Source organism: Streptomonospora halophila, from assembly GCF_039542725.1.
GTDB lineage: Bacteria > Actinomycetota > Actinomycetes > Streptosporangiales > Streptosporangiaceae > Streptomonospora > Streptomonospora halophila.
Genome location: NZ_BAABIK010000032.1, coordinates 1 through 56,734 on the forward strand (window position 1 = coordinate 1; position 56,734 = coordinate 56,734).

A 56,734-nucleotide genomic window follows, 5' to 3' on the forward strand; every position below is an offset into this window, starting at 1 on the left:
AAACAGGCAGTCAACTCCTTGGCTCACAGAACGACATGGCTACGATCCGACTTGTGACCGGGAGCGGCCGGGCGAGCGCGGGCGTCGAGCAGTCGGGGGAGCGGGCGGCCGCGGCGGGGCTCAGCCGGCCTCGGGCGGGCGGTAGGCCACGCCCAGGCCGGCGGCCAGATCGCGCAGCTCCGCCTCGAAGAGGGCCTCCATGTCGTCGGAGACGAAGCCCAGGTGCTGGAAGACCTCCATGCACACGATCCCGTAGAAGCGCACCCAGCAGCTCAGCAGCACGCGCACGGCGCCGGCCGAGGCGCGGTCGCCGCTGAACCCGGTGAGGCTGGCGAAGGCGTCCAGCTGTGCGCACAGGGCGGGCGAGGCCTCCGGCTCGTCGGGGACGGTGAAGCGCCCTTCGGCGATGAGCCGGTCGAACAGGGCGACGAAGGTCGACGCGAACCGCTGGCCCGCCTCGGCGGCGGGGCTCTCCTCGGGCGAGGACGCCGGCGGCGTGCCGGCCGGGCCGAACAGCAGTGCGAACTCGGGCCGGTTGGCCAGCCCCCACGCGCGCACGGCGCGCAGCGCGGCCAGCAGGCGGCCGTCGGTGTCGGGCTCGGGCTGCGCGGCCTCCGCCGCGTCCACGGCGGCACCGAGCTCGGCGAAGAGCTCGGCCTGCAGCGCCTCCAGCAGGTCGTTGAGACTCGCGAAGTAGCGGTACAGGCCCGGCGCGGTCATGCCCATCTCCCGGGCGATGGCGCGCAGGGACACGCCTGATGCCCCGTGGGCGGTCAGGTGCCGCCGCGCGATCTCCTTGATCTCGCGCGATGTGGCCTGGCGCACACGTTCGCGCCGAGAGCCCGAAGGTGCGTTCTCGACCTGGTGAAATGCGGGCTGTCTGGTCAAACCTCGTCCTTCTCGGCCCCCGCCGGGCGTTCCGGGAGGCCGTGTAGGAGATTAGTGTGGCGGAACAGGCGAACCGTGAACAGCGTGTTCTCCGGTGAACGTCGTAATCCGCTAACGGTGTTCACGTTTCTCCCACTCTACGTTGCGCGACGATGGGGAATAGGACATGTTCGCAGCTCTCGGCCGCTTCGGCTACCGGTGGCGGATCACGGTGCTCGCCGCCACGGCGGTGTTCGCCGCATTCTCCGCGTTCTGGGGGACCGGCCTCTTCGGCGCCGTCAGCGACGGCGGGTTCGAAGCGCCCGGCGCCGAGTCCTCCCGCGCGAGCGAGCTGCTGGCAAAGGAGCTGGGCCACGACGCCGTCGACGTCGTGGCCGTCTACCGCAGCGACGAGATCCGCATCGACAACCCCTCCTTCGCCGCCCAGATCGAGAAGCTGCGCGAGGACCTGCCCGACGACCGCATCAAGTCGATGCAGACCTATCTCGACGACGACCTCAGCAGGACCGAGCGCGGCATCCTGGTCTCCGAGGACCGGCACGCGACCTATGTGCCCATCACGCTGGCCGGCGGCTCCGACGCCGAGCGCATGCACAACTACGAGGCGATCAAGGAGGAGCTGGACGCCGGGCCGCTGGACACCAGCCTCGGCGGCGAGGTCGCCATCCAGCAGGAGCTCTCCGCCAAGGCCGAGAGCGACGTGGTGCGCGCCGAGCTGATCTCCCTGCCGGTGCTGCTCGTGCTGCTGGTGACGATCTTCGGCGGCGTGGTCGCGGCGCTGATGCCGCTGGCCGTCGGCGGGCTGGCGATCCTGGGTTCGCTGACGCTGCTGCGCGCGCTCACCCACGTCACCGAGGTCTCGGTGTTCGCCGTCAACGTCGCCACGATTCTGGGACTGGGCCTGGCCATCGACTACGGGCTCTTCATGGTCAGCCGGTTCCGCGAGGAGCTGGCGCGCGGTGCCGAGGTCGGCGAGGCGGTGCCGCGCACCCTGTCGACCGCCGGGCGCACCGTCGCCTTCTCCGGGGTCACGGTGATGATCGCCTTCGCCGGGCTGCTGTTCTTCCCCCAGCCGATCCTGCGCTCCATCGGCCTGGGCGGCATCGCCGTGGTGCTCTTCGACGTGCTCGCGGCCCTGGTCGCCCTGCCCGCGCTGCTGTCGGTGGCCGGCCGGCGCATCGACGCGCTGCGCCTGTTCGGCCGCCGCCGGCGCCGCGCGGCGCTGCAGGAGGCCGGCGGGCAGCAGGGCCGTACTCCCGAGGCCCGCCACCGCCAGGGCGGCTGGGCGCGCCTGGCCCACAGCGTCATGCGCCGTCCGGCGCTCTACCTGGTCACCGTCGGCGCGGTGCTGCTGGTCTTCGCCTCGTCGCTGGCCTACACCGAGCTGGGCTCCACCGACCAGCGCTACCTGCCCCAGGAGGCCGGCAGCCGCCAGGCCATGGAGTCGCTGCGCGAGGACTTCCCGGCCGGGGGCATCGGGCGCATCGACGTCGCCGTCACCGGCGGCGCCGGCCAGGAGGCCCTGTCCGACTTCGCCGACCGCCTGGGCCGGCTGGACGGCGCCGAAGCCGCCGAGGTCGCCCGCACCGGGGACGGCGTCGCGCACATCACCGTGGCCTACGAGGGTGACGCCGACGACCCGGCCACCGCCGAGCTGGTGCGCGACGTCCGCGGCGCCGCACCGCCGCAGGGCGCCGACGAGGTCCTGGTGGGCGGGGCCGCCGCCATGCAGATCGACAACGTCGCCGCGATCGTCGACGCTCTGCCCGCGACTCTGGTGTTCGTGGTGGCGGTGACGCTGGTACTGCTGTTCCTGGCTTTCGGATCGGTCGTGCTGCCCGTCAAGGCCGTGGTGATGGGCGCGCTGTCGCTGGGCGCCTCGCTGGGTGTGGTCGTGTGGGGCTTCCAGGAGGGCCACCTCTCGGGCCTGCTGGACTTCACCGCGGTCGGCACCATCGACCCGACGTTCATCGTGCTGATCGTCATCATGGCGTTCGGCCTGGCCATGGACTACGAGCTGTTCCTGCTCAGCCGCGTCCGCGAGGAGTTCGCGCGCACCGGCGACAACCCGCACTCGGTGGCGACCGGGCTGCAGCGCACCGGTGGCATCATCACCAGCGCCGCCGTGCTGCTGGTCGTCGTGCTCGCCGCGATGGGCACCTCCGACCTGCTCTTCCTCAAGATCATGGGAATCGGGCTGGCCATGGCCGTGGTCGTCGACGCCACGCTGGTGCGCGCGCTGCTGGTGCCGGCCACCATGCGGCTGCTGGGCCGCGCCAACTGGTGGCTGCCCGCGCCGCTGCGCCGCCTGCACGACCGGATCGGCATCACCGAGGGCGAGGACACCGGCGAGGAGGAGCCGCGCGACCGCGAGCGCGAGCCCGCGCGGGTGGGCTGAGCCGGCGGGCACCGCCGGCGCTCGGGAGGCGCGCGGGAGGCGCGCGAGAGGCGCGCGCCGCTCAGACGTGGTCGCCGCGGGGATCGCGGAGGTCCTCGAAGCGCAGCCCGGGCCGGTGGGCGTGCGCGGCCTCGACGATCTCGTCGAGGCTGTGGTTCCAGGTGGGCCGCACACGCACGGCGTGGTCGGTTCGCCAGGGCGGCGGTGTGCGGAACGGCCGGTCGGCCTCGCTGGTGGGCACGAAGTCCAGGTAGTGCATGCTAACCGTGCCTCCGCGGTGGGGCACGACCTGGGTGCAGGCGCGCAGCAGCGCGACGTCGCGCCAGGGCAGCACGATGTCCTCGCGGGCCGAGCGCGGCCAGGGCGCGGGGAACCGCGCCGCCTCGCCGTCGAGCACCAGGACGGGGCGCGGCGAGAGCAGGCGGGCGATCGAGACGACGCCCGCTCCGCCGAACACGAGGACCGCCAGGAAGCCCATGACGACGTCGACCAGGCCGCCGCGCAGCATCAGGGCGACGCCGGTGCCGGTGAACACGGTGCATGCGACAGCCAGCCACGCCCCCTCCCACGTAACGCGGAAGCGGTTGGTGAGGACGAAGGGTGCCGTCGCGCCCGCCATGCCCCCCAGCATAGGACTTCAGGCGCCGTGCGTCTCGGGTGCGGGCGGGGGAGCCGCGGGACAGCGGAGCGGAGGAGGGGCGGGAGAGGACCGGCGCGGGCGCGTTCGGCCTCGGAAAACGCCCGGTCCGCGGCGCGCGGTGCGCGCCGGCGGTGCCGGTCCCGCGGCGGAGCGCAGGACCGGCCCGTGCCGGGGCGGGCGGGTCAGACCGCCTTCGGGCCGTCCGGGTGGAACCGGGCCCCGTTGACCTTCTCCGCGATGCCGGAGCGGTCCAGGTAGGGCGTGATCCCGCCGAGATGGAAGGGCCAGCCGGCCCCGGTGATCAGGCACAGGTCGATGTCGGCCGGCTCGGCCACCACGCCCTCGTCGAGCATGATGCGGATCTCGCGGGCCAGCGCCTCCAGCGCCCGCTGCTTGATCTCCTCCTCGCCCGAGGCGTTGTCGCCGCCGCCGGCGAACATCTTTCGCACCTCGGGGTCGATCTGGAGGTCGGAACCGAAGATCTCCGTCCGGCCCGAATCGACGAGCCGGCGCAGCTGGCCGGAGACGCCGAAGCGGTCCGGGAACGCCTCGTGCAGCGTCTCCGACACGTGCAGGGCGACGGCGGGGCCCACCAGCTGCAGCAGCATCAGCGGCGACATCGGCAGTCCCAGCGGCGCCACCGCGCGGTCGGCGGCCTCGGGCTCGGTGCCCTCCTCCACGGCGCCGAGCACCTCGCCCATGAACAGGGTGAGCAGCCGGTTGACGACGAAGGCGGGCGCGTCCTTGCACAGCACGGCCGTCTTCTTCAGCTGCTTGGCGGTGGCGAAGGCGGTCGCCAGGGTCGCGTCGTCGGTGCGCTCGCCGCGGACGACCTCCAGCAGCGGCAGCACCGCGACCGGGTTGAAGAAGTGGAAGCCGACGACCCGCTCGGGGTGGCGCAGCTTCGCGGCCATCTCGGTGACCGACAGCGAGGAGGTGTTCGTGGCCAGCACCGCCTCCGGCGAGACCACCGCCTCCACCTGGGCGAAGACGTCCTGCTTGACCGACATGCGCTCGAAGACGGCCTCGATGACGAAGTCGGCGTCGGCGAAGGCGTCCATGGTCAGCGAACCGCTGACCTGGGACTTGAGCCGGTTGGCCTTGTCGGCGCTGACGCGGCCCTTGGCCAGCAGCTTGTCCACCTCGCCGTGCACGTAGTCCACGCCGCGGTCCAGCCGCTCCTGGTCCAGGTCGGTCAGCACCACCGGCACGTCCAGGCGCCGGGCGAACAGCAGGGCGAGCTGGCCGGCCATCAGGCCGGCGCCGACCACGCCGACCTTGGTGACCGGGCGGGCCAGCGACGGGTCGGGCGCGCCGGCAGGGCGCCGCGCGCGCTTCTGGTTGAGGTCGAAGGCATAGAGGCCGGCGGTGAGCTCCTCGCTCATGATCAGGTCGGCCAGCGCCTCGTCCTCGGCGGCGAAGCCCTCGTCGCGGCTGCGGTCCTTGGCGGCCGCGACCAGCTCCAGCGCGCGCACCGGCGCCGGCGCGGCGCCGCGCAGCTTCCCCTCCAGCATGAAGCGGGCGTTGTCGATCGCCTGGTCCCAGGCCCGGCCGGTGTCGACCTCGGGCCGCTCGACCGTGATCTCACCCTTGACGACCTGCGCGGCCCAGCGCAGCGACTCCTCGACGAAGTCGGCGGGCTCGAACATCGCGTCGGCGATGCCCATCGAGCGGACCTGGGGGCCCTTGATCGTCTTGTTCTGGGCAAGCGGGTTGTCGATGACGATCTTCAGCGCCTGCTCGGCCCCGATGAGCCTGGGCAGCAGGTAGGTGCCGCCCCAGCCCGGCACCAGGCCCAGGAACGCCTCCGGCAGCGCGAAGGCCGGCACGCCCGAGGACACGGTGCGGTACCGGCAGTGCAGCGCCGCCTCGACGCCGCCGCCCATGGCCGCGCCGTTGACGAAGGCGAAGGTGGGCACGTCCAGCTCGCCGAGCTTGCGGAAGACGTCGTGGCCCAGCTTGGCCACCGCGTAGGCCTGGTCGCGGTTCTGCACCTGCGGTACGCCGGTCAGGTCGGCGCCCACAGCGAAGATGAACGGTTTGCCGGTGACGGCCACGGCGGTGATGTCGGTGCGGGCGCGCGCGGCCTCGATCGCGTCGTCGAGGCTGAGCAGCCCGGCCGGGCCGAAGGTGTTGGGCTTGGTGTGGTCGTGCCCGTTGTCCAGGGTGATCAGCACCGCCTTGCCGGCGCCGTACGGAAGCTGGACGTCGCGGGAGAGCGCGCGGGTGACCACCTCATCGGCGAAGACCTCGCGCAGGGCCTCACGGGAGACGGGGGCGCCGCCCGCGCCCCGCTCGTCGGTGCCGCTCACTTGGCGCTCCCTTCCCAGTTGGTGTTCTCCCAGAGCACGGTCCCGCCCATGCCCATACCCACGCACATGGTCGTGAGGCCGTAGCGGACGTCGGGACGCTCGGCGAACAGGCGCGAGAGCTGCATCATCAGCCGCACGCCCGAGGACGCCAGCGGGTGGCCCAGCGCGATCGCGCCGCCCCACGGATTCACGCGGGCGTCGTCGTCGGCGAGGCCGAAGTGCTCCAAGAAGGCCAGGACCTGCACGGCGAAGGCCTCGTTGATCTCGATCAGGCCGATCTCGTCCATGCTCATGCCCTGCCGCCGCAGCAGGCGCTCGGTGGCCGGCACCGGACCCTCGCCCATCACCTCGGGGTCGACCCCGGCGAAGGAGAAGTCCACCAGGCGCATGCGGGCGTCCAGGCCCAGGTCGGCGGCGACGTCCTCGGCGGCGATGATCGCGCCGGTGGCGCCGTCGTTGAGACCGGCGGCGTTGCCCGGCGTGACGTTGCCGTGGGCGCGGAAGGGCGTCTTCAGCCCGGCCAGGCCCTCCAGCGTGGTCTCGGGGCGCGGCGGCTCGTCGGCGGTGGCCAGCCCGTAACCCCGCTCGGCCGAGCGTACGAGCACCTCGACCAGGTCCTGCTGGATCCTGCCGTCCGCGTAGGCCTTGGCGACCTTCTCCTGGCTGCGCAGGGCGTAGGCGTCGGCCCGCTCCTTGGTGATGGAGGGGTAGCGGTCGTGCAGGTTCTCCGCGGTGTTGCCCATGACCAGGGCGGAGGGGTCCACCAGCTTCTCCGAGAGGAAGCGCGGGTTGGGGTCGACGCCCTCGCCCATCGGGTGGCGGCCCATGTGCTCGACGCCGCCGGCGATGGCCACGTCGTAGGCGCCGAAGGAGATGCCCGCTCCGCTGGTGGTGACGGCCGTCATCGCGCCCGCGCACATGCGGTCGATGGCGTAGCCGGGGACGCTGCGGGGCAGCCCGGCCAGCAGCGCGGCGCTGCGGCCGATGGTCAGCCCCTGGTCGCCGATCTGGGTGGTGGCGGCGATGGCCACCTCGTCCACACGCTCCGGCGGCAGGCCGGGGTTGCGGCGCAGTAGCTCGCGGATGACGCGCACGACGAGGTCGTCGGCGCGTGTCTCGGCGTAGAGGCCCTTGCCGGCCTTGCCGAACGGAGTCCTTGCTCCATCGACAAAAACGACATCGCGGGCAGTTCGCGGCACGATTTGCCCTCCTGGTTCCAACGGACGGGTGACCGGTACGAGCACATGCTACTCGCCGGTAACTAGTGCGGCGAGCAGGGCCCGCGAGCGCCGCCGTGTCCGAGAAAAAACCGCGCCCCCGGCGGGAGGGGGGCTCCCCGTGTCCGCATCCGGCCACCTCCGGCGCCCCCGCACGCCGGTCCGCAAGAACCGCTGTCCCGAGCCCGAGCTTGAGCGGCTACTCAGGGCGGCGGAGCGAAATAGCCGGAGAACCGGAGGCGGAAAGCATTTCCGAATGCACTCTCCGTGTCCGAGGGGGTGCTTCAAGGCGATCGCTTCGGCGCCTTCAGGCCCCGACCCGAAGAACACCATCCGACAGCTTCGGCGGAGCACCTGCTGGGAGGACTGACGTGAAGTACCACATCGCGATGGCCCTCAGCTTCACCGCCGCCGGCGGATTGGCGGCTTCCGGCACGCCGGAGAGCTTCGACGCCTTCGTGGACCGCGTCGCCGACGAACTCTTCGATCTCGAAGCCGCCATGGGCAATGTCCACGACCCCGGCGTCGCCGGTCGGCTCACCGATCGCAGGATGTCGATCACCCTGGTGATCGAAGCCCGCACGCCGGAAGACGGCGCTCCGTTCTTCCTCACCACCGTGCGTACCGCTCTGCACGCCGCAGGCGCGGGTACCGGCAATCGGCCGGCCTTCGAGCCGGCTCAGGCCCCGGCCGCCGGCGGGGTCGAGCTGACGGCTGCGTAGGTGCCGCTCCGGTGGCGGCCCTCGGCTTGAGGGCCCCGTGGGCGGGAGGGGGCCTGGTCAGAAGAGGGCGGCGGCCTCGCGGTGGCGGCCCAGGGCGCTGAGGGCGCCGGCCAGGTCGCGGCGCATGCGCAGGGTCAGCATGCGGATGTCGGGGTCGCCCGCCGCCGAGAGCCCGTTGAAGTAGGCCGTACGCAGCGTCTCGACCGCGTCCTCCAGGCGCCCCGCCTGCGTGTAGGCGCGGCCCAGCCGGTGCTGGACGAGGAGGTGGTCCAGGTGGCGCGCGCCCAGGCGGCGGCGCCGCTGGGCCAAGACCATGCGCAGCTGCTGGATGCCGTCCTCGTCGCGGCCCACGGAGGCGCAGGCCAGGCTCAGGCCCAAGCGCAGGTCCTCGCGCGCCTCGGGGACTCCCGCGTCCTCGATGGCCTTCTCGTAGTGCGCGATCGCCGCGTCGTAGCGCCCGCTCTTGCGGTAGTTGATGGCCAGCCGGCTGCGCGCGGCGACCGTGTCGCCCGCCACCGGGCCAAGGTGCTCGTCGCGGCGCTTGAGCAGGGTCTCCCACTGCTCGGCGGCGTCGGCGTGGCGCCCGGAGTCCTCGTAGCTCCAGGCCAGGTTCTCCCGGATGACGTCGGTTTGCCCGTGGTCCTCGCCGTAGTGGACCGCGGCGTCGAGCAGGGCCTGCTCGAACTGGGCGACGGCCGCCTCGCGCCGGCCGATCTGGGCGTACTTGCTCGCGAGGTTGTTGCGCGAGGTGATGGTGCGCGGGTGGTCGGAGCCCAGGGCGGCGACGTGCTCCTGCAGGATCTGCTCCAGCGCGGCGGCGCGCAGCGCCGGGGTGCGCCCGTGCTCTCCGTCGGCCGAGCGGGTGGAGGTCCCCGGCTCAGCGGGAGCGAAGCCGGCCCTGTTCAGCAGTGAACGCCAGAACGCCATAAGCCTCACCCCCCAATCGGTAACACCGCTCGCACGCCACGGAACCTCGCCACTTCGCATCAAGAACAGCACGATTCCATAACATAATCCGCCCTCCGGTTGATGCGAGATAAAGGCGCGGGGTCCCGAGTGGTGATCTAAGCCACAATTCGCCTCATCAGCGTAAACAGGGGGTTTAACAACGCCATCGACGGACAAAGGAGCGACCCGCCGTACCCGAGCGGGTACGAGCAGGCGCGCGAACGCGCGGAGCGGGCCGCCGACGGCTCAGTCGGCCGCCCGGCGCAGCGCCTCCGCGAGCCGTTCCGCGGTGAGGCCGACCTGCCACTCGCGGGCGTGGTGCTCGCGCAGGTGCTCGGCGACCGACCCGGCGTCGGTGTGCTCGGGCGGCGACCAGGCCAGCCGGCGGACGGTGTCGGGCTGCAGGAGGTTCTCCGCCGGCATCGCGATCCGCTCGGCGACGGCCGAGAGGTCCGCGCGCACCGCCTCCAGGCGCCGCGCGGCGGCGGGGTCGCGGTCGGCCCAGCGGTTGGTGGCCGGCGGGCCGTCGCCCGGGGCGCTGGGCTGGGGCAGCTCGGCCGCCGGCATGCCGCGCACGCGGTTGACCGCCTTGAGCCAGTTGGGGACGTACCGGCGGGCCAGCCGCACGCTGAACGGCTTGATCGCGGTGAGCTGCGGAGCGGTGGCGGGCATCGCCGTCGCGGCCTCGACGATCGCGGAGTCGGGGAGCACCCGGCCCGGCGAGATGTCGCGCTCGCGGGCGATGCGGTCGCGCTCCAGCCACAGTTCGCGCACCACGCCCAGTCCCCGCTGGTTGCGCACCCGGTGGATGCCGGAGGTGCGGCGCCAGGGGTCGGGCCGGGGCTCCTTGGGCGGGGCCTGGAGCACCCAGGAGAACTCCTCGCGCGCCCATTCCAGCTTCCCGGCCTCCTCCAGCTCGCCCTGCAGCGCGTCGCGCAGGTCCACCAGGACCTCCACGTCCAGCGCGGCGTAGGTCAGCCAGTCCTCGGGCAGCGGGCGCACCGACCAGTCCACCGCCGAGTGCTCCTTGGCCAGGCGCAGCCCCAGGACGCGCTCCACCATCGAGCCCAGGCCCACCTTCTGGTAGCCCAGCAGCCGCCCGGCCAGCTCGGTGTCGAACAGCCGGGCGGGCTTCAGCCCGACCTCGCTGAGGCACGGGAGGTCCTGGTGCGCGGCGTGCAGCACAGTCTCCACACCGGACAGCGCGGCGTCCAGGCCCGACAGGTCCGGGCAGGCCACCGGGTCGATCAGCGCGGAGCCGGCGTCGGCGCGGCGCAGCTGGACCAGGTAGGCGCGCTGGCCGTAGCGGTAGCCCGACGCCCGCTCGGCGTCGACGGCCACCGGTCCCGTGCCCGCGGCGAACGCCTCGGCGACCCGGTCCAGGCGCGCGGAGTCGGCGACCACCGGCGGCAGCCCTTCGCGCGGTTCGCGCAGCAGCGGCGCCTCGGGTTCGGCCTCCTCGCGCGCATCGCCCTGCCCGTTGTCCGGATCGGGGGTACCTGTCTTCGAGTTCAGCACGTTCGCCACCCCTCCACGGTATGCGCTCGCCGCGCCGCGGGCGCGCCCGGAGCGCGCTTGCGCGGACGCGGCACGGTGACCGGCCCCGCGGCGGTCGGCCGGTGCGCGCGGCCCGGACGCCGCTGCGGTGGGGGTTCGGGCCCTATCAGAGCGCCGGTGCGCTCACCCCTCGGCGCGCCCGCGCCGCTGGGTGATATCGGCGACGTCGACCGGCGGGAGGCCCGCGGCGGCCGACAGCAGGTCCAGCCACACCTCCATGTCGGCCGACAGCTCCTCCGCGTCGGGCGACCACGAGGCGCGCAGCTCCAGTTCGGTGGTCACCGGCTGGTCGGCCTTGTCGGCGAAGCCCTCGGTCGTGGCGCGGGTGACGGTGCCGCTGAGCCCGCGGTGCGGGGCCCCGCGCCCCTCCAGCGCCTCGGTCAGCCAACTCCAGGCGACCTGGCCGAGCAGGGGGTCGGCGGCGATCTCGGTCTCCAGGTCGGCACTGACCCAGACCACGACGCGGAAGGGGGTGGGCCAGTCGCGGGTGCCTTCCGGGTCGTAGAGGACGATCAGCCGGCCGAACGCGGCGTCCTCGTCCTCGGAGCGGACGGTGGCCGACATGGCCACGGCGTGCGGGGCGAGGCGCTTGGGGGCGGGGATGTCCTCGACCGCGATCTCCGCTCGGACCGCGGGTGCGCGCAGACTCTCGACCGCTCGTCGGAACGCGGGTGGCGCGTCATCGACCCTACCGAGAGGGGGCATGATGGAAACGACAGCCTTAATCTTGTTTGCGGGGCACTGGCAGCACCGGAGACCGCGACCCGTGCGCCTGGAAAGCTGACGGACGCACGTCCGCGGCCCGCCGCCGAAGCAGAGCGCACCGGAGGTTGCGGCGCGTGACGGCGGGTACCCCATGACGGTGGCACGAGTCACGGGCCATCACGCGGAGTTTTTCCGGCGTGTCGGCCATTTGTAATGATCTTGGGACCGGGCGCGGCGGGGGGTCGGCCGCGAGGCAAGCGGGCCGGCGGCGCGCCTCGACCGCCGAGCGGGTGCGCGGAGTTCCGGGGCCGGGCCGCCCGCCGCCGCGCGCGCCTCCACGGCCGGATCGGTCCGGGGCCCCGCGCGGGTCCGCGGAGCGGACACGGGCGCTCCGCGCGCATGGCACGATCGAGGTGTGACGCTGCACGACTCTCCATTCCTCCGCGCCTGCCGGCGCCTGCCGGTGCCGCACACGCCGGTGTGGTTCATGCGCCAGGCGGGGCGCTCACTGCCCGAATACCGCAGGGTACGCGCCGACGTGCCCATGCTCGACGCGTGCGCGCGGCCCGACATGATCGTCGAGATCACGATGCAGCCGGTGCGCCGCTACGACGTCGACGCCGCCATCTACTTCAGCGACATCGTCGTGCCCCTCAGGGCGATCGGCATCGACCTGGACATCAAGCCCGGCCTGGGACCCGTCGTCGACGAGCCCATCCGCGGCGCCGAAGGGGTCAAGCGGCTGCGCCCGCTCGAACCCGGCGACGTCCCCTTCGTCACCGAGGCCGTCGGCGAGCTGGTGCGCGAACTCGGCGACCGCCCGCTGATCGGCTTCGCGGGCGGACCCTTCACCCTCGCCTCGTACCTGATCGAGGGCGGGCCCTCCAAGAACCACGAGCACACCAAGGCGCTGATGTACGGCGACCCGCAGCTGTGGGCCGACCTGATGCAGCGCCTGGCCGCCATCACCGTGGAGTTCCTCCGCGTCCAGGCCGCCGCCGGAGCGGGCGCGGTGCAGCTGTTCGACTCCTGGGTGGGCGCGCTCAGCGCCGACGACTACCGCGAGTCCGTGCTGCCATACACCGCCTGGATTTTCGAGCGCCTGGCCGAGCTGGACGTCCCGCGCATCCACTTCGGCGTGGGCACCGGCGAGCTGCTCAGCCTGCTCAGCGAGGCCGGCGCCGACGTGGTCGGCGTGGACTGGCGGGTGCCGCTGGACAAGGCCGCCCAACGGGTGCAGCCGGGCACCGCGCTGCAGGGCAACCTCGACCCCGCGACGCTGTTCGCGCCCTGGGACGCGGTCGCCCGCCGGACCTCCGACGTCCTCTCCGCCGGTTCCGCGGCCGAGGGCCACGTGTTCAACCTGGGCCACGGCGTGCTGCCCGACACCGACCCGGACGTCCTCGCCCGCCTGACGGAGTACGTCCACACCGCGACGGCCCGCTAGCGGCGGGACCCCGGTGCGCCGTCCGGGCGGCCGGGGCCCCGAGTAGGGGACGTGCCTTCAGTCGGAGCCGGTGCCACGACCGCCGTCGGCCGGGGGCCCGCTGCCGGGTCGGCCGCGGCCGCCGTCCTCGGGCGCGCCGCCGTCGGCGTCGTCCGCCCGGGAGCCGGCGCCCGCGTCCGGGTCCGGGCCGCCGGCAGGTCCCGCGCCTTCGGCCTCTCCGCTGTCCGGCCCCGACCGGTGCGCAGCGCCGACCGCGGTCGGCACCGGCTCCGCGCCCGCTCCCCGGGCGGAGCGCCGGCGGCGCCACAGCAGCCACGCCGGCGTGCCGACCGCCGCGCCGAGCGCGACGAACGGCAGCAGCCAGCCGACCGCGACAGAGGCCGCCTGCGCGACGTCCACCAGTGCCCGCCAGCCGCGCAGCAGGCCGCCGAGGAATCCGATCGAGTCGTCCGCCGGCTCCTCCACATACGTCTCCGGCGGCGCCAGATCCAGACGCACGGTCCCGTAGGAGGTCTGCTGGGCGAGGGACTCCTGGCGGGCCTGCAGCGCCTCCAGGTCCTGCTGGCGCGTGCTGATCTGCTCCTCGACCGCCAGCACGTCCTCCACGGACTCGGCCTCGTCGAGCAGTTCGCGCAGCCGCTCCAGGGACGCCTCGGCCGACTCCACCCGGCTGTCGACGTCGGCGACCTGCTCGGTGACGTCCTCGACCCTGCGGTCCAGGCTGGACCGGGTGCCCAGGCCGGCCAGCTCCTCCAGCGCCTCCTCGTAGCGCTTCTGCGGCACGTGCAGCGTCAGCGAGGCGTGCGGAGGGCTGCCCTCGGTGGTCTGCACGTTCTCCGCGGCGACGTAGCCTCCGGTCGACTCCGTCCAGTCGACGGCCTCCTCGGCCGCTCCGCGCACGTTCTCGACCTCGACCGAGAGGTCGGCGGTGTGGACCAGGTCGCGTTCGGCGACGGGCACGTCCGCCGCGAGCTGCGAACCGGGGCCGTCCCCGGCCGCGTCCCCCTGCGCCTGGGCGCCGGGCTCGGCGGGGGCGGCCCTCTCGCCGCTCCCGCCGTCGGCGGAGCCGGCCGACGACGCGTCGCCCGCGGATCCCCCCGAGGTCGTGCAGCCGGCCAAAGCAGCGACTACGGCCAGGAGAGCCGCGGCGGCGGCGCGCGCCGTCCGGCTCCGATGAAGCGGTGGAGCGTGTGCGTGTGCGTGTGCGTGTGTGGGAAGCATGGCCGTTGGACGCCCGCCCCCGAAGGCCGCGTTTCGGCAGCCGGGTTGCGGCTTGGTCACGTCCGCTCCCCGGCGCACCGCGCGCCGCCGCGGTCGCAGAAGCCACACACCGACCCCGCGCACACCGCCGCCGGGCATCTGGAAAGCTGGGAGCATGCAGCGCAGACAGCACGTCGTCGTCGTGGGTGCCGGGGTCTCGGGGCTCACCGCCGCCTACCGGCTGGGGCGCGCAGGAGCCGAGGTCACCGTGCTGGAGGCGGCGCCGCGCGCGGGCGGCAAGCTGTACGCCTCGCCGGTGGCCGGCGTCCCGGTCGACGCCGGCGCGGAGTCGGTGCTGGCGCGCCGCCCCGAAGCGCTGGACCTGATCGACGAACTGGGGCTGGCCGACCGCGTCGAGCACCCGGCGCCGCTGCCCGCCGCCATCTACAGCCGCGGCCGCCTGCGCGCCTTTCCCCGGGGCCAGGTTATGGGCGTGCCCGGCGATTTGGCCGCGCTCGCCCGCAGCGGCGTGCTGTCCGTTTCCGGCGTGCTGCGCGCCGGCCTCGACCGCGTACTGCCCCGAACCCGATTGGAGGGCGACCCCACGGTGGCCGGCTACATCGGCGCCCGGATGGGCGGCGAGGTCGTCGAGCGCCTGGTCGAGCCGATGCTGGGCGGCGTCTACGCCGGGCGCGCCGAGCGGCTCTCGCTGGACTCCACGCTGCCCCAGCTCGCCCCGCTGGCCCGTGAGGAGCGCTCGCTGGCCCGCGCCGTGCGCCGCGCGGCCCGGCAGCAGCGCGCGCAGGCCCGCCCCGGCGCCCCCGCCTTCGCCACCCTGCGCGGCGGGATCGCGACACTGGTCGACGCCCTGGCCGCCGGAAGCGGAGCACGCGTCGAGACCTCGGCGACCGTGCGCAAGCTGCAGCGCGCCCCCTCCGGCGGATGGACGCTCACCGTCGGGGCCGCGGCGCCCGACGCCCCCGCCTCGGCGCCCCGCGAGGTCGCCGCCGACGCCGTCGTGCTGGCGTGTCCCGCGCCGGCCGCCGCCAGGCTGCTGCGGCCCCTCGCCCCGGCCGCCGCGGACGGGCTCGCGGGAATCGAGTACGCGAGCATGGCCGTCGTGACCCTGGCCTACCCCCGGGCAGCGTTCTCCCGCCCGCCCTCCGGCAGCGGCTTTTTGGTGTCGGCCCGCGAAGGACTGAGCATCAAGGCCGCCACCTTCAGCAGCCTGAAGTGGCCGTGGCTGGCCGAGGCGCTGGAGGGGGCCGGCCGCGACGCGCGCACGGTGCTCGTGCGGTGCTCGATCGGGCGCGCGGGGGAGGAGGCGCGGTTGCAGCGCAGCGACGACGAGCTCGCCGCGGCGGCCGCCGCCGACCTCGCCGCCGTCTGCGGGATCACCGGGGCCCCCGCTGAGCAGCGGGTCACCCGCTGGGGCGGCGGGATCCCCCAGTACGACACCGGCCACGCGGCCCGGGTGGAGCGCATCCGGGCCGGGGCGGCCGGCCTCGGCGGCGTCGCCGTATGCGGCGCCGCCTACGACGGGGTGGGAATCCCCGCCTGCATCGCCGGCGCGTCCCGCGCCGCCGAGGACGTCCTGGCGCCCGCGCCCGGCCCCGCCGGCGGAGGAGCGCAGGCGCCCACGAGAACCGACCCGACAAGGAGCCATCCGTGACCACGGGGCAGCACAGCCAAGGCGCGGACGACGCGCAGGACCTCAACCAGCTCATCCGCTACACCATGTGGTCGGTGTTCAAGGCCGGCGACCTCTCCGGCGCGGACCGCGGCGCCGCGGGGGAGGAGCTGGCCGCGCTGTTCGACGGTGCGGAGCAGAAGAGGGTGACCACGCGCGGCTGCTACGACGTGCAGGGCTTCCGCGCCGACGCCGACATGATGTTCTGGTGGGTCGGCGAGACCAGCGAAGCGGTCCAGGAGATGTACGCGTCCTTCCGCCGCACCCGGCTGGGCCGGCTGAGCACGCCGGTGTGGTCGGTGGTGGGCCTGCACCGCCCGGCCGAGTTCAACCGCAGCCACGTCCCGGCCTTCCTCGCCGGCGAGGAGCCCCGCGAGCACCTGTGCATCTACCCGTTCGTGCGCTCCTACGAGTGGTACCTGCTGCCCGACGAGGAGCGCCGCGCGATGCTGGCCGAGCACGGCAGGATGGCCGGCCCCTACCCCGACGTGCGGGCCAACACGGTCTCGACCTTCGCGCTGAGCGACTACGAGTGGATGCTGGCCTTCGAGGCCGACGAGCTGCACCGCATCGTCGACCTGATGCGCCACCTGCGCGGCGCCGAGGCGCGCCGCCACACGCGGCTGGAGGTGCCGTTCTACACCGGCCGCCGCAAGAGCCCGGCCGAGCTGGTCGAGGCGCTGGCCTGAGACCGGCCCCGGGCGGGCGGCGCCGAGCGCCACCGCCCGGGCGGCGGGCGGCCGGGGAGCCCCGGCCGCCCGCCGCGGCGTTCGTCCCTCAGTCCGCGGGGCCGCCCGGCGGCGGCAGAGGGCTCTGGGGCACGCTCAGACGCGCGTGGCGGCGCGTGGTGAGCAGGTAGACCGGTACGGCCGCCAGGAGCACCAGCACGAGGCTGGAGCCGGAGTACAGCAGCGCCGTGCCGGCGGGCGCGTCCATCGCCCAGGCGGTCAGGCACGCGACGCTGCCCGCGATCCACACCAGCACCGCGTAGGCCATCCGCCCGCGGGGCTTGGGGTACTCGATGCGGCTGACCATGAGCCAGGCCACCGCCACGACCGCCGCCGATCCCAGGAGCACGGGCGGGTCCAGCAGCACGACGGTGATCACGGCCATGGCGCCGAAGGGGCTGGGCAGCCCGGTGAAGTTGCCGCAGCCCGGGCTCTGGCAGGAGAAGCGCGCCAGGCGCACCACGACCGCCAGCAGCACCGCGGCGGCCGCCGCGACGGGCAGCGCCCCTCCGCCGCCGAGCGTCCCCCAGGCCACCACGAAGAACGCGGGCGCGAACCCGAAGCTGATCACGTCGGCGAGGTTGTCCAGCTCGGCGCCCATACCGCTGCCGCCGAGCCGGCGCGCCACCCGCCCGTCGAACAGGTCGAAGCCCGCGGCGACCAGCAGCAGCACCACCGCCGCGGCGACGGCGCCGCGGTCCAGCGGTCCGGTGCCTCCGCCGGCCAGGTGCGCGGACTGGGCCGCCGCAAGCTGCCAGACCGCCATGAAGCCGCACAGGGCGTTGCCCAGGGTCAGGTAGTCGGCGACGGCCAGGCGCAGCCGGGGCGCGGGCGCACCGGCCGCGGCGGCGCCGGCGACGGCCGCCGCATGGAGCCCGTCCGGGCCTGCAGCGGCGGGATCAGTCGCGGTCGAGGCGGGTTTCTCCGGCTCGGACCTTCTGCCCGACCTCCACCGCCGGGGCGACCCCGGCCGGAAGGTAGACGTCGACGCGTGAGCCGAAGCGGATGAGGCCGATCCTCTGCCCCTTCTCCACCTTCTTCCCTTCAGTGAGATACGGGACGATACGCCGGACCATCGCGCCGGCGATTTGAACGACCGTGACCTCACCGATCTCGGTTTGGAAGGTCCAGATGACGCGCTCATTACGCTCGCTGTCCTTGTCGAATGCGGGTCGGAAGCCGCCGGGCCGGTGCTCGATCCGGGTGACCGCCCCCTCCAACGGAGCACGGTTCACGTGCACGTTCAAGGGGTTCATGAACACGGCGACGCGGGTGCGGCCGTCGCTTCGGGTGTCGATGAACTGCACGACGCCGTCGGCGGCGCATGCGAACCCGGCGCCGGCGGCGACGCGGTCGGGGTCGCGGAAGAACCACACCATGGCCAGCGCCAGTGCGCCCGCCGGAACGGCCGCGAACAGCAGCGCGGGGACAGCCGCTGATGCGGCGGCCAGGATGAGGACCAGGGCGAACGCGGGCAGCAGCCACGGCGCCGAGCCGCGGGCCATGCGGACTCGCAGGAGTCCCGGAGCGCGGACGGGGGCCGGGGTCTGCCGGTCGTGTTCGGTCATCGCCAACTTCCATCGAGGGCGGGGGCCGGGCCCGCGCCGTGCGCTGCCGCGCGCGCATGTGCGGGCGCAGCGATCGTAACGGCTGGAGGAACGGGGATCACCAGCCGAGTGAATCCATGAAGGAGGATGTTATTGCACTGAGTCGTCTGCCTCCAGCGTGAGGGCCACGGAGTTGATGCAGTATCTGGCGTCGGTGGGGGTGTCGTACCCCTCGCCGTAGAAGACGTGTCCGAGGTGGGACTCGCAGGCGGCGCAGCGCACCTCGGTGCGCACCATGCCCAGGGTGCGGTCCTCGTGCAGCGTGACGGCCTCGCTCTGGGCGGGGTCGAAGAAGCTCGGCCAGCCGCAGTGGGACTCGAACTTCTCGCCGGAGCGGAACAGCTCGGCGCCGCAGGCGCGGCAGCGGTAGACGCCGGTGGCCGAGGTCGAGACGTACTCCCCGCTCCAGGGGCGCTCGGTGGCGCCCTGGCGCAGCACGGCGAAGGCCTGCGGGTCGAGGACCGCCCGCCACTCCTCCTCGGACTTGTGCACGGAGCCGGTCTTTTCATCCATACCGGTGACGGTACCGCTCCTCCCACTTCTTCGCCCGGTCGAGGGGGTTATGGCCGGTCACTCCCGGGCCAACACCCCATGGGCCGATGAAAGGTCATTTCTTCACCGCTGGGAAGTTCGCCGGAAAGGTCGCCGGGTACGGAACGTAGTGAGGCTACTGGCAGCCGGGAGTGTGACAATGCTGGTTTCGTATCGACAGCCATTGATCCACCGACAGCCGCTCCATGTGGGGTGGCCCCGCTACTACCGCCTCTGGATCGATCACCAGCTCGTCCGGGTCCGCCGAGGAATCCGGCCGGGATGGACGGCATTCGCCGCAGCCGCCTCCGAGGTCGTCTGGGTCACCCGGCTCACCGCCGGGGCGATGGCCCTGCGTGCGGCCCGGATGCGTCCGGGCCCGTGGACCGACGGGAAGCTGCTGGCGCTGCTCACGGTGGTCGCATTGGGATCGTTGGCCGTCGCCGGCGTGCTGGGCTATGCCCTCAGCCGGTGGGTGGCGAGCGGTCCGGGCGACGTCTTCCCCGCCGCGGGCGGGGCGGTCGCCGTCGGAGGAGCCCTCTTGGTCCTGGTCTTCGTGGTCTTCGCGTCGGTCGACGGAGACCGCTCCAGGGCCGGCCCGACAGAGGGCGGGCGGTAGGTTCAGGCCCCGGCTCGCCCAGCGGGCCGGGGCCGTCCTCTCCCGGCCCGCCGAGCGGCACGGCACCGCGCCGGCCGGCGGGCGCCGCAGGTTCTCTAGCGAACCCGTTGCCTCCATACGCGCACGAAAGCGCTGCCGCGTCAACAGCCGAAAGCCCGGCCGCGCGGTGATTCCCGCGATCCGGGAGGGCTGTGGCGGGTCAGGCGTCGAAGTCGTACTGCAGGACGTAGGCCGAGCCGTCCAGGGTCATCTCGTTGAACTCCACCGCCGTGTGCTCCTCGGTCAGGGCGGTGCGCAGCACGTCCAGTACCGGGGTTCCCGCGTTCAGGTGCAGCGCGGCGGCCTCCTCGGGTGTGGGCATGCGCACCCGGATCTCCTCGGTGAAGTGCGCGGGAGCGCGCCCCTGTTCGGCCAGGCGGGCGTAGATGCCGCCGGGGCCGGTCTCGGGCTCGGCGATGGCGGTGCCCGCCGCGAACTCGGCGGGGAGGTAGGAGGTGGCCAGCTGCATCGGCCGGTCCTCCAGCCGGTAGCGCCGGTGCCGCCGCACCACCGCGGCCTCGTCGGCCAGCCCGAGGGCGCGGGCCACGTAGGCGGGCGCCGGGACCTCGGCCACCTCGACGCTGTCGGTCTCGAACGAGCCGTCCGGGGAGTCGGCCTGCCAGATCGCGCGCCCGGCCCCCCACAGCTCCCGTGACAGGCGCCGCGGGCCGTGCCTGCGCAGCGGGCGGAACGCGCGGACGTAGACCCCCGATCCGCGGATCGCCACCACGATCCCCTCGTTGATCAGCACCGACAGGGCCTGGCGGGCGGTGGCCCGGGCGACGCCGTACTGCTTCATCAGGTCGTTCTCGCCCGGAACGCGGTCGCCGTCGGAGAGCCGACCCGAGGCGATGGCGGTTCGCACATCCTCGGCGATCTCGCGGTAGACCGGCGGTGAGTCGTTTTCGGACGTCGGCACTGCGTTCATCCTCTCGCCCGGAATGCACTGGGACGGCGGATCGGGGGCAGCGGCGCCACCGGAGGGCCGCGCCGTGTTCGCTAGGAAAGCCGGCTCGGGTCGGAGCAAATATTCGATTGTCTCACTTTTTACCCGCGATCGGCCGAGTGTGACTGCGGACCACACTCCGGGTATGTCCGGTTGAGGGTTGGTTTATGCGTGATTGGGGTCGGGCCGGAACCGGCCGCGCGCTCCCTCCGGGCCCGCGGCCGCGGCCGTTGCGCGCCGCGGGCCCCGGCGGGCACCCTCCGCGTCAGGGGCGCCGGTACCGGGCGAACAGCGAGCCCTCCGACTCCAGCAGGCCCGCCAGGCGCAGGTCCTGGGTGTGGGAGGGGGCGTCCCCGGCGACGATGCGCGCGGCCTCGGGACCCAGCAGGCGGGGGCTCAGCGTCAGGCACAGCTCGTCGAGCAGCCCCGCCGCGGTGAACTCGGCCAGCAGGTGCGGTCCGCCTTCGGTCAGCACCCGGTACAGGCCGCGTTCGGCCAGCGCCGCCAGCACCGCCTCAGGCCGCACCGAGCCGGTTCCGGCCACGACCACGTCAGCGGTCTCCTCCGCCTCGCGGCGCCGCTCGGCGGGCGCCGACTCCGTGGTGATCACGATGGTGCGCGCCCGGGGCGGAGCGGCCTTGAGCACGTCGGGGTGCACGTCCAGGGTGCGCGTGACCACCGCAAGGGGAGGGGTGGAGGGGCGCCCTTCGCGCAGGCCGGCCCACACCTCGCGCGGCCGCACCGGCCGGTAGCCCTCGATGCGCGCGGTCGCCGCGCCCGCCAGCACCACGTCGGCCTGCGCGCGCAGTACCCCCATCACGGCCCGGTCGGGCGGAGAGGACAGGTCGGCGGTGCGGCCCGAGGGCCCCCAGGCCCCGCCGTCGGCGCTGGAGACCATGTTGGCGCGCAGCCACGGCCGGGACAGCCCTTCGGGGTAGGCGTAGACGGCGGCGAGATCGGCGTCATCTTGGGCCGACGGCAGCAGCGCGCGGAAGCGGGGCACCCGGCCTGCGGCGCCCGTGGAAGCGGAAGTCATGACTCCCGAGACTAGACAACGGAGGCGGCTGCGGACCGCCGGGGCCGCGCGCCGCGCCCGGTGCGCCGCGGCCGCCGCGGCCGCCGCGGCGGTCCGCGCCGCTACTGCCGGTGGGAGACGCGCTTGAGCAGCAGCAGCGCCCGGTCGATCACCCGCACCGTGCCCGCCGCCGGCACCAGCGGCCGGTCGGCGGTGTCGGGCTCGGCCGTGTCCAGGGCGGTCTCCCAGGCGATGCCGTACTCCTGTCCGGGCAGGGTGAAGTCGACGGCCTCGCTGCCGCTGTTGAGCAGCAGCAGGAAGGAGTCGTCGCGCACCGGGCGGCCCCGCGGGTCGGGCTCGCCGATGGCGTCGCCGTTGAGGAACACGCCCAGCTCGCGCCCGCCCGCGTTCCAGTCGTCGTCGGCCATCGGCCGGCCGTCAGTGCGCAGCCAGGCGATGTCGGGCAGGCCGCCCTGGCCGGCTTCGCGGCCCTGGAAGAAGCGGCGCCGCCGGAACACCGGGTGCTCGCGGCGCAGCCGCGCCAGCCCGCGTACGTACTCCAGGAGGTCGGACTCCTCGTCGGCGTGCTTCCAGTCGACCCAGGAGATGTCGTTGTCCTGGCAGTAGGCGTTGTTGTTGCCGCCCTGGGTGCGGCCGATCTCGTCGCCGTGCGAGAGCATCGCCACGCCCTGGGAGCAGAACAGGGTGGCCAGGAAGTTGCGCACCTGGCGGCGGCGCAGGGTGACCACGTCGGGGCGCTCGCTGGGCCCCTCGACACCGTGGTTGCTGGAGCGGTTGTCGTCGGTGCCGTCGCGGTTGTCCTCGGCGTTGGCCTCGTTGTGCTTGTGCTCGTAGGAGACCAGGTCGGCCATGGTGAAGCCGTCATGGCAGGTCACGAAGTTGATGGAGGCGACGGGGCGGCGGCCGTCGTCCTGGTAGAGGTCGCTGGAGCCCGACAGCCGCGAGGCGAGCTCGGGCACCACCGGCTCGCCGCGCCAGAAGTCGCGCACGGTGTCGCGGTACTTGCCGTTCCACTCGGTCCACAGCGGCGGGAAGTTGCCCACCTGGTAGCCGCCCGGCCCCACGTCCCACGGCTCGGCGATCAGCTTGACCTGCGAGATGACCGGGTCCTGCTGGACGATGTCGAAGAACGTGCTCAGCCGGTCGACGTCGTGGAACTCCCGCGCCAGCGCCGAGGCGAGGTCGAAGCGGAACCCGTCGACGTGCATCTCGGTGACCCAGTAGCGCAGGGAGTCCATGATCAGCTGCAGCGCGTGGGGGTGGCGCACGTTGAGGCTGTTGCCGCAGCCGGTGTAGTCGAGGTAGTAGCGCAGGTCGTCGTCGGCCACCCGGTAGTAGCTGAGGTTGTCGATGCCGCGCAGCGATAGCGTGGGGCCCATGTGGTCGCCCTCGACGGTGTGGTTGTAGACGACGTCGAGCAGCACCTCGATCCCGGCCTCGTGCAGCGACTTGACCATCGCCTTGAACTCCTGCACCTGCTCTCCGCGGGCGCCATTGGCCGAGTACCTGCTGTGCGGCGCGAGGTAGGCCAGGGTGTTGTAGCCCCAGTAGTTGGTGAGGTCGCGCGCCACCAGGGCGTGCTCGGGCACGAAGTGGTGCACCGGCATCAGCTCCACGGCCGTGGCGCCCAGCGAGGACAGGTAGTCGATCATCGCCGGGTGGGCCAGGCCGGCGTAGGTGCCGCGCTGGTGCTCGGGTATCTCGGGGTGGCGCATCGTCAGGCCGCGCACGTGGGCCTCGTAGATCACCGTCTGGTGGTAGGGGATGCGCGGCCGCGCGGAGTTGCCCCAGTCGAAGTACGGGCTGACGACCACGCACTTGGGCACATACGGCGCGCTGTCGCGGTTGTTGCGCCGGCTGGGGTCCTTGAAGTGGTAGCCGAAGAGCGACTCGTGCCAGTGCACGTCGCCCTCGATGGCCTTGGTGTAGGGGTCGACCAGCAGCTTGTTCGGGTTGCAGCGGTGGCCCCGGTCAGGCGCGTAGGGGCCGTGCACGCGGTAGCCGTAGCGCTGCCCGGGGCCGACACCGGGCAGGTAGCCGTGCCAGACGAAGCCGTCGTTCTCGGTGAGCGCCACCCGGGTCTCACCGCCCCGCTCGCCGAAGAGGCACAGTTCCACCCCCTCCGCGACCTCGGAGAACAGCGAGAAGTTCGTTCCCGACCCGTCGTAGGTGGCACCGAGGGGGTAGGGGGAACCAGGCCAGACTTCCACCATGGCAAGCAATCTCGTTTCTCATTCGTCCGTTGACGAGATGGTTGTTCCGTCCTGGCCGCCCGAGTATTCCTCGACTTGCCGAATCTTGCAGGTCACCCCGGGTGCAATGTCTGTTTTCGGATCAATTGCGGCTTAGGGCTTGCGGTTTCGGTCGGCGGCGCGCCGCCCCCATCCGGGTTGCGGTCACCCGCGCCGCGGCGCGGGTGACCGCGTTGCCGTCCCCTTCCCCCCGTGCTCGTAAGCCGGAAGGGCGTCCCGGGCCGCGCCTAGGCGGGGCGCGGGCGGGCCCGCTCGATGATCGCGCCGGTGTCGGCCCCGCGCGGCAGGCCGCCGAAGACGCGGCCCCAGTCGCCGCCCAGGCGCGAGGCCGTGAACGCGTCGGCGACCGGCGCCGGGGCGTGCCGGATCAGCAGCGACGCCTGCAGCAGCAGGGCCATCGACTCCACCAGGCGGCGCGCCCGGAACTCGGCGTCCTCGGTGTCGTGCAGCTGCGCCAGCAGATCCTTCAGCGCGCCGTCGTAGGCGGCGTCGGCGCCCTCGGCCCGCCGCAGCTCCGCGACGAACGCCTCGGCTCCCTCCGGGTGGCGCGCCAGCGCCCGCAGCACGTCCAGCGCCGCAACGTTGCCCGAACCCTCCCAGATCGAGTTCAGCGGGGACTCCCGGAACAGCCGCGGCATGCCCGACTCCTCGACGTAGCCGTTGCCGCCCAGGCACTCCAGGGCCTCGGCGGAGTGCGCGGCCAGCCGCTTGGTCACCCAGAACTTGCCCACCGCGACCGCGATCCGGCGGAACGCGGCCTCGGCCTCGTCGCCGCGGACCGCCCGGTCGGCGGCCCCGGCCAGGCGCATCATCAGCGCCGTCGCGGCCTCGGACTCCAGCGCGAGGTCGGCCAGCACGTTGCGCATCAGCGGCTGGTCGATCAGCGCGCGGCCGAACGCCCGGCGCTGGGAGGCGTGGTGCACCGCCTGCACCAGCCCGGCGCGCATCCCGGCGGCCGAGCCGATCACGCAGTCCAACCGCGTGCCGTTGACCATCTCGATGATGGTCCGCACGCCGCGTCCCGGCTCGCCCACCGGCCGCGCGAAGGCGCCCTCGTACTCCAGCTCCGCCGAGGCGTTGGACCGGTTGCCCAGCTTGTCCTTGAGCCGCTGGATCAGCAGCGCGTTGCGGGTGCCGTCCTCCAGCACCCGCGGCACCAGAAAGCACGTCAGCCCGTCCGGCGCCTGGGCGAGGGTGAGGAAGACGTCGCCCATCGGCGCCGAGGTGAACCACTTGTGCCCAGTGAGGCGGTAGCCGCCGCTGTCGGCCGGAACCGCGCGGGTGGTGTTGGCCCGCACGTCCGAGCCGCCCTGCTTCTCGGTCATCGACATCCCGGCGAGGATGCCGCTCTTGGACTCCGGGGGGCGCAGCCCGAAGTCGTAGCTGCGCGCGGTCAGCAGCGGCTCCAGGCGCGCCGCCAGCTCGGGCGCGTGGCGCAGCGCGGGCACCGCCGCATAGGTCATCGAGACCGGGCAGCCGTGCCCGTTCTCGACCTGCGACCAGACGTAGAACTTGGCGGCGCGCGCGACGTGGGCGCCGGCGCGGTCGTCGGCCCACGGTGCGGCGTGCAGGCCGCGGGAGACGGCGGTGTCCATCAGCACGTGCCAGGCGGGGTGGAAGTCGACCTCGTCCACGCGGCGGCCGTAGCGGTCGTGGGTGCGCAGTACCGGCTCGGCGGCGTTGGCCTGGTCGCCCCAGGCCCGGGCACGGGCGGTGCCGGCCAGAACGCCCAGCTCGCGCACCTCCGCGTCGGCCCAGCCGGCCTCTTCGCGTTCCAGCGCCGACAGCAGCGCGGAATCGGCCCCGGCGTCGTAGTCCTCCAGCGGCTCGGGCTGGTTGAGCACCTCGTGCGTGGGGGGCATGGGCGGCCTTCCCTTCGACGACTCCCGAACGGGATTCGGGTCACGACGGGACAAGCGTAGCGCCGCCGGTCGGTGGGGAGCGCGAGCGCGGGCACGGGCCCGTGAGACCGCGGGCGGCGGGTGGCCGCCGACGGTCTCACGGCAGCGGAAGCCGGTGGGAGGTCAGGCGTAGAGGGGGAGGTCGTCGGTCTCGATACGGACGTCCTTCAGAGGTTCGGGAAGGACGACGGCGTCTCCGAACTTCATGCGGTGTGTCGCCTGGTACGCGCCCTCGCGTGGATCCGAGTAGCAGATGACCGAGCCGTCACGCGGGTCCACCAAGAGGTAGATCGCGATGCCCATTCCGGCATAGACCCGGGGCTTGATCTCGATGTCGGCGGGGGCGTTGCGTACGGAGACGACCTCGAGGACGAGGTCGACCGCATCCGGTGCGGCAAGCCGGCCGTCGTCCGCTTCCGCCTCCGCGGCGGGCATCACCAGGAGGTCGGGTATGGCGAAGTCCGCGTTGTCTCCAGGAGTCCCTACGGCGACGACCTGGTAGCAGTCCCTGTCGTCGGGGAGGCGGTGGATCAACTGCCGCTGGATGCGGCTGATCACGCCGCCGTGCTTCTTACGAGGGGTTGGTGACACGACGATGCTTCCTTCGAGGATCTCTGCTCGGAAACCTTCCGGAAGCATGTCGGCCATGCGCTCCGCGACAGAGCGAAGTGAGGTGTCTTCCACGGTGGGCGGAGACTCCTCGGGGGCCCCCGCCGAAGACGGTTCTGCTGTGGCAACGGACATGGGTGCTGCTCCTCTATTCGACTCCGCCATGTTAGGGAACGACCCCTCTCCGTGCCCGAGAAACCCCAGGATCCACTCCGAATCCTAGTGACCGGGCCCTTCCGCGGCCAGTGCCCGTGTCCCCGGCCGCGTCGGCCCGGTCCGCGGGTCCCGGCGTGCGGGCCCCCGCCGGCTAGCGCGCGGCGGCGTCGGGCAGCGGCACCCGGCCCAGGGCCTCGTCGTAGCGGCGCAGCACCACCTCGGCCACTTCGGGCGCGTCGCCCAGGGCGGGGGAGACGGCCACCGCACCGGCGGCGAAGGCCTGCTCGGCCACCCGGTCGGCGAAGTAGCCCGGTGCCAGCAGGTAGTCGGCCACCGCCACCCGGGAGGCGCCCCCGGCGTAGAGGTCCGCCACCGCCTCGCCGGGCGTGGGGGAGGCCGCCGAGGCGAACGCCGGCACGACGCGCTCCCACGGGCCGCGGCCCTCCAGATCGGCGGCGGCGCGGGCGATCACCGCGTTGGCGCCGGCGTGGCTGGAGCCCGCCGACGCCAGCACCAGCGACGTGCCCGCGCGGCGCGCCCGCGGGGTCTGGGCCAGGCGCCGCTCCACCGCGTCCAGCAGCAGCGGGTGCGGGCCCAGCGTCGCGCCGTAGTGGACCCGCAGCCAGGGGCAGGACTCCCGCACCCGGTCCAGCACCGCGGGCAGGTCGACCCTGCTGTGGTAGGCGGCCGTCAGCAGCGCGGGCAGCACCACGGCCTCGCCCGCGCCCTCGGCGGCCAGCCCTGTCAGCGCGTCCTCGGCGCCCGGCGCCACGTGGTCCAGGTAGGCAACGCGGACGTCCAGGCCGGGCCGCATCGCGCGCACGCGCTCGAACAGCGCCTCGACGGCCCGCGCCGACCGCGCGTCGGCGCTGCCGTGGGCCACCGCCACCAGCGGCGCGCCCGGGGTGTCCGGGGCCTCGTCGCTCATCTCGTATCCGCTCACAGGTGGATGCCGCACTCGGTCTTGTTCAGTCCCGCCCAGCGCCCGCTGCGCAGGTCGTCGCCGTCGGCCACGCGCCGGGTGCAGGGGGCGCAGCCGATCGAGGGGTAGCCGTCGTACTGCAGGGGGTTGACCAGGACGCCGTTCGCCTCGATGTAGGCGTCGGCCTCCTCCCGGGTCCACCGGGCGATCGGGTTGACCTTGACCATCCGCTTGCGGCGGTCCCACTGGACCACCTTGGTGGAGCGGCGGGTGGTGGCCTCGTCGCGGCGCAGGCCGGTCAGCCACGCGTCATAGGGCTCCAGCGCGCGCTGCAGCGGCTCGACCTTGCGGAGGTGGCAGCAGATGTTGGGGTTGCGCCCGTGCAGCCGCGGACCCAGGTCGCGGTCCTGCTCGGCCACGCTGCGCTGGGGTTCCACGTTGATCAGGTTGATGGGGTAGACCGCCGCCGCGGCGTCGCGCGTACCGATCGTCTCGGCGAAGTGGTAGCCGGTGTCCAGGAAGATGACGTCGATTCCGGGCACGACCCGGGAGGCCAGGTCGACCATGAGGGCGTCGGCCATCGAGGAGGTCATGCACAGCCGGTCGCCGAAGGTCTCCGAAGCCCACTGGATGATCTCCTGGGCGCTTGCGTCTTCCAGCTCGGCCGCGGCCCTGTCCGCCAGGTCCTGGCCGTCCAATGTGACGTTCATGCGTTCCCATCCCTCGGTGTCCGGCCGTCGTCCGCGCCGCCGAAGGCGGCCGACCGCAGGCCGATGAACTTCACCCGGAACACCCGCGCGCAGGACAGGCAGCCCCAGGCGTAGCCGGACCCCGACTCGCCGTCGCCCTCGTGCGGCACCAAGTCCTCGTCCCCGCAATAGGGGCAGTAGTGGGGGGCGGCGCGTTCGCTCATCGTCTCCTCACCCCTTCCGCCGGGCTGATCGCCGGTTGTGGCCGCGCCCCGCCGCGCGGCCGGGGCCGGCGCCCGCCGGGCGCCGGCTCGCTCCGCTCACTTCAGATCGCCGTCCTCTGCGCGGGCGGCCCAGGCCGCGAACGACTCGCCGTCCTCGCGCTTGTCCAGGAAGCGCCGCAGCACCCGCTCGATGTAGTCGGGCAGCTCCGCCGACGTCGTCTTGAGGCCGCGCACCTTGCGCCCGAACGCGGCGGTGAGCCCCATGCCGCCGCCCAGGTGCACCTGGAAGCCCTCGACCTGGCGCCCCTCGGCGTCGGTGACCAGCTGGCCCTTGAGCCCGATGTCGGCCACCTGGATGCGTGCGCAGGAGTTGGGGCAGCCGTTGAGGTTGATGGTGACCGGCTCGGGGAAGTCCGGCAGCCGCCGCTCCAGCTCGTCGATCAGCGACGCGCCGCGGTCCTTGGTCTCGACGATGGCCAGCTTGCAGAACTCGATGCCGGTGCAGGCCATGGTCTGGCGGCGGAAGACGCTGGGACGCACCTGCAGGTCCTCGGCCTCCAGCGCGGCCGTGGCCGATTCGACCCTGTCGTCGTCGACGTCGAGGACGACCAGCTTCTGGTCGGCGGTGGTGCGGATGCGGTCCGACCCGTGCTCCTCGGCGATGCCGGCGATGCGCGAGAGCAGGGTGCCCGAGACGCGCCCCACGCGCGGCGCGAAGCCGATGTAGTTGCGGCCGTCGCGCTGGCGGTGCACGCCGATGTGGTCGCGCTGCAGTCCTTCGCGCATGTCCACCTCGGGGCCGTCGGGCAGCGCGTAGCCCAGGTACTCCTTCTCCAGCACCTCGCGGAACCGGGCGGCGCCCCAGTCCTTGATCAGGAACTTGATGCGCGCGCGGTGGCGCAGCCGCCGGTAGCCGTAGTCGCGGAATACGGAGGTGACCCCCGCCCACACCTCGGTGACCTGGTCGGGGCGCACGAAGGCGCCCAGCCGCTGGGCGAACATCGGGTTGGTCGACAGGCCGCCGCCCACGAACAGGTCGAAGCCCGGCGTGCCGTCGGGGCCGATGACGCCCTGGAAGGACACGTCGTTGATCTCGTGGTTGGTGCAGAACGCCGAGCAGCCCGAGACCGAGGTCTTGAACTTGCGCGGCAGGTTGGAGAACAGCTGGCTGCCGATGTACTCGTCGTAGATCCGGTCGATCTGCGGGGAGGCGTCGACGATCTCGTCGGCGTCGATGCCCGCCAGCGGGCAGCCCAGGATCACGCGGGGGGTGTCGCCGCAGGCCTCCATCGTCGACAGGCCCACGGACTCCAGCTTCTCCCAGATGGCGGGGACGTCCTCGACCCGGATCCAGTGCAGCTGGACGTTCTGCCGGTCGGTGACGTCGGCGGTGTCGCGCGCGTAGGAGGTGGAGATCTCGCCGATGGCGCGCAGCTGCGCTACGCTCAGCCGGCCGCCGTCGATGCGCACGCGCAGCATGAAGTAGCGGTCGTCGAGCTCCTCGGGCTCCAGCACCGCGGTCTTGCCGCCGTCGATGCCCGGGGCGCGCTGGGTGTAGAGCCCCAGCCAGCGGAACCGGCCGCGCAGGTCGGCGGGGTCGATGGAGTCGAAGCCGGCCTTGGAGTAGATGTCGATGATGCGCTGCTGGACGTTCAGCCCGTCATCGTTCTTCTTGTTCTCCTCGTTCTTGTTCAGCGGTTCGCGGTAGCCGAGGGCCCATTGGCCCTCGCCGCGGCGCGGCCGGGCGCCGGTCGATGCGGACGTGGGAGGCATTGCGGGGCCCTCCGAGAGGTAGCGCGGGGCACACTGGGCGCCGGCGCGCACCACGGCGGAACCTCGCTACCCGGCACGGCATCGTGGACCCGGGTTCGAGCGGCGGTTCCGGGAAGTCGGAGGCCAAGCGGTCTTAGGAAGACAAAACAGGCAGTCAACTCCTTGGCTCACAGAACGACATGGCTACGATCCGACTTGTTGCGACAGATGGCACTGCGGACCCGCAGGAAGTCCACGTGCCGGCGCACGCAGAGCATCGGGTCCAGAGCAGCGATCATGTCCACGACCATGCCATGCCGCGACCCCTACTGTCCAGGTCCGGGCGGCTCCGGGGGCGGTGAAGCTTGTCACGCGGATTCCGGGTTGCCCTTCGGCGCCCGATGGGCTCCGCCGCGCCGCGGTCACGGAAGGCTATCGAATCGGCCCGTGGGCGCGCGGGCACCGGGACGGCCGCGGCCGGGGCGCCTAGTTTTGTAGGCGTGTGGGGACTGTGGACTCGAACGCTGCGCGGCGCGGGAGAACGCGTCGCCGCCTGGCGCGAGCGCCGCCCGGTGCTGAGCGCGCTGCTCCTGCTCGTCGGCCGGACGGTGCGGGCGATCGCGCGCGCTCGCGTGGTCGGGCTGGCCGCCGAGTCGGCGTTCTTCTCTCTGCTGTCGCTGCCCGCTCTGCTGCTGGGGATCGTGGGCACGCTGGGGCACCTGCGGCCGGTCCTGGGCGGCGGCACCGTGCTGGAGGTCCGCGCCTGGATGCTCGACCTGGCCGCCACCGTGCTGACCTCCGGCACCGTCGACTCCCTCGTCGCCCCGCTCGTCGACGAGTTCCTCCGCGGCGCCCAGGGCGGACTGCTGTCGGTGACCTTCCTGGTCTCGCTGTGGTCGGGCTCGCGCGCGATGAACGTCTTCATCGACGCCATCACCATCGCCTACGGCCTGGACGAGCTGCGCGGCTACCTGCGCCAGCGTGTGCTGGCTCTGCTCGCCTACCTGGGCGGGCTGCTGTTCGCGCTGGTGGTGCTGCCGGTTCTGGTCGCCGGGCCCGACCTGGTGCACCGGCTGCTGCCGGCCACCGTCGGCTACCTGCACCTGCTCTACTGGCCGCTGGTCTGCGCGCTGTCGACGCTCGCGGTCGCGATGCTGTACGTGCTGAGCACTCCGGTGCGCACGCCGCTGTGGCGTTACCTGCCCGGCACCCTGGTGGCGATGCTCGTGCTGCTGGCGGGCTCGGCGCTGCTGCGCGTCTACCTGGACGCCTCCTTCGGGCAGGTCACCATCTACGGCTCGCTGGCCGCCCCGATCGCCATCCTGGTGTGGCTGTGGCTGATGGCCCTGGCCGTGCTCATCGGCTCGGCGCTGAACGCCGAGATCGACGCCATCTGGCCGACCCCGCGCACGGCCGCCGCCCGCGCCGAGATCGCCGCCCGCCGCCACGAGCGGACGCGGCGCATAGTGCTGCGGCGCGAGGAGGCGCTTGAGGTCACCGGGCGGCCTGAGGAATCGGGCGAGACGTCGGCGGAGACCGCCGCGCGGATGCGGCGGCTGATGGGGTGGGGCACCGACCGCCTCGGCGAGGACACCGGCCCGGCTGCCGGGGCCGGGCCGGTCCGCCGACGGCGGTGGGGAGGCGGCCGCCGGCACGCCCCCGGGAAGGCCGCCGAGCCGGAGCCGCTCCCGGCGCGCGCCGGTGAGCCTTCCGGTGGCGCGGTTCCCGGGGAGACCTCCACGGCGGCCGCGGAGTCCGCCGCAGGGCCTGCCGGTGAGGCGCCGGAGGAGGCCGCGGAGAGGGGCGCAGACGCCGAAGCGGCCGGGCGCGCCCGCCCCGAGGAGACCGGGGAGGAGGGCGGACGGCCTCCGGTGCCCTCCAGCGGTCCCGGCCCGTCGTCGGACTCCGGCGACGACCGGGGCACCGCCGATCCCCAACTCCGCCCCCGCGCTGAGGACCGGGAAGCGCCTGGGGCATCCTCGTAGGAACCGGCGCGTTCCTCCCCGAATCCCCCCATCCCGCGTCGGCCAGGTGGTCACATGGCCCGCGCTCCGCGCACCGGTCCCCGCGCCTGCCGGACGCCCCGCATCGCCGCCGCGCTGCTTGCGGCGGCCGGGGTGCTGGCCGGCTGCGACGCGCTGCCGGGAACCGACCTCGTCGGCCCGACCGCCACGCCCGCGCCCTCCGCGCCGCGACCGGCGCCCGGAGCCGATCCGCCCGCCTCGGAGGAGGTCGATCAGGCGCTCTCCCGTCTGTCGGAAGCCGAGGTGGCACCCGAGGGGTCCGGCGCGGGCTACGAACGCGACGAGTTCGGCTCCTCCTGGATCGACACCGACGACAACGGCTGCCCCACACGACACGACATCCTCGCCCGCGACCTGCGCAAGGCCCGCGTCGCCGACGACTGCACCGTCACCCGCGGAGTCCTGGAGGACCCCTACACCGGCGAGCGGATCGAGTTCACCGCCGAGGACCCGATGGAGGTGCAGATCGACCACCTCGTCCCGCTCGCGCTGGCGTGGCGGACCGGTGCCGGCGAGTGGGACCGCGACGTGCGGGTCGAGTTCGCCAACGACCCGGACAACCTGATCGCCGCCGACGGTCCGGCCAACCAGAGCAAGGGCGACTCGGGCCCGGGGGAGTGGCGGCCCTATCCGCCGTTCCGCTGCGACTACGCGGTCGCCTACGTGGACGTGGTCGACGAGTACGGCCTGCGCCTGCCCTCCGCCGACCGCGCCGCGCTGGAGGAGATGCTCGCGGACTGCTGAGCCGGATGCGTGCGCTCTCTCGGCGCAGTCGACCCCTGCCCCGCTGTGACGGGATACGGCCGGCTCGACGGGGCGGCCGGATGTGGCCAGAACGCCTGGTCGGCCGGTGCGGGCGGGAATGCGCGCCCCGGCCGGCCGATAGTGTGCACGGCGGTGCTGCGGTGGACGGTCCCGGCCCAGGTCGCGGCGCGGGCGCGGGCGGTCCTGCGCGGGATGCGCGGGCGGCGGCCGCCGTCACGCGGGGCGAACCGCGTCCGGAGGCGCCGGCGGGTCATCAGTATCATCACCGTGACCCGTGATGACTCCTCGCAGCGGAGCGGACCCGCAAGCGGTCCGGAACCCGGCGGAGTCGCGCTCCCGCCCCCCGAGCGTCCGGCACGACAGCATCCCTCGCCAACGGAACAGGTTCAGCACGACATGACCGCAGCGCCTCCACCGCGACGTGCGCCGTACACGGTCCCCGCTCGCGCGGCCGCGAGCCGGGGGCGGCCGTGAGCGAGCCGGCGGCCCCCCACTCCAGCCCGGTCGTCCTGGTGGTCGCCGCCGACGAGCGCAGCGCCGAGGTCACCATCGAGCGCCACACGCGCACCGTCTTCGGCGACACCCCGAAGGAGACGCGCAACGCCGCCCTGGACCTGTCCGCCGAGTACGCCGCCCACATGGGCAGGCCGGTCCTGGTCGACGCGCGCGACGGCAATGGCGCCTGGCAGCTGATCGTCAGCCCCACCGGCGTGGTCCGGGCCGCGGGCGGCACCGAGGCCGCCCTGCTCAGCGGGAGCCCGCGCACGAAGCCCAAGCGCGGCAGGCGCATCGCCCTCGCCGTGGTCGGGGCGGCGGCCGCGCTTGCCGTCCTCGCCGGGGGCGCGTTCGCCGCGGTCCGTTACGTGCCCGCGCTGGTGCCCGAGCCGGCGCCCGCCGACGACCGGCCCGCGGCGACGATGGAGTCGCGCCAGGCGCCTCCGGGGTTCATCCGCGACGCCGCCTGGCGGCGGCCGATGCACGCCGGCACGGAGCCCGACGTCGCCGAGGGCGGCAAGCGCGCCGCCTACATCGACCCCGGCGGCCGCCTGCGCGTCGTCGGCCGCGACGGCGGGCCCCGGTGGACCGCCGACCTCCCGCTGTCCGCGGACGAGGTCGTCAGCGGGCCGCGCTTCGTGCGCGCCGGGTCCGCGGACGCCGTCGCCGTCGTGGGCGGCGGTGCGCTGTGGCTGTGGGAGTCCGGCGGGGGCACCCCGCGGGAGGTGGCGCTGCCCGAGGGTGCCGACGTCAGCTACGCCGGAGGCGCACCCCTGGTCATCGCAGACGCGAAGGCCTCGATCCCGGTCGACGGCGAGCTCGCCCCGGTCGAGAAGCCGGAGGGCACGGGCGCGCTGCTCTCCGACGGCGAGCGGGTGCTGACCGCCGTCGTGCGGGGCCCCTGGACCTGGGTCGCCCCCGACGGGGCCACGGAGAGCGTGCGGCCGCAGACTCCTGAGGGCGCCGAATCGCTCCACGAGGTCTACAGCGCCGGCGGCGGCTACGTCGTCGCCGCCTGGAACCCGGCCGGCGGCGGTGACGGGAAGGTGCTCGCCTTCCACGACTGGTCGGACGGCTCGGTCGCGGCCGCCGCGGAGGCTTCCGAGGAAGGGCTGGCCGACTCCGTCCTCGTGCACACCCCGAAGGCCGCCGCCTTCGGGCCCGTCATCGCCGATCCGCGGGAGGGCAGCGCCACCGCCCTGGAAGGCTTCGAAGCCGTCAGCGCCGCCGGCGGCACCGTCTTCGGTGAGGTGGGCGGTGTCGACGTCGCGACCACCGCCGGCGCCGAACCGATCGAACTCGAGGGCGACGTCGCCCGGCCCTGGGGGCTGCTCGGCGGCCGCGCGGTCGTGGTCGCCGACGGCGACGTCTACGCCCTCGTGCCCGAATAACCCCCTCTCGAAGCAGAAAGGAGCGATATGTCCTGGAAACCACGCGCGATCGGCGTGACCGCCGCCGGCCTGCTGGCCGTCGGCTTCACCGGCGCGCCGGCGTTCGCCGACACCGCGGACCCCGCGGATGCGGCGGCCGAGCCCCAGGAGTCTGCCCAGCAGGCTCCCGGGGCGGAGGCGCAGACGGAGTCCGCGCCCGAGACGGAAGAGCAGGCGGATCAGGTCGTCGAGCCGCAGCTCGGTCTCGGCGGAGTGGTCGGATCGGCCGGCGATGCCGTCGGCGGCATTGCCGAGAACATCACTCCCGACCCCGATCCGCCGGGCGAGGACCCCGACCCCGGCGGGCCCGGTGAGACCCCGGGCGGTCCCGAGGACCCCGGTCCGGAGGACCCGGGCCCCGAGGACCCCGGTCCGGAAGACCCCGGCCCCGAGGACCCCGGTCCCGAAGACCCGGGCCCCGAGGACCCCGGTCCCGAAGACCCGGGCCCCGAGGACCCGAGTCCCGAGGACCCGGGCGACGAGACGCCTGACCCGGGCGGCCCCGGTGACGGCGACGAGACGCCCGATCCGGGCAACGGCGGCGAGACGCCGGGCCCCGGTGACGGCGACGGTGACGGCGACTACTCGGCCAACCCGCCCGCCGACGACTCCGGCAGCGGCGGCGACTCCGACTCCGCCGACACCGGTTCGGCGGCGAGCGCAGCAGCCGGCTCCGGCGGAGGCGACTCCGACGGCGGCGGTTACCTGCCCACCACGGGTGTCGACCTGACCGGGTTCGTGCTCGGGGGTGTCATCGCGACCGGCATCGGCGCTGTGACCCTCTACGCCACGCGCCGGCCGCAAGAGGCCAGGTAGCCTCGCGCGGCGCGGCCGCTCCCGGCCCGGCCACCCGGCCGGACCGGGAGCGGCCCACCGCCGGGGCGGTCCCCCTTCACGCGCCGGCGCCGCGCGAGGGGCGCAGGCCGGATGCCAGTACCGCGGCGAGCACACCCGCCGCCGGGATCAGCCACAGCCCCGCCGTCAGCGACACGGTGTCGGCGATCACCCCGATCAGCGGCGGCACGCCGAGGAAGCCCATCCGCGCCAGCCAGGCCGCCAGCGCCACCCCGTGGCCGCCGCCGAGCCCCGGGATCTCCCCGGCCGCCGCCAGCGCCAGCGGGAACAGCGTGGCGACCCCCAGGCCCATCAGCCCGAACCCGACGATGGCGCCCACCGGTTCGGAGGTCAGCAGCGCCAGTGCCATCCCCGCGGCCGACAGCAGCCCGCCGGTGCGCGCGACGGCCACCGCGCCGAACCGGTCGGTGATGCGGTCCCCGGTCAGCCGGCCCAGCGTCATCATCCCCTGGCAGGCGACGAACGGCAGCCCGACCAGGAACAGCGGGGCCGCGAGCTCGTCGCGCATGAAGACCGCACCCCACGACGCCGCGGAGTCCTCGACGGCTCCCGCCATCATCAGCAGTACGCTCACCACGAGCAGCAGCCCGATCGAGCGCCCGGGCACGCGCAGCCGTCCGCGCACGCGGGCGGCGGTGCCGCCGGCGGCCTCGGCGGAGCCGGCGGGCTCGGTCGGCTCGTCGATCTCGGGACCGGGCAGGAGCAGCCGCGAGATCGCGAGCACCCCCGCGAGCAGCACCGCGGTGACCACGGCGATGTGGGCCGCGATGGGCACGCCCCAGCCCGCCATCGAGGTGCCGACCGTGCCGCCCGCGACGGCCGCCACGCTCCACAGACCGTGGAAGGAGTTGATGATCGTGCGGCCGTACCGCCGCTGCACCCGCAGGCCGTGCGCGTTCATGGCCGAGTCCATCCACGCGTCCATCCAGCCCAGGCAGAACATCCCCAGGGCGAACACCCACCACGCTGGGGCCGTGGCCACCAGCGGCAGCACGCAGGCCAGCACCAGGCCCGAGCCCACGGCCACGCGGCCGCTGCCGAAGCGGGCGATCAGCGGACCGGCGAGCATGCCGGTGACCAGGGCGCCCAGGGGCATGGCGCCGATGCCGAGGCCCAGCTGGGTGTTGGACAGCTCCAGCTGGGACTTGATGACCGGCAGCCACGGCACGATGTTGGCGTACGCGAAGCCGTTGGCCAGAAAGAGGACTACCACCGCGAGCCGCCCCCGGCGCGCCTCAGTGTCCGCCCTGCGTACCGCGTTGCCAACGGCCACGGAACCTCCCCTATGATCGGACGAATCGGCGTACAAGCGCCCCCGGAAGGGTAGACGACCGCCCCTGCTCCGCGCGAAAGGGTTGTGCCCGGGCCGTATCGGCCTTTACATATGATCTCCTGGCCGAATCCGCACGACGACCCGCGGCGACACCCCCGCCTCCGCTGCGCCCGCTTCCCCTCACTCGAACGACGACCCCGGGAGGCCGCCTCGATGATCGACCTGAGCGCGCTGCGCGAGAAGCCCACCCTGGCAGGCGAGCGCGTCAGCCTGGTCCCGCTCGCGGTCGAGCACGCCGACGACTTCTTCGAGTCCACCCGCGACGACGAGGTGCGCCGACTGACCGGCACCCACCGGCGCCCGGACTACGACGAGATCCGCGACTGGTGCGCCACCCGCGCCGACCAGTTCGACCGGTTGGACATGGCGATCATCGAGGAGCCCGGCGGCCGCTTCGTGGGCGAGCTGGCCCTGGCGGACCTCGACGCCGACAACGAGAGCGCGGGCTACCGCATCGCGCTCTCGGCGATCGAGTTCACCGGTCAGGGACTGGGCAAGGAGGCGACCCGCCTGGTGCTGGACTACGCCTTCAATCGGGTACACCTGCACCGGGTCTGGCTGAGCGTCTACGCGTTCAACATGCGCGCCATCGCCGTCTACCGCTCGTGCGGGTTCAGCGTCGAGGGCCGGCTCCGCGACGCGCTGCTGTGGGACCAGCGCCGGCACGACGCGCTGATCATGGGCGTTCTGGAAAGCGACTTCCGCCGCGCGCAGGACTGAGTCCGCGGCCGCCGGTCCGCCGGGCCCCGCTGCGCGGCGAGAATTGCGCGCCCGCGAGGTTGGCGCGCGCACGGGGGCGGGTATGCCCGTAGCACTTTCCGCCGTGCCCGGTGCGAACCGGGCGAGAACCGGCATTTCCGCCACGCGGCGGCGATGGGAGCGAAGCGCCGGAGTGCCTATGAACCCGCTGCCCGTTTCACTGCCGTTCACCGACCGGTCCGAGGCCGGGAGGCGCCTCGCCGAGCGGGTGCGCCCCCACGTGTCCGAGGACCCGGTGGTGCTGGCGCTGCCGCGAGGCGGCGTCCCGGTCGGTGCCGAGCTCGCCCGGATGCTGCGCATCCCGCTGGACGTCGTCGTCGTGCGCAAGATCGGCGTTCCGGGCCACCCCGAGCTGGGGGTGGGCGCCATCGCCGAGGACGGGCACGCCTGCTACGACGACACGGCGCTGGCCCGGCTGCGGCTGACCCGCGAGGACCTCGCCGCCACCGTGGCCGCGGAGCGGGCGGAGCTGGAGCGGCGACTGGAGCTCTACCGGCGCGGGCGCCCCGCGCCGCAGCTGCGCGGGCGCGACGTGGTCGTGGTCGACGACGGCGTGGCCACCGGCGGCACGGCGCGCGCCGCCCTGCGCACCGTCCGGCGCAGGAACCCCGCGCGGCTGCTGCTGGCCGTCCCGGTGGCCGCGCAGGCCGCCCTCGACGCGCTGGCCGACGAGACCGACCGCGTCGTCGCCCTGACCGTCCCCGACAACTTCCGCGCGGTGGGGGAGTGGTACCGCGACTTCGGCCAGCTCACCGACGAAGAGGTCACCGCGCTGATCAGCGATCCGCGAGACGCCCGGTCGGCGCCTTCCCGCGCCGTGCGCATCCGCGCGGGCGAGGTCCACCTCGACGCCGAACTGGCCACCGTCGCCGGCATGCGCGCCACCGTGGTGGTCGCCGTGGAGCACGGCCGCGAGGACCCGGTGCAGCGCGCGGTCGCCGCAGGACTGGGCCGTGCGGGCTATGCGACCCTGCTGCTGGATCTGCTCACACCCGACGAGGCACGCCGCCAGGAGGCGGCCGAAGGGGCGCCGTCGGAGGTGTCGGCCGCCGAGGCCGCCGGCAGGCTCGCCGCCGCAGTGGGCTGGCTCCGCCGTTCCACCGAGGCCGCTGAAGGGCGCGTCGGGGTGCTGGGGTCGGGCCGGGGCGCGCCCGCGGCGCTGCGGGCGGCCGCCGACCACCCCGCCGACATCGCGGCGGTGGTGCTCAACGGCGGCCGGCCGGACGCGGCGGGCGAGGCGCTGGGGCGGGTGCGCGCGCCGGTGCTGGCCCTGGTGCAGGGTTCCGACTCGTTCGTCCGCGAGCTGGCCGAATGGGCGCTGAGCCGCACGAGCGGGCCGGGCGAGGCCCGTACGGTCGCGGGAGCCGAAGGGCTGATCTCCGGCGCGGCCGCCTGGCGCGACGTCGGCGCGGCGGCCGCCGACTGGTTCGAGCACCACCTGTGAAGGGCGCAAGCGCGTCCGCGCCGCGCGGCGGTGTGCGGGCCGGGCATGCCGGGCGCGCCGGGTACAGGGACGTGAAAACCCGCGGCGCCCTCGACGGAAACCGTCGGGGCGCCGCGGGTAAGCGTGGCCGGGGGCCGCTTCAGAGAACTGCTGTCTCGGGTCATCCGCCTCCGGTCCAGCCCGGAAAGGGCGGAGGGATCGGATCAGGCGGCGTTGGCACGACGCATTCGGCGCCGGCGCTCGGACGCGCGCTCGTCTTCGTTCAGGCCGCCCCACGTACCGTACTTCTCGGGTCGCGAGATCGCGTAGTCGAGGCACTCGGTACGGACAGGGCACTGAGCACAGATCTCCTTGGCCTTGCGCTCGCGGATCTCCCGCTCCGGCTGGCGCTCGCCGTCGGGGCCGAAGAAGAGCACAAGGTCCTCGCCCCGGCACGCGGCGGCATCCTGCCACCCCCAGTGCGGGCGGGGGCGCAGCGTGGCCTGCCGGCGTACCTGAGACATGGTTGAACCACCTCTACTGAAATCACTAGTAAGCTGTTGGGAAGACAGGGTTAGAAACAAGCAGTCATACGTCATACAGCGTGAGCAACCCCGCACGGCGTGAACGCCATGCGTTGCCTCGGTGTTCCCGGGTGTGGTGCAGACCACGGCGCCAGACCGCCGAAACCGGCAGGGCGCTCACACGAAACGGCCGGGGAGGCGATGACGCCCTCCCTGCGAGCCGGTACGTAATCATGCCATCCCCACTCCCGCTCGCGCACGGGGGGCGGGGAAATTACTCGCTCAACCGTTACCGAATCCGATCTCGACTGACCAATGTTTGGTCTTATGTCCGATTTCGGCGACGATTCGCGAGCGCCCGGACGTCCGACTCCGATCAATCCGGATACTGATCATCGTATTGATCGGGGGCGCGCCTGCCTAGGGTCGCGGAGTGATGGGCCGATCACATTGCGGTCGGAACAGCGCGCACGCGTCCGCCGCCCCCTGCGGGCCGCCGACACGGGCGCGGCCGGGGAGGGGGAGCGCCCCCGCGGGCCGGGTCAGATCGCGTCGACGGTCCCCGGCTGTACGCGCCGGTAGTCGACCTGCGGGACCAGGCGCTCCAGGTTGGCGGCGTAGACCCCGGCGCCGTTCTCGTTGAGCAGGCCGTCGTGCACGGCCAGCGCCGCGGCGGGGCGCACCTCGCGCAGGTAGTCGATCACCTCCGACACCTTCGACCAGGGAGCCTGCACCGGCAGCATCAGCGTGTCGACGGGGTCCTCGGGGACCGTCAGCGCGTCGCCGGGGTGGAACAGCGCGCGCTCGGAGTCGGACACCCGGAAGCCGATGTTGGTGACCACGGGGATGTCGGGGTGGATGACCGCGTGGCGCTCACCGTAGACGTGGACGTCGAAGCCCGCCGCGGTCACCGTCGCGCCGTGGTCGACCGTGTGCACCCGCGCGCCCGCTTCGCGCAGCTCGCCGAGCCGCTCCGCGATCCCCGCGTGGGTGTAGACCTCCAGACCGGGCTTCGCCGCCGCGGCGGCCCGCAGCCGGTCGAGATCGAGGTGATCGGGATGTTCGTGAGTGATCGCGACGGCGTCGGCGCCGACCGCCGCGTCGGCCTCGCTGAAGCCGCCCGGGTCGATGACCAGAGCGGCGCCGGCGCGCTCCAGGCGCACGCAGCTGTGTCCCAGCTTGGTGATACGCACGGGGCCGATCCTAACGCGCCCGAGCGCCCCCTCCCCAAATCCGCAGCGCCGCCGCTGCGGCGGAGGACCTGCGTACGGCGCCGCCGGGAGGAAGGGCCGCGCCGGTCGGCGCCGTCGTGCCCCGGCGCCCGCGCGCCCGGCGACGGGCGCGGCCCGTCCCCTAGGGGACTCTTCGGGGCACTCCGGCGGAACAGGCCGCGCACAACGGCCGTCGTATGCGGGTAGAAGGCCACCCGGCCTCGCGAACCGCGGCCGCCGCCCGACGGCAGGGCGCTGATCCGGAAGGGATGCGAACTCAGTGGCACTGCTCCGCTTGGTCCTCAACATCATCTGGCTCTTCGTGGCCGGCCTGTGGCTGGCGCTGGGCTACGTCCTGGCGGGCGTCATCTGCTGCCTGCTCGTCATCACGTTCCCGTTCGGCGTCGCGTCCTTCCGGATGGCCAACTACGCGCTGTGGCCCTTCGGCCGGGAGCTCTCCCGCAAGCCGGGCGCCGGAGGGGCCAGCACCCTCCTCAACGTCGTCTGGCTGATCGTCGCCGGATGGTGGCTGGCCCTGGGACACATCGCCGCCGCGGTCGGGCTGGCCGTGACCGTCATCGGCATCCCGATGGCCTGGGCGTCGCTCAAGATGATCCCCGTGGCGCTGGCGCCGTTCGGCAATGAAATCGTCGACAGCGACCGGCCGCGGGAGCCGTGGCAGCTGTGATCTGCGGGAACGGCCGGTGCCGGGTGGGCGGTGCCGCGAGGGCGGGATCCGAGCCCGGCGATGCGGTAGCTTCAGCTGATCGGGCGCGAGGCGGGACCGGCGAGACGCCACCCGCGCGGTCTGGAATCGGAAGTAGGGGGAAGACGTGCGTTTGACACGGCCGTGGGAGTGGTCGCTGCTGAAGCGGAGGCGCGCGCCGCGCGCCGATCCCCCCGAGCCTCCGGCCCCCGCGGCGCCCGAGCCTGCCGACTCCCATCCGCCGGAGCCGGACAACATGCTGGTGCGGATGGGCAACATCGCCTGGCGGGTGCTGGTCGTCGGCATCGTCGCGGCCATCATCGTCTACGGGCTGGTCTACATCAGGATCGTCACCATCCCGGTGATCCTGGCGGTGTTCGTCACCGCACTGCTCATGCCGCCGACCAACTGGATGCGGCGCAAGGGCATGGGCCGCGGCTCCTCCACGGCCGTCGCGTGCATCGGCGCCCTGATCCTGCTCGCGGGCGTGATCACGATGATCGTGCAGCCCGCGATCTCCGGCTTCTCCGGCCTCGTCGACAGCGTCGACCAGGCCGTCAGCGACCTGCCGAGCTATCTGCAGACGTTCGGGCTCAACCCCGACCTCGCCGCCAACATCATCGAGGCCGCCGAGCGCGAGCTCCGCTCGCGGCTGGAGGAGAACTGGTCGCAGTGGGTCAGCCAGGCCTGGGTGGCCGGCACCACCGTCCTGGAGATCCTGCTCGGCGTCATCCTCATCGTCGTGCTGACCGTCTACTTCGTGCACTCCGGCGACCTGCTCATGGAGTGGGTGCGCTCGCTGTTCCCGCGCCAGTCGCGCGCCTCCATCAAGGCCGCCTCCGAGATCGCCTACGGGGTCATGGGGCGCTACGTGCGCGGCGTGGCGCTGGTCGGCCTCATCGACGCGGTGGGCATCGGGCTCTTCCTGGTCTTTCTGATCGACCCGGCGCTGGCCATCCCGCTCATCGTGCTGACCTTCATCGGCGCGTTCCTTCCCGTCATCGGCGCTTTTCTGACCGGGCTGCTGGCGGCGCTGGTCGCCCTGGTGACCGAGGGCTGGATCATCGCGATCCTGGTCGTCGCGGTCGTGGTGGTCGTCCAGCAGCTGGAGAGCCACGTCTTCGCCCCGCGCGTCTACGGCAAGGCGCTGGAGCTGCCCTCCGCCGTGGTCCTGCTGGTCATCACCATCGGCGGCATCATCGGCGCGATCGCCGGCATGTTCCTGGCCACCCCGGTGGTGGCCGTGCTGGCGGCACTGCTGCGCAACCGCCCGCTGGTGGAAGCGGCGCGCAGCGGCCACTACGCCGGCGCGGGCGGCAGGCCCAGCGAGGTCTCCGCCTCGAAGGAGCAGGGCGCCGGGCGCGCCCCGGCCGAGCGCACGCAGTCCGCGTCCGGCGAACAGGCGGACACGGGCAAGGCCGACACCGACCGGTCCGCCGACCCCGCCTCGGAGCCGGGCGAGGGCGACTCGGCGCAACCGTAGGCCGGCGGCCTACGCGCCCGCCCCGGCCGGACGCGTAGGCCGCCCCGGCGGGCGGCGCCGGGAATGGGGCCGCTCAAGCGCGCGTTGCGGTCCGCGGGCACTAGTGTGGTCGCGTGCGTGCGGTCCCGTGGCCGCCCCCGTGATCCGCGGGCGGCCGAACCCGCGCCGCGCCGATCGCCCGCACCGCCACCCGCACCTCCTGCCGCCAGAAGGTTTGTCCTGCCATGCTGATCGCCTCTGACCTCGAACTGCGCGTGGGTTCCCGGCTGCTGCTGGAGCCCACCTCGCTGCGCGTCGCCGCCGGCGACCGCTGCGGGTTGGTGGGGCGCAACGGCGCGGGCAAGACCACGCTGACCAAGGTGCTCGCCGGCGAGGACGCCCCCTCGGCCGGCGGCGTCACCACCAGCGGATCGGTGGGCTACCTGCCACAGGACCCGCGGGCCACCGACCCCGACGAGCTCGCGCGCGACCGCATCCTCTCCGCCCGCGGCATCGACGCCGCGCTGCGCCGGATGCGCCGGGCCGAGGAGCGGATGGGCAGCGACGACCCCAAGGACCGCGAGCGCGCGGGACGCGCCTACGCCCGGGCCGAGGAGCACCTGCACGTGATGGGCGGCTACGCGGCGGAGTCCGAGGCCGCCTCGATTGCCAGCAGCCTCAAGCTGGACGACCGCGTGCTCGGCCAGCCGCTGGGCACGCTCTCCGGCGGCCAGCGGCGCCGCATCGAGCTGGCCCGGATCCTGTTCAGCGGCGCCGACACGCTCCTGCTGGACGAGCCCACCAACCACCTCGACGGCGACTCCATCGTCTGGCTGCGCGACTTCCTCAAAGGCCACCAGGGCGGCCTGGTGGTCATCAGCCACGACGTCGAACTGGTCGAGGACGTGGTGAACAAGGTCTTCTACCTCGACGCCAACCGGTGCGTCATCGACGTCTACAACATGGGCTGGCGCGCCTACCAGGTCCAGCGCGAGGCCGACGAGCGCCGCCGCAAGCGCGAGATCGCCAACGCCGAGAAGCAGGCCGGCGCGCTGCAGAAGCAGGCCGACCGCTTCCGGGCGAAGGCCACCAAGGCGCGGGCCGCCCACCAGATGGAGAACCGCGCCGAGCGCATCCGCAACTCCGTCCAGGGCGAGCGCAAGGCCGACCGGGTGGCCAAGCTGCGCTTCCCCGACCCGGCCCCCAGCGGGCGCACCCCGCTGGCCGCCAAGGGGCTGTCCAAGTCCTACGGGTCGCTGGAGATCTTCTCCGGTGTGGACATGGCCGTGGACCGCGGCAGCCGGGTGGTGGTGCTCGGCCTCAACGGCGCGGGCAAGACCACGCTGCTGCGGCTGCTGGCGGGGGTCGAGAAGCCCGACACCGGCGAGGTGGTGCCCGGGCACGGGCTGCGCCTGGGCTACTACGCTCAGGAGCACGAGACCCTCGACACCTCCCGTTCGGTGCTGGAGAACATGGTGGCGGCGGCCCCCGACCTGCCCGAGGTCGAGGCGCGCCGCACGCTGGGCTCGTTCCTGTTCACCGGCGACGACGTCGACAAGCCCGCCGGCGTGCTCTCCGGCGGCGAGAAGACCCGGCTCGCTCTGGCGACCCTGGTGGTCTCCAGCGCCAACGTGCTGCTGCTGGACGAGCCCACCAACAACCTCGACCCCGCCAGCCGCGAGGAGATCCTCAGTGCGCTGCGCAACTACAAGGGCGCGATCGTGCTGGTCACCCACGACGAGGGTGCGGTCGAGGCCCTCGCCCCCGAGCGGGTCATCCTGCTGCCCGACGGCGCCGAGGACATGTGGAACGCGGAGTTCGCCGACCTGATCACCCTGGCCTGAGGACGGGCGCCGGCCTCGGCGAGCCGCGGGGACGCGGAATCCGGGCCGGGGTTGTCGCGGCGGACGATGTGGTCTCGTTTTGGTTCTGACCGAAACTCGCCCGCCGGCTCCGGGCCGTTCCGCCGCGGCGGCTACGGGTAGCCACGTGCTCCCGCATGGCTGATCATGGGCATTCATTGTCGCGTTGATCACCCATGAGCACGGGAGGACGCTGTGGCCGAGACCCTGAAGAAGGGCACCCGCGTGACCGGCACGGAACGCTCGGAACTGGCGAGCGAACTGAAGAGACGCTACGACGAAGGCGAGAGCATCCGCTCGCTGGCGGCCGCCACCGGCCGTTCCTACGGGTTCGTCCACCGGCTGCTGACCGAGGCCGGAGTCACCCTCCGCGGTCGCGGAGGCGCCACCCGCCGGGGCTGACCCCGGCGGAGGTTCCGTCCCCGCGCCCCTTCGGCGGATGGGACCCCGCACCTCTGGCCTGCCGGAACCTCCGGCGCGGCCCTGCGTACCTCCGCGCGGCGCCCCGGCACCGCACGACGCGCTCCCGCCGATCATGAATCGGGCCTGCCCCGGCCCTGCGGGAGCGCACGGGAATGCCCCCGGCATCGGCCGGGCGCCCGCGGAGGACACGCGGCCCGCCGCACGGTCCGCCCCGCCCCCGCCGGCCGCCCCGCCGGCGCTCTAGGGTGGTGCGACGGCAGAAGGAGGCGCCCGCGGCCGCCGCGCGGCACGGGCACAGGAGGTGCGGAGGTGCGCATGGCAGAGCCGGGCGGGATCGCCGAGGGCGACCTGGAGGCGGCGGGGCTGCGACTGTCGGTGACCGGCGAGGTCGCCACCGTCTCGCTTGTGCGCCCCGAGCGTCGCAACGCGATGACGGGGCGTACCTGGGAGGCGCTGGCCCATGTCGGCCAGACACTGTCCGAGTCCGTCCGTATTGTTGTCGTTAAGGGCGAAGGCTCCTCCTTTTCCTCCGGCATCGACCTGAACATGTTCCGCCCCGGCGGGGTCGAGGGCGAGACCTCATTGATGGACCGCATCGCCCGCGGCAGCGCCGACGACGCCGAGCTCGACGCGGTCATCGCGGGCTACCAGGAGGGCTTCCGCTGGCTGCGCCGGCCCGACATCGTCACGGTGGCCGCCGTTCGCGGCCACGCCATCGGAGCCGGCTTCCAGCTCGCCCTCTCCTGCGACCTGCGCGTCCTCGCCGACGACGCGCAGCTGTGCATGAAGGAGCCGGCGCTGGGCCTGGTGCCCGACCTCACCGGCACCAAGCCCCTGGTCGACCTGGTCGGTCCCAACCGCGCCATGGAGCTGTGCCTGACCGCGCGCACCGTCTCCGCCGCCGAGGCGCGGGAGCTGCGCCTGGCCGAGCTCGTCGTCGAGGGCGCCGAGCTGGACGCCGCCGTCGACGACCTCGTCGCCGCCCTGCTGGCCGTCCCGCGTGAGGCTGCGTCTGCCACGAAGGAGCTGCTGCGCGGCGCGCCCGGACGCACGCTGGAGGAGCAGGCCGCCGCCGAGCGGCGCGCGCAGGCCGGGCGCCTCACCGCGATGGCGGCCCAGGCCGCACGCGGCTGACCTTCGGCCGCGTCCCGCGCCGGGCGGCGCGTCCGACTGAGGGGCGGATCACCGCGGCGTGCGCCCGTATCGTGCACGGGCCGCGACCGGTCTCTAGTACGCTTCACAAGGCGGTCGATCCGTGCTGCGCGCATCCGGCGCGCCGGGCCGTCTGGCACCGGGGCCCTCGACGATCCCCGGTCGCGTTATCCGGCGCGTTTGGGCGATCTCTCCGCAGTGGCCGCGGAGCCTTCCTCGAAACGCCGCCGATCTATGAGGAAGGTTTACGTCACTTGACGGACAATGCCGCATGCCCTGGCTTCGACGAACTCGGACTCCCCGACTCGATCGTGGACAGGCTCGCGCAGGAAGGCGTCACGACGCCGTTCCCGATCCAGGCCGCCGCCATCCCGGATGCGCTGGCAGGCCGCGACGTGCTCGGCTGCGGCCGCACGGGATCGGGCAAGACACTCGCCTACGGGCTCCCGCTGCTGGTGCGCGCCGCTGAGCGCCGCGCAGCCTCCCGCCGCCCCCGCGCCCTGGTGCTCGTGCCCACCCGCGAACTCGCCCACCAGGTGCGCGACGCGCTGACCGACTACGGCCGGCTGCTCGGCGTGCGCATCGGCGACGTCGTCGGCGGCAGCTCCTACACCCGCCAGATCAACGAGCTGCGCCGCGGCATCGAGGTGCTGGTCGCCACGCCCGGGCGGCTGACCGACCTGATCGAGCAGGGCGCCTGCGACCTCGGCGACGTCGAGCTGTGCGTGCTCGACGAGGCCGACCAGATGTGCGACATGGGCTTCATGCCGCAGGTCACCGAGCTGCTCGACCAGGTGCCCTCGGGCGGGCAGGCGCTGCTGTTCTCCGCCACGCTCGACGGCGACGTCGACAAGCTCGTCCGCCGCTACATGAACGAGCCCTCCACCCACTCGGTGGACCCGCCGGTCTCCCACGTCACCACGATGGAGCACCACCTGCTCAAGGTGCTGCCGCGCGACAAGAACCGCATCGTCACCGAGATCGCGGCCCGCGACGGGCGCACGATCCTGTTCGTGCGCAGCAAGCACCGCGCCGACTCCATCAGCGAGCAGCTCGTGGCCGCCGGCGTGCCCGCGGCGTCGCTGCACGGCGGCAAGACCCAGAGCGTGCGCACCAAGACGCTGGCCAAGTTCCGCGAGGGCCGCGTGCAGGCGCTGGTGGCCACCGACGTCGCCGCGCGCGGCATCCACGTCGACGGCATCGACCTGGTCGTCAACATCGACCTGCCCACCGGGCACAAGGACTACCTGCACCGCGGCGGCCGCACCGCCCGCGCCGGGGAGTCGGGCCGCGTGGTCTCGCTGGTCGCGCCGAACCAGCGGCGCCTGGCGCGCCGCCTGCTCGGCGACGCCGGCGTGCTGGCCGAGCAGCACCTGGTCAACCCGGGAGACGCGCTGCTCGGCGAGGTGACCGGCGCACGCGAGCCCTCGTGGGAGCCCTGGATCGAGCCGCCCGAGCCCGAGCGCCCCCGCCGCAGCCGCGGCGGAGGCAATCCCCGCCGGCGCGGCGGCAACAACCCGCGCCCCCGCGGTGAGCGGGGCGAGCGCCGCGACGGCACTCGCGACGACTCCGCCCGCCGCCGCAACGGCGAGCACACCCGCCGCGACAACCGCCCCCGCAAGCCCTACCGCGGGGAGCGCCCCAGCAGCGGTTCCGCTGCGCAGGGCCGGTTCTAGCGGCCTATAGGCGATACATGCGGCGGTCCGGCCGGGGTCTCATCCCGGCCGGACCGCCGCATGTGCGCACGGCGGGTACGTGCGTCCCGCGGTCCGAGCGCCGGAGGCGGCGGCCCCGCGCGCGGCGCTCCCGCGCCGCCCGGCGGCTCAGCCGCCGCGCGGCGCGTACATGATGACGGCGACCCCCGCCAGGCAGATGAGGGCGCCGACGAGGTCGAACCGGTCGGGGCGGAAGCCGTCGACGACCACGCCCCAGGCCAGCGATCCGGCGACGAACACCCCGCCGTAGGCCGCCAGTACGCGGCCGAAGTGGGCGTCGGGCTGGAACGTGGCCACGAAGCCGTAGAGGCCCAGCGCGAGCACGCCGGCCCCCGCCCACAGCAGGCCGCGGTGCTCGCGGACCCCCTGCCACACCAGCCAGGCGCCGCCGATCTCGCACAGTGCGGCGAGGACGAACAACAGGATCGATTTCACAGTCAGCACGCGCGGGTCTCCGTCGGTTCGTCGTCGGCTCGGGCAGCGGGACGGCCGGGCAGGGCGGCGGCGCGCAACCGGGTGCGGTCGCGCCGCCGGTGAGGCGCGCGAGATGAAAACCGTTGCCGGTACGATGCCTTGGACCGGCGGCAGTCCGTCGCCGCCGTCGCCACCGAGCGACGCGCCCCGCTCTCGACTCCCACGGAGTACCAGCGTGCCCGAACGCCCGGGTGGATCCCCACCCGCCGTCCGCACCTCCCTGGGCGACTCCCTGGCCGCCGGCTGGGACGAACCCGACGGCGGCCTGCCGCCACCCGGCTGGGGCAGGCCCCGCGGTCCGCGGCGCCTTGCCACGGTGTGGGTGTTCGCACTGTTCACCGTGCTCCTGGCGGCGGGAAACGCCTTGCTCTCGGACCGGCTGACCAGTGAGGCGTTCCTCGCCTGGGCCACCGTGTTCACCGCGATCAGCCTGCAGGCGCTGCCGTTCCTGGTGTTCGGCGTCGCGCTGTCGGCGGCGCTGACCGCCTTCGTGCCCGCGTCGTTCTACCGCCGCGTCATGCCCGCCAACCCCTTCGCCGCGGTGCCCGCCGCCGGCGCGGCCGGGATGGTGCTGCCCGGGTGCGAGTGCGCGTCCGTCCCGGTGGCCGGCGGGCTGATGAAGCGGGGCGTGGCACCGGCGGCGGCACTGACGTTCCTGCTGGCCGCGCCCGCGATCAACCCGGTGGTGCTGGTGGCCACGGCCGTCGCCTTCGCCGGCCGGCCCGAGATGGTGCTGGCGCGGCTGGCGGCCTCCTTCGGCGCCGCCGTGACCGTGGGGTGGGTGTGGGCCCGGTTGGGCCGAACCGACTGGCTGCGCCCGCCGCGCGCCGACCACGATCCGAACGCCCCGCGGCTGCAGGTGTTCCGCGAGTCGATGCTGCACGACCTGATGCACGCCGGCGGGTTCCTGGTGCTGGGCGGCCTGGCCGCGGCGACCGTCAACGTGGTCGTGCCCCGCGAGTGGGTGGCGGCGGTCGCCGACAGGCCCGTCCTCTCGGTCCTGGCGCTGGCCCTGTTCGCCGTCGTGCTGTCGGTCTGCTCCGAGGCCGACGCCTTCGTGGCCGTCAGCCTCACCGAGTTCTCGCCGACCGCCAAGCTCGCGTTCCTCGTCGTGGGGCCGATGGTCGACCTCAAGCTCATCGCGCTGCAGGGCGGCACGTTCGGATGGTCCTTCGTGCGCCGCTTCGTGCCGCTGACCCTGGCGGCCGCGCTCGTCTTCACCTTCGTGATCGGAGGGCTGCTGCTGTGAACAGGATCGCCCAGGGCATCGTCCTGCTGCTGCTCGGCGCCGGCGCGCTGAGCAGCACGCTCTTCAGCGACCTCTACCTGAACTACGTGCAGCCCGGGTTCCGGCCGTTCTTGATCGCGGCCGGCGCGGCGCTGGGCGTGCTGGGCGTGTCGGTGATCGCCGGCGAGGCGCGCGCGGCGCTGAGGGGCCTGCCCGGCCCCGACACGGCACCCGCCTTCTGCCACGCCGACTCCGACGACCACGGTGCCGGGCACGGGCACGCGACGCCGCGGGTCGCCTGGCTGCTGCTCCTGCCGGTGATCGCGGTCTTCGTCGTCGCGCCACCCGCCCTGGGCTCCTACACCGCCGAGAACGCCGCATCGGCGCCGCCGCCGAGCAGCGGCGACGGCGGGGGCGACGACCTCGCCGACCTCGGCGACCCCGCCGCGGAAGGCCCGGTCGAGATGAAGATCCAGGAGTTCATCTCCCGGGCCTGGACCGATGAGAAGCGCACCCTGGAAGGGCGGACCGTCCGCCTGACCGGGTTCGCCGTACCCAATCCGGAAGGGGAGGGCTGGTACCTGGCGCGGCTGCAGATGGCCTGCTGCGCGGCGGATGCCATCGTCAACCGGGTGCTGGTCACCAACCGCCCCGAACCCGAGGAGGACAGTTGGTGGCGGGTCGAGGGGACCTGGCAGCCGCCGGAGGGGGACCTGCGCAGCGTCCGCAACCACAGGTTCACGGTGGAGACCATGGAGAGCGTCGAGAACCCGCCCGACCCCTACGAGTAGCCGAGCGGCCCCGGCCGGCGCACGCGGACCGGCGCCCGCCGGGCGGCGGTCGGGGGCGTGTTCGACGGGTCCGTCCGCAGCGGACGGCGCACGCGGGCGCGGCCCGCTCCCGGGGCGCGCAGCGCCGTTCTTCCGGCGCGCGGCGCTGCGACGGGGACTTGGTGCCGGGGCGCCGTGCAGGAGGACGGCGACCCGGCACACACGCCCGGGCCCGGTGGCGGCGGTTCAGCGCGGTTCGAAGTCGAAGACCCCGTCGGTCTCGGCCGCCGCGACGCAGGCGTTGCTGAAGGTCTCGCCGTAGTCCACGGTCCGGCCCTGCCACACGCCGTCGGCCCGGACCCGCACCGGCGCGTACTGCATGGTGCACACGGTGGTCTGCGGTGCGGTCTCGCCGAGCGCGTCGAAGTCGCCGCCGGCGCGGTCCAGCGCCGCGCAGGCCGCCGCGGGGTCGGGGTGCGAGCCTCCGGCGGGGCGGCAGTGCAGCGTGGTGGTATCGGTCGCGTTCTCCTGGGGGCGGACGACCGACAGGCGCATCGCGGCGCCGGGCATGTGCGCCGCGCCGGACGGTGAGCCGGCGGAACCGGCCGCCCCCTCCTCGGCGTACGCGCTCGGCGCGAGTGCCGTCAGCCCCGCGATCAGCGCGAGAAGCACCGGTGTGCGTCGGTTCCGCATGTTGCCTCCTGACCGGGGCCGTCCAGCCCCGCGACCGGTTCGTTGCATACGGCTATTGAACCGCGACACAGCGTGTCCGCGCCGGGTTTTCCGGCAATCCGATACCGGGTGTCGCCGGGCGGCGGGGGAGGGGGCGAAACGGTGCGCCGTGCCCGGGCGCGGCGGCGGGCGGCGGCCGCCCGCCGCCGAAAGCGGAGCCTCGGGGCGTGTGTGCCGGGTCGCCCTCCTGCAGCGCGGCGCCCCCGGCACCACTCCCGCTGCGTTCTCGCCGGTCGGCGGGTGAGTCGGCAGGGGACCCGCCCCGACTCCCTCCCCGGCCGTGCGCAGGCGGCACCGGTCCCTGCCGCAGCGCCGCGCGCCGGAAGAAACGGCGCCTCGCACCCCGGGCGCGGGCCGCACCCGCGTGCACCGCCCGCCACGGACGGACGCATCGAACACGCCTTCAGGTGCGGGCGGGAGCCTGCTCCTGCGTGTTCTCGCGGCTCTGCGCCGGCGGCGCGCCGCCCCGTTCCTGGAGGCGGCCGCAGAGCCGGCAGCGCACCGTCTCGGGCGGCAGCGGGCAGGGGCAGTAGTGGCATGTGGTGGTGCACGCCGCGTCGTACTTGGCGAGCAGGGCGTCGCGCATGTCGTCCATCCCCTCACCCTGCCAGAGGCCGCGGGCCCCGGCGGCCCGCGCGGTCGCCGCGGCTTTGCCGTCCTTTGCGCAACCTCGGATTTCGGTCCGGTCGCCGCGGGGAAGGGACTCGGGCACGACCGCAAGGCGAGACGAGGGAGGCCTCGAAGGCCCATGGCGACCTTCCCGCGCACGCGGTTGCGGTCGATCCGCGCACGGACGACCGCCGGGTCGGTCGGCGTGGCCGCCATCATCCTGGTGTTCACCATCGCGCTGACCAGCCTGCTGACGCGCGGCCTCATCGAGCGCGAGCAGACCCTCGACGCCGGCGAGGCCGCCCGCGAGGTCGTCGTGGACATCCAGCACCGGCGGTTCGAGGGCCCGATCAGCCCGCGCGCGGGCGTCATCCGCATCCAGGTCGTCTCCGTCGACGGGGAGGTCCTCGCCTCCAGCCCCGCGGCGTCGGACACCGAGGCGCTGACCGGGGTGCTGCCCGGGAGCGGCGACGGGCCGCTCGAGGACGTCGTGTGCGACGCCGACCCGGTCGGGTGCCTGAGCGTGGTCGGCTACGAGTCCTTCGACTCCGCCTACGGCGACGTGCTCGTCTACGCCGGGGTGCCGCGCTCGGAGCTGCTGACCGGCCCGCGGCTGGAGCTCATCCTGATCGGGCTGGGCGTGGCCGTGCTCGCCTCGGTCGGGGGGATCTCGTGGTGGCAGGTGGGCCGGACCCTGCGGCCCGTCGAGGAGGTGCGCAGCGGGCTGGAGCGGATCACCGCCTCCAACCCGGACAAGCGGCTGCCGGTACCCGGCACCCGCGACGAGATCGCGGCCCTCGCCCGCACCGCCAACGAGACGCTGCGCCGCCTGGAGACCGCGCTGGACCGCCAGCGCGGGTTCGCCTCCGACGCCTCGCACGAACTGCGCAACCCGATCACCGGACTGCGCACCAGGCTGGAGGTCGAGCTGGCCGATCCCGAGGGCGGTGACCCGGTCGACACGCTGCGCGGCGCCCTCGACGACACGCTGCGCCTGGAGCGCATCGTCGCCGACCTGCTGGCGCTGGCCCGGCTGGACGCCGACGCGGCGGCCGCCGCCGAGCCCGTGGACCTGGGCGACCTCGCGGCCGCGGAGGCAGGTCGCAGGGACGGGTCGCTGCGCGTCGACAGCAGCGTGGAGCGCGGGACCTACGTCTACGGCAACCGCTCGCAGCTCACCCGGCTGCTCGTCAACCTGCTGGCCAACGCCGAGCGGCACGCCGCGGGCCGCGTACTGGTCGGCGTCGCCCGCGAGGGCGGCGAAGACGGCGACGGCGGGCACGACGACCCGCGGGAGGGCCAAGCGGTCCTGCGCGTGCACGACGACGGCAACGGCATACCCGAGCACGACCGCGAGCGGATCTTCGACCGGTTCGCCCGACTGGAGGAGTCGCGCCGCCGCGATCCCGGCGGCACCGGGCTCGGTCTGGCCATCTCGCGGGAGACCGCCCGGGCCATGGGCGGGACGCTGGAGGCGGGCGACAGCGACGTGCTGGGCGGTGCGGTGCTCACCCTGCGCCTGCCGCTGTACCGTGGCGGGGGCCGCGGGGGCGACCGCGACCGCCGGTGACCGCGGCCCGGTCCGGCGACGTCTCGCGGACCGCGGGGCCGCCGCCAGGGCGTTCGCGCCGCGGCGACCGGTTCGTCACGGCGATCCGGTTCCTCCGGGACCCGCGTGCCTGGAGAATGGTGCGGGATCGACGACAGGCAGCGCTCGACGGGCCGACCGCGCCCGCGGGCACCAGCGCAGTGCGGGGACGGGACAGGCCCTCATGTGCCATTTGGACTTGGGTATCAGCGACCGCGACGGGCACACCGTCATGTGTCTGAAAGGGGAGCTCGACCTCGCCAGCGTCGACCGCTTCGAGCAGACCGCCGCCACGGCCGAGATCGTCTACGGGCCCCGCATGCTCGTCGATCTCACGGAGCTGTCCTTCATCGACTCGGTGGGCCTGGGGGCGCTGGCCCGCCTGCACCGCCGGCTCGTCCGCGGCGGCGGCACCCTCACCGTCGTCGTCCCGTCGGGCAAGATCGACCGCATCTTCCACTACAGCGGCCTGAAGCAGGCGATGGACATCCGCACCCCGCCGGAGTGAACCGCGCGGTCCGCGGGCGCGCCCCGGCGCCCGCGCAGGCGGCCGCCTGCGCCCGCCCGGCGTGATCCCGCCTGCGGCAGCGGCGCCCGGTCGCCGCCGCCGTCGATGCGGCCGCTAACGTGGCCGGCGAACGAGCCCGGAGTGCGGCCCCGTGCGCGCGCCCTCCGGCGCCGGCGGTCCGGGCGGCGGGGGCCGCCCGCAGGGCGCGCCGCCCGACCGCCCGGATCCGAAGGAGTGCCCACGTGCCCGGACTCGTGCTGGACCTCGGGCCGCTGCGCTCCAGCCGCGCCTTCCGGGTGCTGTTCGCCTCGCGCGTGGTCGCCCTCATGGGGGTGAGCCTGACCCTGGTCGCGCTCTCGGTCCAGGTCTACCGACTGACGGGGTCGTCGCTGGCCGTGGGCACGGTCAACGCCGTCGCGGGCACGACGCTGGTCGCCGGGACGCTGGTGGGCGGCGTGCTGGCGGACCGGCTGGAGCGGCGGGTCCTGCTGCTGGCCGCCCGCGGTGGGGCCGCGGCCGTCTTCGGCGCGCTGGCGCTCAACGCCCTGGCCGACCGGCCCAGCGTGCTGGCCGTCTACGCCTGCGCCGCGGTCCTGGGCCTCGTGGACGGCGCCGGTGAGACGGCGCTGGTGGCGGTGACGCCCGCGCTCGTGCGCACCGACCAGCTGGCCGCGGCGGGCGCGCTGACGGCCATCACGACGCAGCTGTCCACCATGCTCGGGCCGTCGGCGGCCGGTCTGATCGTCGCCGGTCCCGGCGTCGCCGTCTGCTACGCCGCGACCTGGGCCGCGACCGTCGTGCAGGTGGCGCTGATGCTGGCGCTGCCGCGCCTGCCGGTCGCGGCCGGTGAGGAGGCGGGCCGCCCGCTGCGCGCGCTGCGGGAGGCGTGGCGGTTCGCGCGCCGTCACCGGGTCGTCGCCGGGCTGCTGCTCGTGGAGCTGTGCGGCGGGCTGCTCGCCCTGCCCTACGCGGTCTTTCCGGCGATGGGGGAGCAGGTCCTGCTGGGCGACGCGCGCACGGTTGGCCTGCTGTACTCGGCGCCGGCGGTGGGCGCCTCCCTGGGGGCGCTGTTCAGCGGCTGGGCGGGGCGCATCCGGCGCCCGGGCCTCGCGCTGGTCGCGGCGGGGATCGTGTGGGGCGCGGCGATGGCGGGATTCGGGGCGAGCCGGGACGCGGCGGCGGCGCTGGTGCTGCTCGGAGTCGCGGGTGCGGGGATGATCACCGCCGAGATCCTGCAGCGCGCGCTGATACAGCGGTACACGCCCGGCGCGCTGCTGGGCCGGGTGAGCTCCTTCTGGCTGGTGCTGGCGACGGCCGGCCCGGCCGCCGGCGGAGCGCTGGCCGGCGGGCTCGCCCAGGCCGTCGGCCCGTCGGCGGCGGTGATCGCCGGAGGCTCGGCCTGCGCGGTCGCCGTCGCGGGGATCGGCCTGCTGCTGCCGGGCCTGCGCCGCGCCGACCTCTCCGGAGCCGCGCCCGGCGAGGGGCCGTGACCCCGCGCTTACGCCGCGGTTGCGCCGGGCGCCCTGGAGCTTGGTGCGCCTGATTCGGACTCGGCTCCTGCCGGGTGCCGGCCGAAACGGCTGTCGCGGGAGCCACAGTGGCCTTACCCGGCTGCCGGATCGCGCAGCGGGCACTGGTCAGGGGCGCACCGGCGGCCGGTGAGATGTTGCGGACACTGCCACGCGCCGAAGTTTGCTCCGTTTGTACCTTATGCCGGAATTTACAGGGTTGACATGATGCGCTCCGCCGATCAAGACTTGCGGACAGTCGCTTAGGTAAGCATTGCCTTAGTGAGGTGTGCTTACCCTTTTTCTTGTCGTGGAGGAGGGACGTGTCCCACAACGGGATAGCGGGCACCGTCGCCCTGGTGACCGGAGCCGCTCAGGGCATCGGGCGGGCGGTGGCGGCCCGGCTGGCCGCCGAGGGCGCGGTCGTCGCCGCCGCCGACCTCGACGCCGACGCACTGGCCTCGCTGGTCGGCGACCTGCACGCGGACGGGCACAAGGCCGGGTTCTACACCGCCGACGTGCGCGACTCCGCGGCCGTGGAGCAGATGGCCGACGCCATCGAGCGCGACCTCGGCCCCATCGGCCACGCCGTCAACGTGGCCGGTGTGCTGGCCACCGGCGCGGTCGCCGAGACCCCCGACGCCCAATGGGAGCGGGTCCTGGCCGTCAACGCCACGGGGGTCTTCAACGTCTCCCGCGCCGCCGCCCGGCGGATGGCGCCGCGGGGCTCGGGCACCATCACCACCGTGGGCTCCAACGCCGCCGGCGTGCCCCGCGCCGGCATGGCCGCCTACGGCGCCTCGAAGGCCGCCGCGACCCTGTTCACCAAGTCCCTCGGCCTCGAACTCGCCCCCCGCGGCATCCGGTGCAACGTGGTCTCGCCCGGCTCGACCGACACCGCCATGCAGCGCGGCATGTGGGACGGCGACGACGGCGCCCGCCGGGTGATCGCCGGCTCGCCGGAGGAGTTCAAGGTGGGCATCCCCCTCGGCCGCATCGCCGACCCCGCCGACGTCGCCGACGCCGTCTGCTTCCTCGCCTCCTCGGCCGCCCGGCACATCACCATGCACGACCTCTACGTCGACGGCGGCGCGACGCTGCGCGCCTGAGCCCCGCGGTGCCGTCCGCGCCCCGGTCCCGCCCGATTACGCACTTCACCGACCTGGTCAGTGGGCTGTCCGCCGAGCAGGCCGGTGCCGGACAGAAATGAGAGCCGCCGGTGTTCCACCAGCGCACCGAACCCGCCGCGAAGGCGGCCGGAGACCTCCTCGACGCCTACCGCCCCGAGGCCGCGTTCCTCGCCACCCCCAGCGGCGTCGTCCTGGGCGAGGGCGCCGCGGCCGTCACCGAACGGCTGGAGGACGTGGCCGACCTGCTGGCCCGGGGGACCGCCGACTCCCCCTCCGGGCCGATCGCGATCGGCGCGATCCCCTTCGATACCGG

Annotated in this window: 50 protein-coding genes and 1 pseudogene (1 of these 51 cut by a window edge); 25 read left to right on the plus strand and 26 right to left on the minus strand. The window is 73.9% G+C overall.

The features are described from left to right. Nucleotides 1-120: 120 nt before the first annotated feature. Complete coding sequence (locus ABEA15_RS21600; protein WP_344148637.1) at nt 121-888, minus strand: TetR/AcrR family transcriptional regulator; 768 nt, start codon at nt 886-888, stop codon at nt 121-123. Between the two features lie 166 nt (nt 889-1,054). On the opposite strand from ABEA15_RS21600, the gene ABEA15_RS21605 reads away from it, so the two are divergent. Then, entirely contained in the window at nt 1,055-3,286 is a 2,232-nt protein-coding gene (locus tag ABEA15_RS21605) for an MMPL family transporter (RefSeq protein WP_345558635.1), read from the plus strand. A gap of 61 nt (nt 3,287-3,347) precedes the next feature. Here ABEA15_RS21605 and ABEA15_RS21610 read toward each other — a convergent pair whose 3' ends face one another. The 3 genes from ABEA15_RS21610 to ABEA15_RS21620 all read right to left on the minus strand — a co-directional run bounded on the left by ABEA15_RS21610 (nt 3,348) and on the right by ABEA15_RS21620 (nt 7,437). Then, the gene (locus tag ABEA15_RS21610; protein ID WP_345558636.1) at nt 3,348-3,905 is read right to left on the minus strand and encodes a hypothetical protein; all 558 of its coding nucleotides are present in this window, start codon (nt 3,903-3,905) and stop codon (nt 3,348-3,350) included. Nucleotides 3,906-4,108: 203 nt separating this feature from the next. After that, nucleotides 4,109-6,238, minus strand: a complete 2,130-nt coding sequence (locus ABEA15_RS21615) for a 3-hydroxyacyl-CoA dehydrogenase NAD-binding domain-containing protein (protein WP_345558637.1) — start codon at nt 6,236-6,238, stop codon at nt 4,109-4,111. Further along, a complete protein-coding gene (locus ABEA15_RS21620; RefSeq protein WP_345558638.1) occupies nt 6,235-7,437 on the minus strand; it encodes a thiolase family protein in 1,203 nt (400 codons plus the stop codon). The genes ABEA15_RS21615 and ABEA15_RS21620 overlap by 4 nt, the downstream gene beginning before the upstream one ends. A 389-nt stretch (nt 7,438-7,826) precedes the next feature. Here ABEA15_RS21620 and ABEA15_RS21625 point away from each other — a divergent pair, with 389 nt between their 5' ends. After that, nucleotides 7,827-8,177 carry a hypothetical protein gene (locus ABEA15_RS21625; RefSeq protein WP_345558640.1) on the plus strand — a complete coding sequence of 117 codons (351 nt, stop codon included), beginning with the start codon at nt 7,827-7,829 and terminating at the stop codon, nt 8,175-8,177. Between the two features lie 57 nt (nt 8,178-8,234). Here ABEA15_RS21625 and ABEA15_RS21630 read toward each other — a convergent pair whose 3' ends face one another. The 3 genes from ABEA15_RS21630 to ABEA15_RS21640 form a co-directional block, all read right to left on the minus strand. Further along, complete coding sequence (locus ABEA15_RS21630; protein ID WP_345558642.1) at nt 8,235-9,104, minus strand: tetratricopeptide repeat protein; 870 nt, start codon at nt 9,102-9,104, stop codon at nt 8,235-8,237. 267 nt (nt 9,105-9,371) lie between these two features. Further along, entirely contained in the window at nt 9,372-10,652 is a 1,281-nt protein-coding gene (locus ABEA15_RS21635) for an HRDC domain-containing protein (protein ID WP_344148616.1), read from the minus strand. A 153-nt stretch (nt 10,653-10,805) separates the two neighbouring features. Then, nucleotides 10,806-11,387, minus strand: coding sequence for a DUF3000 domain-containing protein (locus ABEA15_RS21640; protein WP_345558644.1), 582 nt, complete (start codon nt 11,385-11,387; stop codon nt 10,806-10,808). A gap of 478 nt (nt 11,388-11,865) precedes the next feature. Here ABEA15_RS21640 and hemE point away from each other — a divergent pair, with 478 nt between their 5' ends. Next, nucleotides 11,866-12,834 carry a uroporphyrinogen decarboxylase gene (gene hemE / locus ABEA15_RS21645; protein WP_344148698.1) on the plus strand — a complete coding sequence of 323 codons (969 nt, stop codon included), beginning with the start codon at nt 11,866-11,868 and terminating at the stop codon, nt 12,832-12,834. 57 nt (nt 12,835-12,891) lie between these two features. Here hemE and ABEA15_RS21650 read toward each other — a convergent pair whose 3' ends face one another. Continuing rightward, nucleotides 12,892-13,953 carry a DUF4349 domain-containing protein gene (locus tag ABEA15_RS21650; protein ID WP_345558646.1) on the minus strand — a complete coding sequence of 354 codons (1,062 nt, stop codon included), beginning with the start codon at nt 13,951-13,953 and terminating at the stop codon, nt 12,892-12,894. A gap of 256 nt (nt 13,954-14,209) precedes the next feature. On the opposite strand from ABEA15_RS21650, the gene hemG reads away from it, so the two are divergent. Both hemG and hemQ read left to right on the plus strand, forming a co-directional pair. After that, entirely contained in the window at nt 14,210-15,706 is a 1,497-nt protein-coding gene (gene hemG, locus ABEA15_RS21655) for a protoporphyrinogen oxidase (RefSeq protein WP_345558648.1), read from the plus strand. Continuing rightward, entirely contained in the window at nt 15,703-16,413 is a 711-nt protein-coding gene (hemQ, locus tag ABEA15_RS21660; RefSeq protein ID WP_345558650.1) for a hydrogen peroxide-dependent heme synthase, read from the plus strand. The genes hemG and hemQ overlap by 4 nt, the downstream gene beginning before the upstream one ends. Before the next feature lie 88 nt (nt 16,414-16,501). On the opposite strand, the gene pssA is transcribed toward hemQ, so the two are convergent. The 3 genes from pssA to msrB all read right to left on the minus strand — a co-directional run bounded on the left by pssA (nt 16,502) and on the right by msrB (nt 18,572). Beyond that, nucleotides 16,502-17,272: a CDP-diacylglycerol--serine O-phosphatidyltransferase gene (pssA, locus tag ABEA15_RS21665; RefSeq protein WP_345558707.1), complete on the minus strand. Its 771-nt coding sequence runs from the start codon at nt 17,270-17,272 to the stop codon at nt 16,502-16,504. A gap of 79 nt (nt 17,273-17,351) precedes the next feature. After that, nucleotides 17,352-18,020 carry a phosphatidylserine decarboxylase gene (locus ABEA15_RS21670; RefSeq protein WP_344143577.1) on the minus strand — a complete coding sequence of 223 codons (669 nt, stop codon included), beginning with the start codon at nt 18,018-18,020 and terminating at the stop codon, nt 17,352-17,354. Nucleotides 18,021-18,149: 129 nt separating this feature from the next. Further along, nucleotides 18,150-18,572, minus strand: a complete 423-nt coding sequence (gene msrB / locus ABEA15_RS21675; protein ID WP_344143578.1) for a peptide-methionine (R)-S-oxide reductase MsrB — start codon at nt 18,570-18,572, stop codon at nt 18,150-18,152. Between the two features lie 202 nt (nt 18,573-18,774). Between msrB and ABEA15_RS21680 the strand changes: the two genes are divergently transcribed. Then, entirely contained in the window at nt 18,775-19,209 is a 435-nt protein-coding gene (locus tag ABEA15_RS21680; RefSeq protein WP_345558652.1) for a hypothetical protein, read from the plus strand. A gap of 199 nt (nt 19,210-19,408) precedes the next feature. Here the strand turns inward: ABEA15_RS21680 and ABEA15_RS21685 are convergent, their stop codons facing one another. The 9 genes from ABEA15_RS21685 to ABEA15_RS21725 all read right to left on the minus strand — a co-directional run bounded on the left by ABEA15_RS21685 (nt 19,409) and on the right by ABEA15_RS21725 (nt 29,756). Continuing rightward, nucleotides 19,409-20,167 carry a GntR family transcriptional regulator gene (locus ABEA15_RS21685; protein ID WP_344143581.1) on the minus strand — a complete coding sequence of 253 codons (759 nt, stop codon included), beginning with the start codon at nt 20,165-20,167 and terminating at the stop codon, nt 19,409-19,411. A gap of 292 nt (nt 20,168-20,459) precedes the next feature. Continuing rightward, on the minus strand, nt 20,460-21,230 hold the full coding sequence (locus ABEA15_RS21690) for a pyrimidine reductase family protein (protein WP_344143582.1): 771 nt from the start codon (nt 21,228-21,230) through the stop codon (nt 20,460-20,462). Nucleotides 21,231-21,331: 101 nt separating this feature from the next. Further along, nucleotides 21,332-23,443, minus strand: a complete 2,112-nt coding sequence (gene glgX, locus ABEA15_RS21695; protein ID WP_344143583.1) for a glycogen debranching protein GlgX — start codon at nt 23,441-23,443, stop codon at nt 21,332-21,334. Between the two features lie 266 nt (nt 23,444-23,709). Continuing rightward, entirely contained in the window at nt 23,710-25,344 is a 1,635-nt protein-coding gene (locus tag ABEA15_RS21700; protein ID WP_345558655.1) for an acyl-CoA dehydrogenase family protein, read from the minus strand. Nucleotides 25,345-25,506: 162 nt separating this feature from the next. Next, on the minus strand, nt 25,507-26,157 hold the full coding sequence (locus ABEA15_RS21705) for a Uma2 family endonuclease (protein WP_345558657.1): 651 nt from the start codon (nt 26,155-26,157) through the stop codon (nt 25,507-25,509). Nucleotides 26,158-26,299: 142 nt separating this feature from the next. After that, nucleotides 26,300-27,076, minus strand: coding sequence for a sirohydrochlorin chelatase (locus ABEA15_RS21710; protein ID WP_344143955.1), 777 nt, complete (start codon nt 27,074-27,076; stop codon nt 26,300-26,302). Between the two features lie 11 nt (nt 27,077-27,087). Beyond that, the gene (locus ABEA15_RS21715; RefSeq protein ID WP_344143586.1) at nt 27,088-27,780 is read right to left on the minus strand and encodes a phosphoadenylyl-sulfate reductase; all 693 of its coding nucleotides are present in this window, start codon (nt 27,778-27,780) and stop codon (nt 27,088-27,090) included. Further along, nucleotides 27,777-27,983, minus strand: a complete 207-nt coding sequence (locus ABEA15_RS21720) for a hypothetical protein (RefSeq protein ID WP_344143588.1) — start codon at nt 27,981-27,983, stop codon at nt 27,777-27,779. The genes ABEA15_RS21715 and ABEA15_RS21720 overlap by 4 nt, the downstream gene beginning before the upstream one ends. A 96-nt stretch (nt 27,984-28,079) precedes the next feature. Beyond that, nucleotides 28,080-29,756, minus strand: coding sequence for a nitrite/sulfite reductase (locus ABEA15_RS21725; RefSeq protein WP_345558660.1), 1,677 nt, complete (start codon nt 29,754-29,756; stop codon nt 28,080-28,082). A gap of 503 nt (nt 29,757-30,259) precedes the next feature. Between ABEA15_RS21725 and ABEA15_RS21730 the strand changes: the two are divergent. The 4 genes and pseudogenes from ABEA15_RS21730 to ABEA15_RS21745 all read left to right on the plus strand — a co-directional run. Beyond that, nucleotides 30,260-31,225: pseudogene (locus ABEA15_RS21730) on the plus strand (YihY/virulence factor BrkB family protein); the annotation flags it as partial. Between the two features lie 549 nt (nt 31,226-31,774). Then, entirely contained in the window at nt 31,775-32,503 is a 729-nt protein-coding gene (locus ABEA15_RS21735; protein WP_345558662.1) for an HNH endonuclease family protein, read from the plus strand. 491 nt (nt 32,504-32,994) lie between these two features. Continuing rightward, entirely contained in the window at nt 32,995-34,410 is a 1,416-nt protein-coding gene (locus ABEA15_RS21740; protein WP_345558664.1) for a hypothetical protein, read from the plus strand. A gap of 27 nt (nt 34,411-34,437) precedes the next feature. Further along, complete coding sequence (locus tag ABEA15_RS21745; RefSeq protein ID WP_345558666.1) at nt 34,438-35,265, plus strand: hypothetical protein; 828 nt, start codon at nt 34,438-34,440, stop codon at nt 35,263-35,265. Between the two features lie 76 nt (nt 35,266-35,341). On the opposite strand, the gene ABEA15_RS21750 is transcribed toward ABEA15_RS21745, so the two are convergent. After that, nucleotides 35,342-36,577, minus strand: coding sequence for an MFS transporter (locus ABEA15_RS21750; protein WP_345558668.1), 1,236 nt, complete (start codon nt 36,575-36,577; stop codon nt 35,342-35,344). Nucleotides 36,578-36,790: 213 nt separating this feature from the next. On the opposite strand from ABEA15_RS21750, the gene ABEA15_RS21755 reads away from it, so the two are divergent. Both ABEA15_RS21755 and ABEA15_RS21760 read left to right on the plus strand, forming a co-directional pair. Further along, nucleotides 36,791-37,357, plus strand: a complete 567-nt coding sequence (locus tag ABEA15_RS21755) for a GNAT family N-acetyltransferase (protein WP_344143595.1) — start codon at nt 36,791-36,793, stop codon at nt 37,355-37,357. Between the two features lie 178 nt (nt 37,358-37,535). Then, nucleotides 37,536-38,840, plus strand: a complete 1,305-nt coding sequence (locus tag ABEA15_RS21760; protein ID WP_345558670.1) for a phosphoribosyltransferase family protein — start codon at nt 37,536-37,538, stop codon at nt 38,838-38,840. Between the two features lie 203 nt (nt 38,841-39,043). Here the strand turns inward: ABEA15_RS21760 and ABEA15_RS21765 are convergent, their stop codons facing one another. After that, nucleotides 39,044-39,343 carry a WhiB family transcriptional regulator gene (locus ABEA15_RS21765; RefSeq protein ID WP_255430170.1) on the minus strand — a complete coding sequence of 100 codons (300 nt, stop codon included), beginning with the start codon at nt 39,341-39,343 and terminating at the stop codon, nt 39,044-39,046. A 542-nt stretch (nt 39,344-39,885) separates the two neighbouring features. Continuing rightward, nucleotides 39,886-40,536: an MBL fold metallo-hydrolase gene (locus ABEA15_RS21770; RefSeq protein ID WP_345558672.1), complete on the minus strand. Its 651-nt coding sequence runs from the start codon at nt 40,534-40,536 to the stop codon at nt 39,886-39,888. 298 nt (nt 40,537-40,834) lie between these two features. Here ABEA15_RS21770 and ABEA15_RS21775 point away from each other — a divergent pair, with 298 nt between their 5' ends. From ABEA15_RS21775 to ABEA15_RS21800, 6 genes are all read left to right on the plus strand, one after another. Beyond that, a complete protein-coding gene (locus ABEA15_RS21775; RefSeq protein WP_344143598.1) occupies nt 40,835-41,242 on the plus strand; it encodes a YccF domain-containing protein in 408 nt (135 codons plus the stop codon). A 145-nt stretch (nt 41,243-41,387) separates the two neighbouring features. Then, nucleotides 41,388-42,743 carry an AI-2E family transporter gene (locus tag ABEA15_RS21780; protein WP_345558674.1) on the plus strand — a complete coding sequence of 452 codons (1,356 nt, stop codon included), beginning with the start codon at nt 41,388-41,390 and terminating at the stop codon, nt 42,741-42,743. A gap of 224 nt (nt 42,744-42,967) precedes the next feature. Further along, on the plus strand, nt 42,968-44,566 hold the full coding sequence (locus ABEA15_RS21785; protein ID WP_345558676.1) for an ABC-F family ATP-binding cassette domain-containing protein: 1,599 nt from the start codon (nt 42,968-42,970) through the stop codon (nt 44,564-44,566). 213 nt (nt 44,567-44,779) lie between these two features. Next, the gene (locus tag ABEA15_RS21790; protein WP_186356587.1) at nt 44,780-44,986 is read left to right on the plus strand and encodes a helix-turn-helix domain-containing protein; all 207 of its coding nucleotides are present in this window, start codon (nt 44,780-44,782) and stop codon (nt 44,984-44,986) included. Between the two features lie 336 nt (nt 44,987-45,322). Beyond that, complete coding sequence (locus tag ABEA15_RS21795; protein WP_345558678.1) at nt 45,323-46,141, plus strand: enoyl-CoA hydratase/isomerase family protein; 819 nt, start codon at nt 45,323-45,325, stop codon at nt 46,139-46,141. Nucleotides 46,142-46,413: 272 nt separating this feature from the next. Next, nucleotides 46,414-47,835: a DEAD/DEAH box helicase gene (locus ABEA15_RS21800; RefSeq protein WP_345558680.1), complete on the plus strand. Its 1,422-nt coding sequence runs from the start codon at nt 46,414-46,416 to the stop codon at nt 47,833-47,835. A 147-nt stretch (nt 47,836-47,982) separates the two neighbouring features. Here the strand turns inward: ABEA15_RS21800 and ABEA15_RS21805 are convergent, their stop codons facing one another. Then, entirely contained in the window at nt 47,983-48,318 is a 336-nt protein-coding gene (locus ABEA15_RS21805) for a YnfA family protein (protein WP_345558682.1), read from the minus strand. Nucleotides 48,319-48,523: 205 nt separating this feature from the next. Here ABEA15_RS21805 and ABEA15_RS21810 point away from each other — a divergent pair, with 205 nt between their 5' ends. Beyond that, entirely contained in the window at nt 48,524-49,597 is a 1,074-nt protein-coding gene (locus ABEA15_RS21810; protein WP_345558684.1) for a permease, read from the plus strand. Beyond that, a complete protein-coding gene (locus ABEA15_RS21815) occupies nt 49,594-50,367 on the plus strand; it encodes a TIGR03943 family putative permease subunit (protein ID WP_345558686.1) in 774 nt (257 codons plus the stop codon). The genes ABEA15_RS21810 and ABEA15_RS21815 overlap by 4 nt, the downstream gene beginning before the upstream one ends. A 225-nt stretch (nt 50,368-50,592) precedes the next feature. Here the strand turns inward: ABEA15_RS21815 and ABEA15_RS21820 are convergent, their stop codons facing one another. Continuing rightward, nucleotides 50,593-51,039 (minus strand): SSI family serine proteinase inhibitor, encoded by a 447-nt coding sequence (locus ABEA15_RS21820; RefSeq protein ID WP_345558687.1) that lies wholly within the window; start codon nt 51,037-51,039, stop codon nt 50,593-50,595. Nucleotides 51,040-51,481: 442 nt separating this feature from the next. Next, nucleotides 51,482-51,673 carry a hypothetical protein gene (locus ABEA15_RS21825; protein WP_345558689.1) on the minus strand — a complete coding sequence of 64 codons (192 nt, stop codon included), beginning with the start codon at nt 51,671-51,673 and terminating at the stop codon, nt 51,482-51,484. A gap of 153 nt (nt 51,674-51,826) precedes the next feature. Between ABEA15_RS21825 and ABEA15_RS21830 the strand changes: the two genes are divergently transcribed. From ABEA15_RS21830 to ABEA15_RS21850, 5 genes are all read left to right on the plus strand, one after another. Beyond that, a complete protein-coding gene (locus ABEA15_RS21830; protein ID WP_345558691.1) occupies nt 51,827-53,257 on the plus strand; it encodes a sensor histidine kinase in 1,431 nt (476 codons plus the stop codon). Nucleotides 53,258-53,474: 217 nt separating this feature from the next. Continuing rightward, nucleotides 53,475-53,783 carry an STAS domain-containing protein gene (locus ABEA15_RS21835; protein ID WP_344143613.1) on the plus strand — a complete coding sequence of 103 codons (309 nt, stop codon included), beginning with the start codon at nt 53,475-53,477 and terminating at the stop codon, nt 53,781-53,783. 242 nt (nt 53,784-54,025) lie between these two features. Next, complete coding sequence (entS, locus tag ABEA15_RS21840) at nt 54,026-55,273, plus strand: enterobactin transporter EntS (protein ID WP_345558693.1); 1,248 nt, start codon at nt 54,026-54,028, stop codon at nt 55,271-55,273. Between the two features lie 341 nt (nt 55,274-55,614). Further along, nucleotides 55,615-56,400 carry a 2,3-dihydro-2,3-dihydroxybenzoate dehydrogenase gene (locus ABEA15_RS21845; protein ID WP_345558695.1) on the plus strand — a complete coding sequence of 262 codons (786 nt, stop codon included), beginning with the start codon at nt 55,615-55,617 and terminating at the stop codon, nt 56,398-56,400. A gap of 110 nt (nt 56,401-56,510) precedes the next feature. Further along, nucleotides 56,511-56,734, plus strand: the beginning of a protein-coding gene (locus ABEA15_RS21850; RefSeq protein ID WP_345558697.1) for an isochorismate synthase. It continues 964 nt past the right edge of the window; only the first 224 of its 1,188 coding nucleotides appear in the window; its start codon is at nt 56,511-56,513; its stop codon lies beyond the right edge, outside the window.

What these genes read in the sequence shown, in the direction of transcription:
- ABEA15_RS21640 (WP_345558644.1), bottom strand. Translation starts at nt 11,387, where the DNA reads ATGCCCCCTCTCGGTAGGGTCGATGACGCGCCACCCGCGTTCCGACGA.
- ABEA15_RS21755 (WP_344143595.1), top strand. Translation starts at nt 36,791, where the DNA reads ATGATCGACCTGAGCGCGCTGCGCGAGAAGCCCACCCTGGCAGGCGAG.
- glgX (WP_344143583.1), bottom strand. Translation starts at nt 23,443, where the DNA reads ATGGTGGAAGTCTGGCCTGGTTCCCCCTACCCCCTCGGTGCCACCTAC.
- ABEA15_RS21720 (WP_344143588.1), bottom strand. Translation starts at nt 27,983, where the DNA reads ATGAGCGAACGCGCCGCCCCCCACTACTGCCCCTATTGCGGGGACGAG.
- ABEA15_RS21795 (WP_345558678.1), top strand. Translation starts at nt 45,323, where the DNA reads ATGGCAGAGCCGGGCGGGATCGCCGAGGGCGACCTGGAGGCGGCGGGG.
- ABEA15_RS21690 (WP_344143582.1), bottom strand. Translation starts at nt 21,230, where the DNA reads ATGACTTCCGCTTCCACGGGCGCCGCAGGCCGGGTGCCCCGCTTCCGC.
- ABEA15_RS21745 (WP_345558666.1), top strand. Translation starts at nt 34,438, where the DNA reads ATGTCCTGGAAACCACGCGCGATCGGCGTGACCGCCGCCGGCCTGCTG.
- ABEA15_RS21715 (WP_344143586.1), bottom strand. Translation starts at nt 27,780, where the DNA reads ATGAACGTCACATTGGACGGCCAGGACCTGGCGGACAGGGCCGCGGCC.
- ABEA15_RS21705 (WP_345558657.1), bottom strand. Translation starts at nt 26,157, where the DNA reads ATGGCGGAGTCGAATAGAGGAGCAGCACCCATGTCCGTTGCCACAGCA.
- ABEA15_RS21820 (WP_345558687.1), bottom strand. Translation starts at nt 51,039, where the DNA reads ATGCGGAACCGACGCACACCGGTGCTTCTCGCGCTGATCGCGGGGCTG.
- ABEA15_RS21735 (WP_345558662.1), top strand. Translation starts at nt 31,775, where the DNA reads ATGGCCCGCGCTCCGCGCACCGGTCCCCGCGCCTGCCGGACGCCCCGC.
- msrB (WP_344143578.1), bottom strand. Translation starts at nt 18,572, where the DNA reads ATGGATGAAAAGACCGGCTCCGTGCACAAGTCCGAGGAGGAGTGGCGG.
- ABEA15_RS21610 (WP_345558636.1), bottom strand. Translation starts at nt 3,905, where the DNA reads ATGGCGGGCGCGACGGCACCCTTCGTCCTCACCAACCGCTTCCGCGTT.
- ABEA15_RS21670 (WP_344143577.1), bottom strand. Translation starts at nt 18,020, where the DNA reads ATGACCGAACACGACCGGCAGACCCCGGCCCCCGTCCGCGCTCCGGGA.
- ABEA15_RS21785 (WP_345558676.1), top strand. Translation starts at nt 42,968, where the DNA reads ATGCTGATCGCCTCTGACCTCGAACTGCGCGTGGGTTCCCGGCTGCTG.
- ABEA15_RS21605 (WP_345558635.1), top strand. Translation starts at nt 1,055, where the DNA reads ATGTTCGCAGCTCTCGGCCGCTTCGGCTACCGGTGGCGGATCACGGTG.
- ABEA15_RS21710 (WP_344143955.1), bottom strand. Translation starts at nt 27,076, where the DNA reads ATGAGCGACGAGGCCCCGGACACCCCGGGCGCGCCGCTGGTGGCGGTG.
- ABEA15_RS21830 (WP_345558691.1), top strand. Translation starts at nt 51,827, where the DNA reads ATGGCGACCTTCCCGCGCACGCGGTTGCGGTCGATCCGCGCACGGACG.
- ABEA15_RS21765 (WP_255430170.1), bottom strand. Translation starts at nt 39,343, where the DNA reads ATGTCTCAGGTACGCCGGCAGGCCACGCTGCGCCCCCGCCCGCACTGG.
- ABEA15_RS21700 (WP_345558655.1), bottom strand. Translation starts at nt 25,344, where the DNA reads ATGCCCCCCACGCACGAGGTGCTCAACCAGCCCGAGCCGCTGGAGGAC.
- ABEA15_RS21725 (WP_345558660.1), bottom strand. Translation starts at nt 29,756, where the DNA reads ATGCCTCCCACGTCCGCATCGACCGGCGCCCGGCCGCGCCGCGGCGAG.
- hemG (WP_345558648.1), top strand. Translation starts at nt 14,210, where the DNA reads ATGCAGCGCAGACAGCACGTCGTCGTCGTGGGTGCCGGGGTCTCGGGG.
- ABEA15_RS21760 (WP_345558670.1), top strand. Translation starts at nt 37,536, where the DNA reads ATGAACCCGCTGCCCGTTTCACTGCCGTTCACCGACCGGTCCGAGGCC.
- ABEA15_RS21825 (WP_345558689.1), bottom strand. Translation starts at nt 51,673, where the DNA reads ATGGACGACATGCGCGACGCCCTGCTCGCCAAGTACGACGCGGCGTGC.
- ABEA15_RS21630 (WP_345558642.1), bottom strand. Translation starts at nt 9,104, where the DNA reads ATGGCGTTCTGGCGTTCACTGCTGAACAGGGCCGGCTTCGCTCCCGCT.